Origin of the sequence: Leptothoe kymatousa TAU-MAC 1615 (genome assembly GCF_018739865.1) — a bacterium.
GTDB lineage: Bacteria > Cyanobacteriota > Cyanobacteriia > Phormidesmidales > Phormidesmidaceae > Leptothoe > Leptothoe kymatousa.
The window spans coordinates 173,014-230,558 of record NZ_JADOER010000003.1; the positions used below are offsets into that span (position 1 = coordinate 173,014).

Here is a 57,545-nt window from a genome sequence, read left to right on the forward strand (position 1 = left end):
GTCCGTTAAAACTTTCCACACCTGCTCCAAGGACCTAGGAATTTCGACGGTCGCCACAATCTGACGCTGACGGCGAGAAATCTTATCAGTTTTGATACTGACCTGCTGACTCAAAGAACCGTTCAGTTGAACAACCGAGTCCCTGTCCAAGGCTAAATTGTCACTGCGTGATAAAGCGTCCTGATTCACAACTACCTACACCTATTAAGACAGCTATACAATCACTAGGTATTCATTCCTAGTAGCTTAACCCATCTACAATCAATAATCCTATCGTCTAGAGAAAATATCAGCTTTTCCTAGGTATAGACATCCCATAGCTAGCAAATAGTTATCTAGCCACGCACCATGTCGCGGACCTTCAGACAGATTAGACAGATGGCTCTTTCGTAGAGTGCCCAGCCCACAAAAACTTTATCCCCACAATAGTTAGGCATTGCATAAAGACTCACCATTACATAGCTGCCATATCTATATATATGTATGCCAAATCCTGCATACATATATATAGATATAGAACTGCTCTATTTGGACAGGAATAGCTCCCCCTACCCGCCTAGTAATCCAACGCTGACAATCCTCACCAGGATTACTTCGACCTAAGCCACCAGCCATAAAGCAACGGTTTCAGACTTTGCCTCAACCTTTAAGATGGACAAGTATTAATTGCTGTCCCAGCAACTACCCACTCCGGAGTAATACCGTGCTGCTGTCAAAAGGTTTTGAAGTCGAAATGTACACTGGACAGACCGATGGTGAAATCATTGGTCTATCTGACACGATTGCCAAATCACTCAGTGGTTTTGTTCGGGAGCCCGATAGTCGCAACGTTGAATACACGACGCCTCCACTACAGCAATATGAGCAGCTGCTTTGTGAACTCGTCTCTCCCCGCCGTCGCTTACGCAAATTCCTCCGAAACCTGAACCCCCATTACACAATTTTGCCTGGCAGCACCCTATCCACAGGTAATAGCAAGGTCTTCAATCGTTCCGATCCACAAAATCCCTACCACGGATACATTGAAAACACCTATGGCACCAATGTAGTCACGGCCAGTATTCACATTAACCTCGGCATTACGGATCCAGAAGACTTGATCCGAGCTTGCCGCCTCGTCAGAGCCGAAGCTCCATTAATCCTGGCCCTTAGCGCCTCCTCTCCATTTCTCGACAATCAAGTCACGGGCTACCATTCCACCCGCTGGCATCTCTTTCCCCAAACACCGGCCAGCGTTCCCCTATTTGAAAGTCACCAGCACTTTATTGATTGGACAGAAGAGCAGTTAAAACTAGGCACAATGCAAAACGTACGGCACCTATGGACTTCCGTACGACCCAATGGCGACTGCCGCCCCTATAAACTCAATCGATTAGAAGTCAGAATTTCGGATTTAGTCACTGACCCCATCCACCTTTTAGCCATTACGGCATTACTCGAAGCCAGATTGCTACAGCTCCAGCGCAATCCCAGCTTAGATCCCTTAGTCTCTAGCCGATTGCCCAACCAAAGTCGTCATAGCGATCTGCTTGAAATTATTGACTACAACGAAAAACAGGTTGCTAAAGATAGCCTCAATGCCCAGCTACGCAATTGGCACGATGGCCAACCGATTAATGCCACCGACTGGATAACCCAAATCTATGACGAGGTCCTCCCCATAGCCAAAGAGCATGGTATTGCCTGCTTCCTAACGCCGATTCGCCAAATCCTTAGGGAAGGCAACCAAGCCCAAAACTGGATTAAACAGATCCAAGCTGGCGCCGACATTTCCCAAATCATGACCCAAACAGTGGAAATTATGGAGCGCCAAGAGCAAGCACTACAAAGCGATCTTTGTCAGCCGGCTTAAGGCAATCAGGATCTCGTCGCCTTAACCAATTGACCCAGGAGCTAGACCACAATCAGATCCATACTTCCTAACATCAGGACAGTAAAAAATTGGTCACACTCTACAATCTATTGCGATTGATTAGAAACTCCTATATAAAACCCTCCTAGAATGATCCTGAAGAAGCCCAAATCACGGTTTCGCGTAGACGTATTCGACCATTAGCAACATATCGATGCCCAAAATTGTTCTTGTCAACCCAGAGATTCCACCCAACACCGGCAATATTGCCCGTACCTGCGCAGCTACAGCGACTGAACTACATCTGGTGGAACCTTTGGGCTTCGAACTTAGCGATCGCTACCTCAAACGAGCTGGCTTAGATTATTGGCCCCATGTCAACCTACAAGTCCACCCCTCGTTAGAAAGCTTCTGCGACTACCAGCAAGCTATCGGCGGTCGCCTGATTGGATTCACCACCAAAAGCTCATATAGCTATGTAGAAATTAAGTATCAAGTCGATGACTGGCTATTATTTGGCAGTGAAAGTCAAGGACTACCAGCGTCATTTTTAGAAACCTGCACATATAGGGCCAAAATTCCCATGCCCCATGACAGCGTTCGTAGCCTGAACCTATCAGTCAGTGCAGCAGTTGGCCTATTCGAAGCACTTCGACAGCTGGGCCAGTTAGATTCAAGCGCCCCCAAGGCCACTTAATACATAGCAAGTTTTGCCATAGGAAACCCCTGGCAACGGCTTTCCCAATCAAGGGGTAAGACTATATATCTATGAACCTATAGATATATAGAGAGAGGTTACGACATAACAACTCTCTGGTTTTACAACTACCCAGTCCGCTACAATCGCGCAGGTTCAAAAAATACTCAAGAGTGCTCAGCTGCCAATGTTCCAGAGTTTGGGGATAACGCTTTTTCTCCCCTAATCTCTTCAAGACAGTCACGTAAGCTACAAACAAAGTACTTTTGCGATAAAAATTTCCTATGACGGCTAAGGAATAATTTAGGTGAACCCCACTGTAAATCCCCAAAACACTTGGGAAATATAGGTAACGAGCCGTTTAAGGTATCTACCCAAGCCAACACTCCATCCCGGGAACATGCAGCCCATTGCAGCCAGAAAACCTATTTTTATTGTCTTTTACTCAAAAGCTAGAAGTCTTGGCTACAAAAGGATTTAGTACCTTCCGGAAAAGCACTCTAAACCGTTGTCAAAATAAAAATCCATAGCAAATTTAATTTCATGTTGATTTTCGAGAATCCAGTGGAACTTGATTTCTACGGGATTGATCTTTTGATTAAGTCGTGTAAACTTGCCTAAGTTGGGTATGAAGAGTGCTTGCATACTGAAAGGCTTTTTTTCTCGGTGCTGTATCTCATCTACCTGATTCAACTTGTAGTTAATGGCCCTTGATCGGTCAACTGCATAGGGACACGTCTGTTTCGAACAGTTGAACGCTGGTCACTTAGGAGGTTATTCCTTGAAACGAGCAAATTCTCAGGAGCCCAAGTCTGAAATCAGTCATTCATGTTTTTTGGACATGATTTCTGAGACTGAGCAAGCTCCGTCTGGAAACGCTGGCAGAACAAAATCTGCTGCCATGCTGGGACTTGCACTTTCATTTGGTGCATCTGGAGTTTTATTCGCTGACAGTGAAGCAACCGCAGCGGTTGGATCTTTTGAAGTCAATCAGTCCGAAGCTTCAAGCGAATCACCCCAGCTACCATCTGTCTTAGGAAGTCAGCTGGAACGGTCTTCAGTAAACAGCCAGGGCTTGACTGTGTATCACACGGTTGAGCAAGGTGATAGCCTGTGGCAAATTGCCAAGGATCACCAGGTTGAAATTCAAGATATCAAGGTTGCTAATAGCATTTCTCCTGATGCAACGCTTCAGGTTGGTCAGGTTATTAAGGTTCCGGGCGAGGAAGCAGGTGGTCCTACTTTGGTGTCCTTGCTGCCCGGCATTCAGACAAACGAACAAAGCCAAGGCCAAGCGCCTAGCCTTGAGCGTTTGCTAGCAACTATCCCAGATGCTGAAAGCAGTGCTCCTGCAATTGCAGAGGCATCAGAATTATCTGACGCTGTAGAAGAACCAGTCGTCGTCGCAACTGAAGAGCTTACTGGCGATGTATCGCTGCGCTCTGCGGGGATCGTTTCTCAGTCAGATGGATTTCAGGCGGACCTTCAACAGCTAGCGGTACGCAATACCGATACCGAGCAAATTGAAGTAACAGCAGCTTCTGTCGAAGCAGAGGAAGTCTCCATTGATGCGGTTGAAGTTGATAGCGCTCAACCGGCAGCATCTTTTGATGAAGATGATTCTGCGATCGCAGGCTACGAGATTCGTCCTGGAGACACCGTAGAAAATATTGCTACAACCCTAGGTACCACGGCCGAAGAGCTGGCAGATGTGAATGGCCTAGAAAATCCCGACTTTATTGTCGCCGGCGAAACCCTGGCAGTTCCCGAAGACACAGCCAATGTGCTGGTTGCTTCGGAAGAGCTAGCTGACAATTCCGTAGAGGCTTCTACAGAATTAGCAGCGGCAGGCATCGGTGGATTTGACGGCACTCGTTTGGCGCGTCTCCAATCTACGGTTGAACGCCCCATCAACGTTCCCACCACTATGCAGCGACTGCGTGGTGACGAAGCCACCAGTTTGATTGAATCTGCGTTGGAAGTGGACGCCGAGGAAACAGCCGAAGTTATTCAGGTTGAAGATCCCTACACGGCAGACTTGTTGGCAGACATTGGCTCTGCGCAGCAGCTTAACGCTAGTTCCACTCAAGAAGAGGAGCTAGTTGCCGTCAGGCAAACGGCATCGGTCGGAAGTACCGTCGTCAATCCTGAATTTGTAGGTGGTACCCAAGCCAGTGATATCGCTGAAAAGCGAGCTGAGCTTCTTGCTGCCGCACCACTGGATCCCAGTGCTTACGTCTCTTCCCCCGCTCCATCAACTGGGCAAGTGGTTTCCCCAGAGATGCCCATTCTGCCCTCTGCAGATGAATATCTGCCAGAAGCGCCAGATTACTTTAACGGCTATATTTGGCCCACCAGAGGCACACTAACGTCTGGCTATGGCTGGCGTTGGGGTCGTATGCACCGTGGCATTGATGTGGCCGGTCCTGTTGGCACTCCCATTGTTTCTGCCGCAGCAGGCGTTGTTGAGCGTGCTGGTTGGAACTCCGGTGGTTACGGTAACTTGGTTGAGGTTCGTCACGCCGACGGCAGTATGACTCGTTATGCCCACAACAGCAGAATCGTTGTCAGACCTGGTCAGCGTGTAAATCAAGGCCAGCACATTGCCGATATGGGTAGTACTGGCTACAGTACTGGTCCTCACCTACACTTTGAGGTCCACATGCCCGAGCAAGGCACTGTGAATCCGATGGCGATGCTACCTAATCGCTAGGAAGACCACAAAGACTATTTGCTTAAAGTGCTGACTTACCTAAAAGTAAGTCAGCACTTTTTATTTGCAGCACCATGCAGAAATCAAATGGTTTCCTGTGGAGTTCCTTGACATTTCGTGATAAATTTAATTAGTTGCTGAATGTAAAGCGACGCAACCGGCTCAGTAGCTCAGTGGTAGAGCAGGGGACTCATAAGCCCTTGGTCACGTGTTCAAATCACGTCTGAGCCATTTACCTAGTTTGTCCTTATCATGGTTTCAATGAAACTGTGATAGTTTGATTACGCACTCCATTGTCCCTTGCTAAGGAGATGGTTTGTTTATATGGTCCTGGTTAAGGCTTGCATCAGCCATGGGGTGTTGATGTTGAACAATTGCCTGGAAAAACCGGAAACCATAGAATTGGGTAGTTTGCATAGCCATCAACTAAATTTCTAGGAGACATACGGATGAGTAATCCAGCAGAAGGATGTCTGCGCGTTGGCCAACCAGCTCCTGACTTCACAGCAACTGCTGTCGTTGATCAAGAGTTTAAAACGATTAAATTATCTGACTATCGCGGTCAATACGTTGTTCTGTTTTTCTATCCGCTAGACTTCACGTTTGTTTGCCCAACTGAAATTATTGCCTTTAGCGATCGCTACGAAGAGTTTAAAGGCCTTAATACAGAAGTTTTAGGGGTTTCCGTCGACAGTGAGTTTTCGCACCTAGCCTGGATCCAGACAGAGCGGAAAGCGGGGGGGTTAGGTGACTTAGCCTATCCGTTGGTATCGGATATCAAGAAAGAAATTAGTATTGCCTACAATGTGCTTGAGCCAGAGGCTGGGGTTGCCTTACGGGGTCTATTCTTAATTGATAAGGATGGCACCATCCAGCATGCGACGATTAATAATTTGTCGTTTGGCCGGAGCGTAGAAGAAACGCTACGTGTTTTACAAGCGGTACAACATGTTCAGTCTCATCCAGATGAAGTCTGCCCAGCGGGCTGGACCCCTGGCGAAAAGACCATGAATCCCGATCCCGTCAAGTCGAAGGAATTTTTTGCATCGGCATAACGGGACAAGCACACGGTCGCAACCTGTGTACCCACAAGACAAACAGTGAGCTGATTTATATGGGAAAGTAGGCATTCTGCTTTCCCATTAGGCTTTAATCAGTCTCGCAGCAACACCTGTACCAACCTTTAGTTTTTCTTGCAAGATCAATGACCGCCGCTTTCAAACTGACCTCCTTAGACTTTCGAGGGGTCATTAGTCAGCGATTTATCAAAAATTTTCTGCCGTTACCGGCCTTGCCCAAGTTTAGGCTAGGTGAAACTGTGCCTGACTTCAAACTACCGGTTGTCGGTCAGCGAGCACCCCTGCAGCTATCTAGCTATCGCAACAAGGCCGTGGTGGTGGTTCTGTTTACACGGATTTTCACTGAAAAGCAATACTGCCCCTTCTGCTATCCCCATATTCTTTCCATGGTGGAGACCTATAGCAAGTTTGAGCAGCTAGGGGCGGAGGTGCTGATGATTACCAGTACAGATGCGCGTCAGAGTAAAACGGTGCAGCAAGACTTGGGCTTAAAGATGCCCCTACTGGTCGATCCAAAATGTGGGGCTTTCCGTCGCTACGGCACGGGTCAAGCATTGGGGGCACCGCTGCCAGCACAATTCGTAGTGGATCGCTCCGGCAAGCTGGCATTCCAACATCTATTTTCGTTTGCCCATACCAACGCTAGCCCCGAGCGCTTGCTGTGGGCCGTACACAACGCCAATCGGTAGGGACTTAAGAATTTTAAAACGGAGAAGGAGGGATTCGAACCCTCGATAGAGCTTACACCCTATAACTCCTTAGCAGGGAGCCGCTTTCAACCACTCAGCCACTTCTCCAAGTGCAGAGCTGCATTATAACAAGCTATCCTCAGCAGGGTAAAGCTTTATTGAGTTATTTCTTGCCATAATTCGAGGAAGTCGATGTTTGAAGCTACATAGGATCTCCCACGAAATAGTTCCTAAGCGCTCTGCCCAGTCATCTGCTGTGATTTGATGGGCCGTCGAACGACCGATTAACGTGACGATATCGCCTTCTTTAAGCCCGTCAATATCAGAGACATCCAGCATTAGCTGATCCATAGTGATAGAGCCCAACTGCTGAACATACCGATTTTCCAATAGCACCTGCAGCTGATTGGATAAAAGACGCGGAATGCCGTCGGCATAGCCAATGCCAACGACAGCAATGGTCATCGGCTGCGGCGCAATAAAACGATGGCCGTAGCTCACCCCTGCTCCAGCTGGAATTTTCTTGATATGTGTGATGCGGGCTTTGACCTCCAATGCCGGTTGGAGATCGAGCACCGCTTGTAAATGAGGCGCGGGCGATAACCCGTACAGTCCTAAACCAACGCGCACCATGTCGTACTGGAGGTTGGGCGCATCGGTGAGCGTGGCGGCGGTATTGGCTAAGTGAAGCCGTGCTGGTAGTCGATGGTGGGTTTTGAGTCGTGCGATCGCATGCTCAAAACGTTCATGCTGCCGCCGCATTTCCGTCTGGTCCGCCTCATCTGCCGTCGCAAAATGCGAATACAAATGCGTTACCTGCAATGCTGGCAAACCATCCACAAACTCAACAAATTCCAAGGCCCGTTGCCAATCAAACCCCAACCGAGACATCCCCGTATCTAGCTTGATATGGACCGGCAAGGGCAAACAAGCGTCACTCAAAGCATCCGCAAAAACCAACGCCTGCTTCGGGGTCACCAAGGTGGGTTGCAACTGCCATCGCGCCAAAGCCCGCACCTCTTCACCATGGTGCAGCGCTCCCATCACCAAAATAGGTACTTGCAAACCAGCTTGGCGCAGTTCAATCCCCTCGGGCACAGTTGCCACCCCTAGCCATGTCGCCCCAGCCTGAATAGCCGTACGGGCTACAGCCACCGCACCATGGCCATAGGCATCGGCCTTCACTACGGCCATTAGATCCGTAGTTGATTTTAGCAATTGACGAAATTGGCGCACATTATGACCAACCGCATCCAGATTGATCTCCACCCAAGCCCTTGAGCAACGCATGGCTGAAACACTTGGTGTATCATCCCACCTCAGCATGTCGCGCCTCCTCTAACCAAACTATTCCATGCCATTTACAGCAGAGTATCGCAATTTCCAAGGCATTTTAGCGACCTGTGCTAGTATCTAAGCACAACCCCTAGATCGAACCTCAATGAGTAAGGTTCTCGTCTTAAATGCCTCCTACGAACCCTTAAACATAACCAGTTGGCGACGTGCCATTGTGTTAATTATTAAGGGCAAAGCTGAGACTGTAGAGCATAACGGACGGGCTGTTTATACGAATTTCCCTCTACCCACAGTAATTCGGTTACGCCACTATGTACGTATACCGTATAAGGAAATTCCACTGACCCGCCGTAACCTGCTGTACCGTGATAATCATACCTGTCAGTACTGTGGTTACGCGGGCGATGGGTTGACGCTAGACCACGTAATTCCCCGGTCCCGTGGTGGCAAAGATATCTGGGAAAATATGGTTTCTGCCTGCGTCCGTTGCAACGTCAAGAAAGGCAACCGCACCCCCAAGGAAGCCAGGATGCCTCTGCACATAACACCACGCAAGCCCCACAGCAGTCTTTATTTTGAAATTGCCCGCCACACCCGTGGGGATGCCCACCAAGAATGGCGTAAATATGTCATAGGGTTGACTGGTTAAAGCGCCCGCTCCACTAACATTTTCTGAACAGGGCTCTATCCCAATCTCCATCCCCCTTCCAATCCTAGTTTTTGCATGGCATCCCAAGACGCATTGCTAAAATCTCATGGCTCTACAAATTATCGATCAAACATAGATTTGAGCGATGGTCCTGCCGCCGCGCTCAAACACCTATTGATCACCCACTCCGGCAGTCGGCAACTAGTCCTATTGCAGGACTTCCCCGATCCCGATGCCCTGTCTGCCGCTTGGGCATATCAACTAATTGCGGCCACCTATGATATTGATTGCGATATTTTCTATTCCGGCACCCTCAGCCACCAAGAAAATATTGTTTTAGTAAAACTGACCAGCCTGCCGGCCAAGAAGTGGTCCAACCAAAAACCACCCGATTTGGACCAATATGCGGGCTATGTCCTGATCGACACCCAAGGCACCACCAGTCAGCTGCTCGATAGGGTCAACGCAGCAAAATTGCCCCTGCTGGTCGTCATTGACCACCACAAACTACAAGATAAGTCCGTTGCAGAGTTTACGGACATTCGCCCCGATACCCGGGCAACCGTGACCATTTTGACCGAATACTTGCAAGCAGGGCTTTTGGACCTGGACCGCAGCAATAGTAAACACGTTAAGTGCGCAACAGCCCTCATGCACGGATTACGGTCAGACACCGGACAGCTGATGCAGGCAACAGAAGCAGATTTTCTAGCGGCGGCATATCTGAGCCAATACTACGATGCTCAGCTGCTCAGAGCGATTTTGCAAGCGTCGCGCTCAAAACGGGCGATGGATGTGATTGAACGCTCCCTACGCAATCGTAAAATTCAAAATAGTGTCTCCATAGCGGGTGTAGGCTACCTGCGGTACGAAGATCGCGATGCTATTCCCCAAGCCACCGATTTTCTAATCACCGAAGAAGATGTCCACACAGCAGTGGTTTACGGCATTGTCCATGATGATGAAGATGAGCGGGAAGTCGTCATTGGCTCATTGCGCACTAGCAAACTTACCCTCGATCCCGACGACTTTATTAAAGAAGCCTTTGGCCAAGATGACCAGGGTCGTTTTTTCGGTGGTGGGCGCTCCATGGCAGGCGGCTTTGAAGTACCTGTAGGTTTTTTATCTGGGTTTTACGAAAATAGCGACTATAACCGTCTGAAGTGGGAAGTTTTTGACGTCCAAATCAAACAAAAGTTACTCAAACTGATTAATCCAGAGGATGGTGTGATCAACACCGACTAAGCGAAACTCGATCAATGGGTAGGGCTCCCATTTAGCCTCGCAGTAGTGAATCAGGGACAAGCCGTGGGTACGAGCAATCTATGCCGACTGCCCCGCTTGATAGTTGGAATTTTTTGAGAAATGTTTGCTTAGCTGAACAAAGGTGAGCGAACTTATAACTTTTGTCAGGTGATTGCCCATACTTCCACAGAAGAGATCGCCCCAAAAGCGTTAAGCAACAACCGCCATCTCGGTCTCAACAGAGGAATATCTAGCTTCGGTGAGCATGATGAAAATCTTGTAATCACTTGTTAATAGTGCAGTTATAGATATCCTTAAAGAAATAAACAAGAAAACAGCATTCGGACGATTAACGATGACCCTATGCGACTACCGCCCTGGCTTAGAAGGCATTCCTGCGACAGAATCAAGTATTAGTCATGTCGATGGAAAGGAGGGGATTTTAGAGTACCGAGGCATTCGCATTGAAGAATTAGCCCAAAAGGGCACGTTTTTAGAAACGGCCTACTTATTAATTTGGGGTGGACTACCGACCAAACCCGAATTAGACGCCTTTAAGGATGAAATTCAGCACCATCGTCGGCTAAAGTATCGCATTCGCGACATGATGAAGTGCTTTCCTGAAAGTGGCCATCCCATGGATGCCCTGCAAGCCTGTGCCGCCGCCTTAGGACTGTTTTATTCCCGCCGAGCACTGGAAAATCCGGCCTACATTCAAGCTGCTGTGGTCCGGCTCCTCGCAAAAATTCCCACCATGGTGGCGGCCTTCAAGCTGATGCGCAAGGGAAATGATCCCGTGCAACCGCGCGACGATCTTGATTATGCTGCAAACTTTTTGTACATGCTAAATGAGGAGGAGCCCGATCCCCTCGCTGCTCGCATTTTCGATGTGTGCCTCACGCTCCATGCGGAGCACACCATCAACGCGTCTACTTTTTCTGCCATGGTGACCGCATCCACCCTGACCGATCCATATGCCGTCGTGGCTTCGGCAGTGGGCACTTTAGCCGGACCGCTCCATGGTGGTGCCAACGAAGAAGTGATCGCGATGCTGCAAGAAATTGGCTCGGTGGATAATGTCAGACCCTATGTGGAAGATCGGATTGCCCGTAAAGCAAAAATCATGGGTTTTGGACATCGGGTATATAAGGTCAAAGACCCTAGAGCCGTTATTTTACAAGGCTTGGCAGAACAGCTATTTGATAAGTTTGGCCAGGATGAGTACTATGCCATTGCTTTAGAATTGGAAACGGCAGTCACAGAACGGTTGGGGGGCAAGGGTGTGTATCCCAACGTAGATTTTTATTCTGGTTTGGTCTATCGCAAGCTGGGCATTCCAACGGATTTATTTACACCCATCTTTGCGATCGCACGAGTTGCCGGCTGGTTGGCACACTGGAAAGAACAATTAGCAGAAAACAGAATCTTCCGACCTACACAAATTTATACCGGTCCCCACAAGCAGCCTTACGTGAGTGTGGCAGACCGAATTCACCTGTGGGATAAACAAGCTCAGCCCGCCAGCAGCATACAAAACGGTTCCGTATAAATCCGGATGCCAACCCCATGATGGGCATCACCCCTCTTGTCAATACTGAAAAATCGAACCACACTAATATCAGTGACGATTTTCAGGAACTCCAGCCCCCCTTGATGCACATCATGGGGGGTTTTTATATAGGGTCTAGTTATCTATACACACAAGTAGTAATTCCTATTGGTAGAACTAGAGGATTTCCCCTTTGAAGACATATTAAGCGTTAGAATCATTTATGGAATTTGGCTTGGCAAGTATGGCCTAGCTCTCCACTCTGTCTATACACACTGAGTATGAGTTCTGGAATCGACCTGCAAAGGAGCTTTATTGAAATACTCGTTTCTTTGGGTGTCCCCCCAGGCGTAGCCAAGGTAGTTTGGATGCCATTGCCGATGGCACTCATTCTAATTGCCGCTACCGTTAGTATTTTTATTGCCGTCTGGCTAGAGCGAAAAATTTCTGCCGCCGCCCAGCAACGTATCGGTCCAGAATATGTCGGTCCCTTGGGAGCCTTACAAGCCACTGCCGACGGTGTAAAGCTAATCTTTAAAGAAGACATTAACCCTGCCCAGGCAGACCCAATCCTCTTCACCTTGGGTCCTGCAATAGTCGTAATTCCAGTTTTCGTCTCGTACCTAGTGGTGCCCTTTGGGCAAAACATGGTGATTACCGACCTAGGCGTTGGAATTTTTCTATGGATTGCCCTTTCCAGCGTCACCCCCATTGGTCTGCTGATGTCTGGGTATTCATCCAATAACAAGTACTCACTACTAGGAGGCCTACGCGCCACAGCCCAATCCATTAGCTATGAAATTCCATTGGCGCTGGCTGTTCTAGCCATCGTCATGATGTCCAACAGCCTCAGCACTGTGGAGATCGTCAACAAACAAGCCGAGTATGGCATCCTCAGTTGGAATATTTGGCGACAGCCCGTCGGCTTTTTACTCTTCTGGATTGCGGCTTTAGCTGAATGTGAGCGACTTCCCTTTGACTTACCCGAAGCCGAAGAAGAAATTGTCGCTGGCTATCAAACCGAATATGGCGGCATGAAGTTCGGCCTCTTTTATGTCGGTTCCTACGTCAACCTAGTACTGTCAGCCATGCTGGTTTCAGTGCTATATCTCGGCGGTTGGAGCTTTCCCATTCCAGTAGAAACAATTGTTGGTGGACTGGGCCTTAGCGAAACAACACCTTGGCTACAGGTCATCCTGGCTGCATTAGGCATCATGATGACCCTGCTCAAAGCCTACTTACTCGTCTTTATAGCCGTATTGCTACGCTGGACCGTGCCCCGGGTACGTATCGACCAGCTACTGGACCTCGGTTGGAAATTCTTACTACCAGTAGCACTCGTAAATCTACTTCTCACTGCCGCACTCAAGCTCGCATTTCCCATTGCGTTTGGAGGGTAAAACAATGCTCAACTTTCTCAAGCAAGTTGGCGACTACGCCAAAGAAACCGTCCAAGCCGCTAAGTATATTGGCCAGGGTCTGTCAGTGACCTTTGACCATATGCAGCGCCGCCCCGTCACGGTGCAATATCCTTACGAAAAACTGATTCCATCAGAGCGCTATCGCGGTCGGATTCACTTTGAATTCGATAAGTGTATTGCCTGTGAAGTCTGTGTACGTGTATGTCCTATCAATTTGCCAGTCGTGGACTGGACCTTTGATAAGGCCACCAAGAAAAAGACACTAGACCACTACAGTATTGACTTCGGCGTTTGTATTTTTTGCGGTAACTGCGTTGAATATTGCCCAACCAACTGTCTTTCCATGACAGAAGAGTACGAGCTTGCTGCTTACGATCGTCACGAACTGAACTACGACAACGTAGCGTTAGGTCGTTTGCCCTACAAGGTCACCGACGATCCCATGGTTACCCCAATGCGGGAGCTAGCTTACCTACCTAAAGGCGTCATGGATCCCCATGAACTCCCGGAAGGAGCCCGACGCGCTGGTAAACTACCCCAAGAGATCTTGGAAGAGCTAGAAGCAGCCAAACCAAGTAAATCAGAAGAAGCTAGCGACTAACCCGTTAATAGCTTCAAGTAATACCGGGTTTACTGATGACCCGACCGCTGACGTAGACGCTCAAACGACTGGAGTAGTAGTGAACTTAGCAGAAGGCGTACAACTCGTTTCCACCGGCATCCTTGGTGTCTTTATGCTGGCAGCCGCTTTAGGTGTGGTGCTGCTTTCGAATATTGTTTACTCAGCTTTTTTGCTGGGAATGGTCTTCATTAGCATTTCAGGGCTTTACATCTTGCTCAATGCAGGCTTTGTCGCAGCCGCTCAAGTCTTGGTCTATGTGGGTGCGGTCAATATTTTGATCCTATTCGGCATCATGCTGGTGAACAAGCGAGAAGACTTCAAGCCGGTCGCCAATGCTTGGATTGGAAAAGCAGCAACCGGCGCAGTTTGCTTGGGTTTGTTTAGTTTGCTTAGCTCCATGGTATTGGCCACACCATGGCAGCTCTCCACAGCAGAGCCCGCTGGGGAAGCCGCCGTTGAAATTATTGGCATGCACTTCTTTAGTGACTTTCTACTGCCCTTTGAGTTAGCTTCGGTTCTGCTACTAATGGCACTAGTCGGTGCCATTATTCTGGCACGTCGTGAATACGTGCCCGATGACGAGCCAGAAAATGAGCAGAAGGTTCTAACTTTGCGCGAGCGTCCTCGTGAGTTGGTACCTACTGGTGGTGAGCCATCAGAAAATTAGAAGCCCCGTTATTTTGCCCCGTCTGTATTTAGCCATTTACAGGAAACATTAGGTCAATCATGCAACTAGAGTACTTTTTGATTCTTGCCGCCGCATTATTTTGTGTAGGGATTTACGGCTTGGTAACGAGTCGAAACGTTATTCGCGTACTGATGTCGATTGAGCTGATGCTGAACGCGGTCAACCTCAACTTGATGGCGTTTTCTAACTATTTGGATCCGGCTGAGATTAAGGGCCAGGTATTTGCTGTTTTTGTGATCACCATTGCGGCAGCTGAAGCCGCTGTGGGTCTGGCGATTGTGCTATCGATTTACCGAAACCGCGACACGGTAGATATGGAGCAGTTTAATTTGCTGAAGTGGTAAAACTGCTGATGGCGATTGGGCAACAAAAAGCCCGGTCAGTGATGGCCGGGCTTTTTGTTGCCTATAGGATGGCTAATTTAGAATTTGAGACCGCACACTACTCAGGCCAACCACTCTCAGATTGAGATTTTACATAGGCAGCAACATCGGCGATATCCTTGTCGCGGATTCTGCCTTGGAATGCAGGCATTGCACCTCGGCCATTGGCGACCTGATATTCAATGGCTTCAACGTTGTGCTCAAGACGATAATTGAATAAATATTGCTCTAGTGCCTCTTGCTTAAGGGTTTGGGACGAAACAATGGCATTGTTACCGCCTGCATGGCAGGTGGCACAGTTATTTTCAAAGACTTTTGCACCTGCGGCGACATCGCCCACATAGCCATCACCGGCATAGGCGGGTGTTGCAAGCATTACACTGGCAGCGATCGCCAGGATTGCAGTCAAAATTGCTCTCATTCTGATTATGTCTCTCAACAAATTAGACTGTCTTGGGAAAAGACCAGCGCTTTATTCACTATAAGTAGGGGGTAACCCTCTGTTAAAGGGAATAGGGGCAGATCTTACGGTTTTGTAATGAAGCAGGTTGGGAGAAGCGATCTCACTCTGATGCTTCTTGTCCATACAAACAGGCATTCATACACAGAGTTGCAGTCGGGCTAATAATCTTCACGCGTGGTCAGCGGCAACACCGAATAGGAGGATGCGACCACAGCGATCTCACATGTACGCAATAACCTTACCCTCTACAAGGGTATGCCACAATTTTATGCGCTGAAGTATTTAGCAGTTGGATGATAGGTAATGATGGCTGTGGTGGATTCTTCTGGATAGAGCTGGTCGCTTTCATCCATACTCATACCAATGCGGTCTGTACCGAGGATTTCTAACTGCTTGGCTTGGTCTGGCACATTGGGGCAGGCGGGGTACCCAAAGCTATAACGACTACCCTGGTAGCGCTGGGCTAGCATATCGCGAATATTATCCGGCTCTTGGTCACCGTAGCCCAACTCCTTACGAATCAGCGCATGGCACCATTCCGCCATGGCCTCTGCCACCTGCACCGCCAAACCATGGAAGTACAGGTAGTCCGTATACTTATCGTCAGCAAATAGCTGACGGGCATAGTCTGCTGAAATTTGGCCCACGGTGACCGCCTGCATGGGGAAGACATCGAACTGATTGTGTTCTTTGGGCAAGAAGAAATCGGCAATGCACAAACGCCGCATGGCCTTTTGCCGGGGAAATTCCCAGGTGAAGAGTGGCTCACATTGGTCAGGGGTAAATTCCTGAGCAATCACCCCAGGATCGTACACATGAACAGAATTTCCTTCGGCCACACAGGGAAAATAACCATAGACCAACTGGGGATGCAGCAAGTTCTCAGCTTTTATTTTTTGTTTCCACTCGGCCAATATGGGATGTACTTTCTCTGCCAAAAACGCGTCGTACTCTTCGCGGCTTTGCCCTTTGGGCTTACGGAATTGCCATTGACCCACGAACAATGCCTGGCGGTCTAGATGCCAGTACAGTTCATCCATGTCAAAGTCTTCTGGCTGCAACACTTTTGTACCCCAAAATGGAGGCACTGGACGGGAGATATCAATATCGACCGCTTCGGACCGATTGGTATCAATGACCTCAGGCTCTTTTTTCTTTGATTTTTTGGTACCACCGTTTAGCTCTGCTTCTGCTTGTTCGATGGCTTTACGACCCTTTTGGTTGTACTGGGCATAGTCACCGATAAAACCATCGCTATCATGCCAGCTTGCTTCTTTTTTAGCGGGCATTAGGCGATCCATAAAGGTGAGATCGGCAAAGGCGTCTTTTCCGTAGATCACCTGACCATTGTAGGTATTCTGGCAGTCACCATAGACAAATTTTGGGGTGAGGGCGGCACCACCGAGGATGACGGGAACAGAAATGCCTTTTTCATTAAACACGGCCAGATTCTCTTTCATAAAGGCGGTGGATTTTACCAGCAGACCACTCATGGCAATGCAGTCGGGCTGGTGCTCTTCGTAGGCGGAAACAATGGCATCGACGGTTTGTTTGATGCCCAGATTGATGACTTTATAGCCGTTGTTGGTGAGGATAATATCCACCAGGTTCTTGCCGATGTCGTGCACATCGCCTCTAACCGTTGCGATCAGGAATTTACCTTTACCGGAATCGTCCTGACCGTCTTCCTTATCCATTAGGGGTTCGAGAAAGGCGACCGCTGATTTCATAGTTTGGGCCGATTGCAACACGAAGGGTAGCTGCATTTGACCGGAGCCAAATAGTTCACCCACGACTTTCATGCCGTCGAGGAGGAAGGTGTTGATAATTGTCAAGGGTTCAGTGCCCCCATCTAGGGCCACCTGTAGCGCCTCTTCGAGACCGATGCGTTCGCCGTCGATGATGTGTTGCTTAAGGCGTTCATCAATGGGTAAGTCGGCGAGGGATGCGGAAGACCGGGCATCTTTTGTTGTGACGCCTTCGAATAGTGTGGTGAGCTTGCCAAGGGGGTCATAGGTGCAAATGTCGCCGTCAAATTCACGGTTGTCGTAGATCAGATCCAGACAGACTTTTTGGTGGTCTGGATCAATCTTGATCAACGGCAAAATCTTGGCGGCGGAGACAATGGCTCCATCCATGCCCACCTGCATTGCTTCGTGCAGAAACATGGAGTTGAGGGTGATGCGAGCGGCGGGACTGAGGCCAAAGGAGACATTGGAAACACCCAGCATAAAGTGAACGCCGGGAAGATTCTCCTGGATTTTCTTAATGGCGTCGATGGTGGCCTTAGCATTCTCGCGATCTTCTTCGATGCCGGTGGAGATGGGTAGGGCCAGGGTATCAAAGAACAACTCGTGGGGCGGCAGGCCATACTCTAGGGCATCGCGATAGGCACGCTGGGCGATTTTAAATTTCTGCTCTGCCGTACGGGCCATGCCGTCTTCGTCAATGCAGCCGATAACAACACCGGCACCGTAGGTTTTGGCCAGCTCGAGTACTTTGAAAAATCTCTCGTCGCCGTCTTCGTAGTTGGTGGAGTTGAGGATGCATTTACCCCCAGCCACTTTCAGACCGGCTTCCATTTTGGTCCACTCGGTGGAATCAAGCATTAGGGGCAGGGTGACGTTGGTGACAAGGCGGGACACCATTTCGTGCATGTCGGCTTCGCCGTTACGACCCACATAGTCTACGTTGACGTCAAGGATGTGGGCACCTTCTTTGACCTGTTGTTTTGCGATCGCAATCAACCCATCCCAATCATCCTCATTCAGCAGTTCCCGCACCTTCCGCGAACCGCTCGCATTCAGTCGCTCTCCCACAATCAAGAACGAATTATCCTGCTCATAGGGCTGGGCCCCATAAATCGAAGCCGCCGAGGGCACATAGTTCATCGCCGGTCTCGGCTGTTCACCACTCTCCCTTGAGGGGGAGCCAGAAGGGGGACGGATCGCTCGCTCCTTAGGGCTTAACTCATTCGAAATTTCCGCCAGCGCCGCAATGTGTTCCGGTCGGGTACCACAACAGCCACCGATCACCTGCACCCCAAGATCTTCCACAAACCGGTGGAGCGCTATGCGCAGCTCCATGGGCGTCAACTTATAGTGGGCATGGCCCCCAATATTCTCCGGCAGCCCCGCATTGGGCACACAGGACACCACAAATGGAGATGTTTCTGACAAGTATTTAACATGCTCCGTCATCAGGTCGGGACCAGTGGCACAGTTAAGGCCCAAAATATCAATGGGGTAAGGCTCCAAAATACTCACCACCGCTGTAATATCCGACCCCACCAGCATGGTGCCCGTGGTCTCCATGGTCACCGAAACCATCAACGGCAAGCGACTGCCCTTTTTCTCAAAAATCGCTTCGATCGCATTGAGAGCTGCCTTGATCTGGAGCACATCCTGGCAGGTCTCCACAATAAACAGGTCCACACCGCCGTCGTACAGCCCTTCTACCTGAACGGTAAACGCTTCTAGCAGTTCATCGTAGGAAATGTGACCGAGGGTGGGTAGCTTGGTGCCGGGGCCAATGGAGCCCGCCACAAACCGAGGTTTGTCAGGGGTGGAAAATTCTGCGGTACAGCCCTTGGCTAACTCTGCCGCCACCTTATTCATTTCATAGGCGCGGTCTTGGAGGCCATATTCTGCCAACACGAAGGTACTGCCACCAAAGGTATCGGTCTCAATGACATCGGCCCCCGCAGCCAAAAAGTCTCGGTGAACTTTGGCCACCGCATCGGGTTTGGTGATGACCAAATACTCATTACACCCCTCGTACTCCAAACCGCCAAAATCATCGGCGGTGAGTTCCTGGACCTGCAAGTTGGTTCCCATGGCACCGTCAAATACGATCACGGGTCGTTCGGGACTATGCAGACGTTCGAGGAAGGTGCTGTTCATAGAGTCAAAGCAGTGTAAAGCAGTAAAGATTAGCCATTGCTGAATCGACTGACGCCAATGTAGACCGCACTAGATGGCAGGGCGCCTACAAAGACGTAACTCACATCAGCAGTAACAAACCTATACCAATTATTATCGACCTTCTTGATAAATAGTTTGGCAAGATTTTTCAGTTATATGAAAGCTGTCGATACGCCATGGCTGATTTTGAGGATAAAACGCACTGCAAGGGTAGTGAATTATCGAAATATGCCCCAATACAATCATCTCAGCGAATCATCCGGTCTGGGCTCAGCTTCGCTACAGTAGAGACCAGCAAGCGGTGCCTTGATATGACGATATCTATGGATCAACAGCAGACTCTAGGACTCAGCCCCAATACTCTCAAGGGGGTGCATCATATTGCCCTGAATGTAAAAGACATGGCCACATCGCGGCATTTTTATGGGGCTGTTTTGGGCTTGCATGAGCTGACCGGCGATGAAGTGCCCGAAACATTGGTCACCCTGGTAGCCCAGGGGAAGGTGGCCAATTTTCGTCTGCCCGATGGCACTATTTTGGACCTCTTTGGTGAACCGGATCTTGATGCCCCCCATGCGGATCCCAAGCAGCAATTTACCCGGGCTAACCATATGGCCTTTGACATTGCTCCAGAATTATTTGACCAGGCGGTGGCCATGCTGCACCAGCAACAGGTACCCATTGACCATGGCCCCGTGAGTCGCCCTACGGGTCGGGGCATTTACTTTTACGACCCGGATGGTTTTTTATTGGAAATTCGCTGCGATCCGTAGGGGTCACCACAGCTAAACAAGCCTGGGGAGCCTTATATGTCACTGGGTGGGTCTATCGGCCAAACTAGCCGGCACCGCCCAGGCTAGGGTAATCGCGCGAAGTGCCATAAAGCAGGTCATGGCCAACCACAGTAGGGTGGGGCTTTGGCTGCGGTGGGCCAGCAAGGCCAACGGCAGAAAGCCCAGGGTGGTTGCGATCGCAGTGGAATTGCGCAACACCTGCCCCGCCGTTAGACCTAAAAAATAGCCATCTAGCATAAAGGCTAGGGCACCAAAGGCAAAGACGGGAAACAGCCAGGGCACGTAGAGACTCAGCTGGTCGAGCACCGTTTGGTGGTCGGTCAGCAAACCAAATAAATAGCGGGGCCACATAGTAAATGCAAGGGCAGCGCTCACCCCTAGCGCCACACTAAACCCACTGCCCAGCAGCACCAAAGAACGGAGTTTGGCATCATCTTGCTGACCATGGAACTGCCCCGCATAGGTCTCGACCGCAAACGCAATCCCATCCAGAAAGTAGCTCACCAGCATCAAAGCTTGAAGCAGCAGCGTATTCATCGCTAGCACATCGGTGCCCATGGCTCCACTGAGGCTGGTAAACAAGCCAAAACTAAGCAACAGCGCCCAGGTGCGCACCATAATGTCGCGGTTGAGGCGAAATAAAGCCGATACATCCCGCCGCCGCCATAGGCCCTGCCCCTGCTGCCAGACCTGCCGCCATGGCACCAACCGCCCCAGCAGCATCGCCCCAACCACTAACATGGCATATTGGCTCAGGGCCGTTGCCAATCCGGCGCCGTAGCTTTCCCAGCCCCATTTAAAAATCATTAGATAGTCCAACAGGATGTTGGTGCCATTGCTGACCACCGCCAGGGCCAGCACCCAGCGACCGCGCCCCAACCCCAAAAACCACCCCAGCAGCACATAGTTCACCAACACGGCTGGGGCACCCCAGATCCGGCCTTGGTAAAAGGCAATGCCCGCATCTAATACGTCGCGATCGGCTTGCAAAATCGCAAACCCTAGCCAACGCAAGGGATATTGAAACAGTAAAATAGCTAGACCCAGGGCGCAGGCAACCATCAGCCCACGCAGCCCCACTCGACACTGCTCGGTGATGTCCCCACGGCCTGCGGCTTGGGCCATGAGGCCCGTGGTACCCATGCGCAAAAAGCCAAAACTCCAATAGATGAAGTTAAATAGCACCGTCGCCAAGGCCACACCGGCCAAATGTTGAATGTCGTCTAGATGGCCCAGGAAGGCCGTATCAATGAGACCGGCCAGAGGTACCATCAGGTTGGAAACTATGTTTGCGATCGCAAGTTTCCCAAATCCCCAGAGCCAAGATTTTGTCTTCAACACTGGCCGCTCCATGCTCGGTTTGCCATAATCTCAAAACGTTCCATTGAGTGGGTCATCCACAGCACGCCGCTAGCTAGGCTCAGCCGTCATAGTCCATAGCTAACTCTAGGTTTTTCAAGCGCCCGTTGCCCTACGTAAGCACGTACACCAACAGATCGGGTCCAATTCTCCCAAAAATAGGCGGTTGACACACCACCAAAGCAAACTTAGTGTTTTTTCATAGCAAGAGAATTTGAATTAATAGAAACTCTAGTGATAACTCTGGGTAAGTTTTTAGAAAAGGGATCACAATACCGGGGAATTTGGGTATGACAATAAATCGGTTTGCTTTGATACTACTAAGTGCTATTGCTTTCCTCGGCAGCAACGCAGCGTCGAGTCTAGCAGACGTCATTAGCACGACTGCCGCTGAAGACTTCGAAACAGAGGCTATTTTCCTAGAGGACCCTGATGGTCTAGAAGCCCTGCCCGAAGCTCAACCCGCTTTTATAGAGCCGGTTCTGCCCGAAGATTTACTCGAAGAAGAAGGTATTTTTCTAGACGACGACTCGTCGGACGCGATTGATGCCCCCGAGGACTCGCTAGACGACGACAGCCCCACCGTTAGTGACCCACCCGAAACACCCGCCGACGGCACACCCACCGTTATCGACACGCCCGAAACACCCGCAGAAGGGGAAGTGGTTGAAGTTGAAACCCCCACCTACATCGAGCGCTTTCGCGCCGGCGTAGATCTATACAAAGAGGGCAAAGACGAAGCCGCCATCACCGAATTTAACGCCGCCATCAGCCTGAATTCTGAATACGCACCGGCCTATTTGTTTCGGGGCGCCGCCTTTGCCAGGCTAGAGGATACGACAGCGGCTCTCAATAGCTATAACCAAGCCATTGCCATTGACCTTGAGTACAGTGCGGCCTACCTAAATCGAGGCATTCTTTACTACGATCTACAAAATGCGGAGCGCGCATTTGCAGATTTTGACCGGGCCATCGCGGTGGATCCCCAATTGGCCATGGCCTATATCTATCGCGGCCTATTAGATTCCGAACGGGGCAATCAAGACACCGCGTTGGAAGACCTCAACGAAGCCGTCCGCTTAGCCCCTGAGAATGCATTTGCCTACTTCCACCGGGGCTTGATTTTCAAAACAGTGGACAACCTTGAAGTTGCCGTCAGCGACTTCACCACAGCGATTCAACTCAAAGACGATTACACCGAAGCCTTTATCAATCGGGGTGTATCGTACTATCGCCTAGGTGCCAATGAGGCGGCACTCAAAGATTTTAACCAGGCCATTAATCTGGACGAAAACAATGTGGAAGCCTATTACAACCGCAGCTTCGCCCTGATGGCCGCGGGTCGCCCCAGGGCTGCCCTAGACGATCTTAACCAGGTGCTCACGTTAGACCCTGGCTACCCCAATGCTTACCTAATTCGGGGCCAAATTTACGCTGCTTCAGATAATAATGTCGCCGCCATTAGCGACTTTAGCCGCATGCTGCAACTGTCGCCAGAATCGGCAGAAGCTTACTATCGCCGAGGTAGCGCCCATTTACTGGTGGGCGATCAGCAGGCCGCCATCAGTGACTTTTCGGCCTCCCTGGCCCTAAGGCCCGACGATGCGTTGGCGTATAAGGGACGGGGAGATGCGTTTGCGAGCCTGGGCGACAGCACCAGTGCCATCGGCGACTACACGACCGCCATCGACATCGACTCTGGCTACTGGGAAGCCTATGCGGAGCGGGGCCGCAACTACTACGAAGCGGGCGATTACCAAGCCGCCTATGCTGACTTTTCCCAAGTGATCAGTGCGAATGTATTTGACCCTGATGCTTTTTACTATCGCGGCATTACCAATGCTCGATTGGGGGATGCCATCCGCGCCCAGGCAGACCTGGAAAAGGCCGGTAGCCTATATCTCACCAATAACGAAGCGGCCCGCTACCGGATTGTGTTGGATGCGTTAAATAAGCTCTAGGGCACTTAGACGCTTAATTGTCGCTGCATTACACCTGTCTTTCTCGCAACCGTCTATGCTGATAGACACAGCGTTGGAAGGCAGGTTTTTTATATGGTGCAGCGGCTACTGAGTACTTGTTTATGGGTTGTTATTTTTGTACTCAGCTTTAGTGTTTATGTGCCGGATGCCCAGGCATCGATACACGTTTACCATGAGCGCCCTGGACAAACGACCATCCGATCGAAACAAAGTTTGCGCGATCGCAACGACCGTTCCTGGCAGGCCATTTTGTTCAAACGCTATCGCCCCGATGGCCTAGAAGGCATGTACCTGAGACTGGTGGGTTTCCCTGGAGTGGTGGATATTGCGCCACAACGGCCCTTATCCATTGACACCGGCACAACCTTAAACTGGCAAGCCCAACCCAAGCTAGATCCACCCACCCCCGCCCTGCCTAGCAATACTAACCAGTACGACGTGGCCGATATGATCGCGGGTCTACAGAAGGCAGTCCCCCTGACGCTGAGGGTATCACTGCAGGGGAAAGCACCGAGCGAAATTGTGATGCCGCCCTATGCGGTGCAAGAATGGCGCGACCTAGCCGCAGCGGCTGAAGATGGAGAGTTTAGCTCCAGTCCGATAACCAGCAATTAACAGGTCTGGCTGAGTACCCGACGACCGTCGGGTAGCTGAAAAATGCGATCAGGTTCGGCAATCGTTTGGGAACTGCCATTGACTGGAGGAACAATGGTTTGAACACGGCCTGTGGAGTAAACAGAGGAGCTATCCTCTGGTTGCTGGGAAAGCTGTTCACCGGCTGCGATCACAAAATAGCCCGTTGCTTCGTTCTGCCGGGCAATACAGCTGCTGGCCGTTAGGCTGTCTGGGTCTAGAAAGTTATCGGACAGTTCGCCCAGATTGTTTTCAACCAAGCTTGCCTCGGGCAATGTGACGCTGCCTGAGGCAAGACCACCCGAAACATTCACATCAACTCGACCGTTATTGTCCAGTGCCTGGAATTCTTCAACGGTGGTCAGCCGAGGGGAGAGCTGCAAATTTTCACCAAAGAAGGCAGGGGTGTTTAGGGAGATAGTGCCGCCGCGTCCTTGGGAGGCAAAAGCTAGGATATCGCTGTCATCCAAGGCCACAATTGAATCCGCTGTCAGGGTAATACTCCCCCCGCTGCCTGCAACAGTCCGTGCAGTGGCAAAGATATTGCCATCATCCAATAGTCGAATCGATTGGGCAAAAACGTCCACGTTGCCGCCGGTTGAAGCTTCTCTAGTGGCGGTTGAAATACTGCCCCTATTTGCCAATAAAAACGGTCCCTGTAGCGCGATCGCAATATTCCCAGTCTCACCGCCCCCCACATTCGTCGCACTCAGGAAGGCATCCTCAGTGATTTCTAAACGCTGGGCCACAATCTGAATATCGCCACCGTTGCCATTTCCTTCTGGCTCAACGTTACTAAAAACTCCGCTAGGAAAATCAGAATTTACAGGATTAACCCCTTCAAAGCGTGCTGTTTCAGCAATATTGAACACAATATCCCCCGCATCGCCAACACCAAAAACGCTCGTTTTTAGCTGCGCTCCGGCTAACACCTCCAGATTACTGGCCGTAATCCTCAAGTCTCCCCCTGTCCCCTGGGCATTAATGGCAACCGCCGCCGAAGTCCCCGAAGGTAGGCCATCAGGAGCCACTCCCTCAAAGCGCGCTGTCTCGGTAATATTCAGAACAATATCGCCCGCTGCGCCCCGACCTAAAACTGACGCATCCAAGGTACCGCCGTCAGCCACAATCAAATTCGTCGCTGTGATAATAATGTCCCCACCCATGCCATCGCCCGTTGCTTGAATATTACTGAGCACGGCACTTCTTCTCTCAAGATCTCTATCATTGGGAGGCATCTCAAGATTCGCACCCTGGATACGCAAAGTCTCCGTAATGTTCAGCATGAGATTCCCGGCCCGGCCACTGGTATTGCTCAGGGAAGACGAGAGCCTCGCCCCACCCATCACCTCTAGATTGTTCGCCGTAATCCGAATGTCCCCACCATCCCCCGTTGCATTTACAGTACTGCTGGCCGCAATCAGGCTGGCAACACCGATGGGATCTGTCCCATCAATTTGAACCCTATCTTCGATCTCTAAAATCACATTCCCGGCATTGCCTGCTCCACTGGTTGCAGCCACGATGATTGCGCCGTCAGTAATGGCCAAACGCCCAGCCCTCAAGCGAATATCGCCGCCGTCCCCCCGACCAGATGTGCTGCTCAGAAGACCGCTGCTCACGAAATTTAGGCCAAAAGGACTGGTGCCATTTAGCAGCGCCGCATGCTTGATATCAAGGGTGATATCCCCCGATTGCCCCTGACCACTGGTACTCGAGGAGATGAAAGCCCCGTCCAACAGCGCTAGCTCGGCAGCGGTGATTTGAATCCTGCCAGCATTGCCGGAGCTGTTCTCACCAAAGGCATTACTGGCAATCAAACTCGTCAAAAGGCGACCATCATTAAGCAGTCTGCTCCCTGACATTTCTAGACGTCCACCTAGGTCAATTACAATGTTGCCCGCGTCGCCCGTGGTTGATCCAGGCTCATTTGCAATAGTAGCCGTAGAAATATTAACGCCATTGACCCCGGCGAAATCGGTGGCTGTAATACGAATATTGCCTGCGGAGCCCACCCGCTCTTCCCCGTCAGCAAATGTTCCAATCACACCCCGATCCAATAAGAGCGTGTCTTGCACATCAAGGGTGATATCGCCACCATTACCGCCATTTACACCGATAGACAGTAGCAGCACGCTATTTTCATCGGTTCCATCTTCATCAATGACCCGTAGGTTTGCAGCCTTCACAATCAGATCACCAGCGGTTCCGTCCGTTTCTGCAGAACTGCCTATGCTCGTCCTATTATTTGCCGTTGCCCGAATGTTCACATCACCGTCAGCGATGAGAATAATATCCCCAAGGCTTCCCTGGGCAAATAGGCCAGTGGAAATATTGCTATCTTCAATGGCAATGGTTTGTCCCTGGATTAGCAATGTTCTGTCTGGCACCGGCTGTTCATTGGTCAACAGGAGAACCAAACTGTTATTGATTTCAATATCGTTGGTGGCCAACAGGCTGAGATTATTGCCTGCGGCGAGAGTACCGTTTATCTGGATTTTATTGGCGGCCAGGGTCAAGTTATTACCCGTTTGCAGATTGCCCTGGCTGGTGATGCGGCCTGACGTATCGTTCAGATAGTTATCAAAGAAGATCCTGGGTGAAACCGCCAACAGCTGGCTCTGGTCGGGCTGACTGGCGCTAAAGATGACGTCGCCCAGCTCAATGGCAGCGGCGGTGGTGGCATAAAAGGAGCCAGTAATGTCCAGCGTGGCGGTGTCCGTAAAAGTAATGCCGTTGGGATTGAGCAAATACAAATCGGCAGGGCCATCCACCCCCAGGGTGCCAGCAAGGCTCGAGACATTGCCCCCCGTAACCCGGCTAAGAATAGAGGCAATCCCATCTGGGCTAGCAAAGTAAACCCGCTGCCCCGAATCGATATTGAATTCCCGAAAGCTGTGGAACAGATTACTGCCGCGAGTGGCCCCTCCTTCAATCACATCCGCTGAACCACCGCGCACCGCTACACCAGGGGTCAGGGTGGAGGACTCATTACCCAGGGTGGTGTCGGGGATGATCTGGGCTTGGGCAGGATTGTAGGCAAGGACTGTGGAGGAGAAAACAATCAGAAAACGTTTCAGGAGATGCATGAGCGGGCGGGCGGTTATTCTTCGCCCGCGTGGTAGGAACTGCGCACCAGGGGGCCGGAGCGCACTTGGGAAAAGCCTAGGTCACGGGCGATGTCGCCCAGGTGGTCAAATTCTTCTGGGGTCCAGTAGCGCTGTACGGGCAGATGATCTAGGGAGGGTCGCATATATTGGCCGAGGGTGATGCGATCGCAGCCCACCGAACGTAGATCCTTCATCGTCGTGACTAGCTCCTCCTCAGTTTCGCCATGGCCCAGCATCAGCCCCGACTTAGTAGGAATTGAAGCATCCAACTGCTTGACGCAGCGCAGCACCTCTAAAGAACGCCAATATTTCGCACCACGACGCACCGGCCCCTGCAAGCGCTCCACCGTCTCCACATTGTGATTTAAACAAGCAGGCCGCGCCGCCGCAATGGTCGCCAACCGGTCTCGTTGCGCTGCATCTGGCTCGGGGCCACCCCAAAAATCCGGCGTCAGCAACTCAATTTGGGTCCCCGGATTCAGGGTGCGAATGGCGGCCATCGTGGCCACAAACCAGCCGGCCCCATGGTCTGGCAAATCATCCCGCGCCACTGACGTCAGCACCACATAGTCCAAACCCAACAGCTGAATCGATTCCGCCACCTTCTGGGGCTCCTGGGGATCGAGGGGCATCGGTGCGTGGCCCTTATCCACCTGACAAAACGCACAGGCACGGGTACACACAGGCCCCATCAGCAAAAAAGACGCCGTCTTATTCGCATAGCATTCGCTACGATTTGGGCAGCGGCCCTCCTCACAAATCGTATGAATCTGCCGTTGTTTAATAATTTTTTGTACAGTCGAAAGTTCGCTAGCCCGACCGATAGGCCGCCTTAACCAGTCTGGTAACTGAACAATCTCAGGCCGGGTAGCATCGCCGGAACGTATTTGAGATAAACTTTCCATGACACAAGCAGCTTTTCTAGGGTGTTATTTGGCGCGCATAGGGCAATCGTTGGAAAGCGTTAAGCAGCAATGGCTATGTGCGTCGCAATTTGCCGAATGGCTTCAGCAAATTGCTATAGACTGGGTATTCTAAGAATTACGTAGATATAGACACCTCCGCAACCATATACGAACGTTTTAACGCTTTTTTGATCCTATATGATTCTTAGAAACTAATCAGGGCTAAACATACCAACAATATTCACTGGGCAACATGGCTTTATGGGTTGCTAAACCAATCATCTATCCATCATGGGTACTCTGCTTAAGGGATGCATTGGCAGGCAATCGGGAAAAGTCTCAGCCGTCCTTAACTTATATACACTGTAGCTATCTATTAGGAGTCAGTCGTGGCAGCAAGTCATAAGATTTTAGTTATCGATGATAGCCGAGTCATCCGCATGCGCGTCCGAGATATGTTGCCCCAGGGTAACTTTGAGGTGATTGAAGCCACCGACGGCGTTGAAGGGTTAGACGCTATTCGCAGCCAGAAGCCTAACCTGATCATGCTAGATTTCTTGCTGCCCCGCATGAGTGGTTGGGAAGTATTCCAAGCAATTCAGGCCTCGCCAGAATTGCAAAAAATTCCCCTGGTGCTCATGTCCGGTCGGCGGGAAGAAGTGACTGAAAAAATCCCGGGTCCCTTTGATTATTTTGAATTTATTCAGAAGCCGTTCGAGCAAAAGGAACTGATTGAGGCCATCAAAGCCTCCATGGTAAAGGCCCGCAAAGTTCGCCCACAGACCAGTGCGGCAAAAACCGCTGCTGCCAGCGCGACCACTGGCGAAAGTGCCGCAGAAATTGCAGCCCTGAAGAAGCAAGTGGCGTCTCTACAAAAAGAAGTGGCCATGCTCAAAAATCAAACGGCGAAGATTTTGGCCTTCATCAAACAAAAGCTCAAGTAGAGCACATGTTGAATGCGGAAGTCGGCATCCAGAAGAATGCAGAACCGTCGGAAGTAATCAGACGCAATGCCCTTGCTCAATTCCTCATTCCGACTTCCTAATTCTCCCTAACTCAGCGCCTGACGGCCCTCCAGCGCCCTCGCCAGGGTCACTTCATCGGCATATTCTAGATCTCCCCCCATGGGTAAACCAAAGGCAATGCGGGTCACTTTAGTAAAGGGTTTGAGCAACTGTCCCACATATAGGGTGGTAGTATCGCCCTCAATGCTGGGGCTAATGGCCAGGATCACTTCGTCGATATCGTCCTTATTGACTCGATGCACGAGCTGACCGATGTTGAGCTGTTCGGGGCCAATGCCATCCATGGGTGAAATCAGACCACCCAGCACATGGTATTTGCCTTTAAATTCTCGCGTACGTTCGATGGCAATCACATCCCGTGAGTCTGCAACCACACAAAGGGTTTGATTTTCTCGACGCTTCGAGCGACAAATATCACACACAGGATCAGCCGATAGGTGAAAACAAATGGAGCAGTAGCCCACCTGCTGCTTGGCATCCACCAAGGCTTGGGCCAGGGCTCTCACTTCGGCTTCTGGACGCTTGAGCACATGCAGGGCTAGACGTTGGGCTGTTTTTGGTCCAACGCCCGGTAGACGTTGAAATTCTTCAATTAATTTGGCTAACGGACGGGTATAGATAGATTTGACTCCTTCCTATGGGTTGACCCGACTCATCCTTTCCCTGGGGGACAATGATTATTCGGCGTGGCTGATGGGAACTATGATGCCATTTGTTGAATGTGGTGGAATGCGGACGTCAGTCCCCCAGATCGTTGCCCCCTCTCCATTAGCAACGGCTATTCTTCTTCGGTTGCATTAGCAATATCTTCGCTTTTGCCACGCACCGGGGGTAATTTTTCCACGAGGCCCATGGTAAACGCCACATCGGGTAAATCCCCGGTGATGTATTTGCCGGGCTCAAACACACGGCCTGGGGTAAAGCACATCTGACGTAGCTCTACTACTTCAGTGGCTCCAAACATTGCACGCGATAGTCGCCGTTCTAGGGCCATAGGTCCTCCTAGTTGATGGGTGATTTATTCGTCAATCTGCCACAGTTCTTGGGTGTAGCTTTCATCTAATACTTTCTTGGGTCGCACAATCACGATCACCCGACCCAGCAACGGTACGCTAGGCTGCGTGTCGAACCATTGCACAGATAGCTGGTCATCGTCGCCCACCACCACAAAGTAGCTGTTGTCATCCCAGGTTTGTTGCTGGCGATCGAGCACGACTAGTACGGTTTCGGTCAGGGTACTGCCCGCCTGGGTGGGTAAAGCGTTAACGGGGGCCAGAAATGCGATCGCATCTTTAGCCGTCAGCACCACCTGCCAACCCGGTAACGGCACCCAGGCCTGTTCCCCCACAGACTGCACCACCCCAAACGCTCCATCGGGGTTCATCTGGGGCACCGCCTGCAACCTCTCCACAGAAATGGGCCATTCCCCCACCATGGGCACAACGCAGGGCACATCCGTATCCGTTTCCAACCGATACAAGGGCAAACGAGGGGTGGGCTTGGATTTCACCACCGTAAAATCCGTCAGGAGCTTTTCAATAGCTTCCCGCGCCCCGGCACTATGGGCAAAGCGTAAACCTTGAGCAATCAGTCGTGACCTCGCCTGCAGTTCCGACGTCTGACGCGCCAAATTCCAATAGGAAAATGCCACCCCATCGCCGGGATGCATCGAAAAGCCCGTCGGTGGCTCGCTGCGGTAAGAATATTCCTTGAGGGTCTTAGCAATATCCCGCACCTGCTCCGAATCCAGCCCCTGGTCGTAGATCAACTGCACCGCCTTGGCGCGATCATCCTTCGATAGGATTCTCAATTCATACAACGAATCACTCCCACGAGCCGTAAAGTGCTGCAGCGCCGCATCCGAAACCGCACCGCCAGTAAGAGACTGATACACCTGACCAGCCACAATAATCTGATTTTGCTGGATCGGCTCAAATCCAGTACCTTCAAAAATTGCCTGGGGCGACATGCCCGACTCTTTTAGAGTCTGACAGGCGCTGGCCCAGTCGACCCAGTGGCCTTCTTTACGGCGCAATTGCAACAGTAGGGCATCTGTGTCCGCTGAGGGTGAATTATGAGCAGGGGTGGTCATAGATGACATCAGGCGAAAAGTGTCTTTTGACTTTATCGCGGATAGTTAACTCCAACACAAGAAGCAATTATTTTTTTACGCCCGGGCACCAAACCAAAGGCCGCACCCTCACCAAGGCAATAGCCACCAAGCAACTTTTCCTAAAATATGCACTCCCTCCATCGCCATTAACGGCCTACACGGCCCCGAAGCCATGGGGCGCAAACCACCACCAATAGCGCCAAAAGCCTGTCAAAAGGAGCAGGACTTTTGGCGCTATCGAATGAGCTAGGATTGCTGAGCGTCTAAACATGGGTTGCCATAGGACTCAATGGCAGCACCTACTGACCCACGAGCTATCAGAGATCGAAGCATCCTATTTATGGAAGTATCTGCGTTTTCCCAAGTAGGCATACTGGCCTCCCCCTCCAATCCTGGGGGAGACCAGACTCAACGCCCCAAAAATTCAGAGTGGGGGGACAAATACTAAGCCGTTTAACAGGTTGTTTGTAACTTACAAACGATTGAGCTCACCCACTTACCCAGTAGACTGCCCCAAGTACTCCATAGAGAAAACCTACGTTGGCTAGCCAACAGATAACAACAGAAATAAAAGCAACAAAAACAATAGGACAAACGGCCAGTCGTTGACCCGCCGTCGCTGCGCTGGCAACGGCGGGGGCGAGCTACACAAAATACACTTATATACACTAGAACTCACCTTTAGCAGAGATAGCCTCGAACACTGAGGGCAGTTAAAAAGCTGACCATCATAGGCAGCATCACAAAACTCTTTAGCATTCTCTTTCATTGACCTACACCCAACGGAAGACTGAAATTTATTCACAAGAATATGTATTACTAGCCCCGACATTGCTCCACCAGCAACGTATGACCCCTAAGACCTGTCACACGAATGTTCTGACCAGGGGCAATGGGTACCTTACTGTTAGACAAGGCAACCCAGAGACGCTCATTGACACAGACTATGCCTTTCTTAAAGGCTGTAATCTCGGTATACGCCACACCAAGGCACGCCTCATCAATATCCACGGGCATAACCTCAGATTTTTGAAATTCGCTAAAGTAACCCTTAGTTGAAAGTTTACTAAGAATAAATACTACATCTGGATGGGGAAAGCCCCCATCAGGCAAACATTGTTCTGCCAAATAAGACATTTACAAGCTCCTGATTAGAATTAAACAGGTATATGAAGTGAATCATTGCTCTAGCCAATTAATATCAATACAGGGATTCAGGCGTCTAGAGGTCACACTACCCCTTGCTACACCTGGCATATATCGCAATGATTTTCAGGAACTTTACTCTCTTCAAAGATTACATAATTTACTACTTACCTACCTGTTGACTTTCCCTTACATCCGCTTACATACCTAAGGCAGATCGAGAAAATACCCACCAGCAAGGCATTTACAGCCCCAAAACCTAGTCAAGACCTGAATCAGGAATCCCGAAGCCCCATGTGTAGCATCCACGGCCTAAAGCCGTAGATTGTCTCAAAAAAGACCAACATTTACCCAGGTCCATGGCACTTTAAAACAAATATTGATGTTATAACGGACTTGAGTCGTCCAGGTTCCTGAACATGCCCTCTATCCCCCGAGACTATCTTGAAAAAGTAGCCCATCAAAAACGCTTAACCTCATTTCAAAAAGAAGCATTTGTAGAACGGCTAGCTAATATAGATCTCTCAGACTTAGTTATAGCGAAGATACTGAATATCTCAAGAGACCGATATAGTTCACGGATGACCCAGGTCTACAAAAAGTTTAATGTCCCCTCTGGCAACATTCCAGGAAAATCCAAACTTCTCTTTTTTGAGGTACTGGACATGTACCGAAAAGAAAACCCAGATGCCGAGAATGCTTCGCCACAAATCATTAAAACCATTGACGAGTTTGTGCATGACGCCCAAAACAAGACCCAAAACCTCATAAAGGGTCGATGTGGCAAGATGCAAATCCTCGACATGAATGAGCCCATCGAGGTAAAAGAGATTTTCACAGAAGTTAAAATCACCGATCAAATTGCCTCTAAAAGACGCATCGAATTAAAAGAGCTCGTCGCAAAATATGAACACCGTGAACAGACAAGCAAATCAAAATTCACCATATCGAGACTCTTTGATGGAGATAAGATCTCAGGGGTACAACTCATAGAAAAGTATCCAAAACTGATGCTTTTGGGTAGGCCCGGAGCTGGCAAAACTACATTTTTAAAGTATGTAGCCACGCTCACCAACCGATCAGAGGTTGTGCCAGATCATCTACCCGTTTTTATCGCCCTAAAAGACTTCCAAGAGAAAGATGCCCACATTGATCTGAGAACCCATATCGAAAATGAGCTCAGCCTCTTTGAAGTTAACAAGGAACTTTTCAACAAATTACTAAAAGAGTCGAGGGTCTTATTTTTATTTGATGGCTTAGACGAAGTGCGCAAAAAACACTTTAGCCGAGTCGTCAGACAAATTCGAGAGCTGTCCCAACTCTTTAGCAACAACCGATTTATCATCACATGTCGCCTCGCTGCCAGTGAGTATAAATTTGAAGATTTCTTAGAAGTGGAAGTCTGTGAGTTTACGAAAAGTCAGATTAGTCTTTTTGCCAAAAATTGGTTTGCGGCAAAAGGGTCAACCCTGAAAACAGAAAAATTTTTAACCTGTTTGGATAACGATCCAGAAATTAGCGAGCTAGCCACCAATCCACTACTTTTAACGTTGCTATGCCTGGTATTTGAAGAGTCAGGGGAGTTTCCCCACAACCAAGTGGAGCTATATCAAGAAGGCTTAGATATTTTCTTGAGGAAATGGGATGTGACTCGAGAAATTGAAAGACCTGAAACCTATAGAAAACTGTCTAAAAATAAGAAAGAAGACTTATTGAGTAAAATCGCCTACGCCACCTTTGAGAAAGACAAAGGACTATTTAAAAAAGCAACCATCGAAGCAGAGATACGAGAGTATACAGAAAATCTTCTCAGATCGATTCGCGCCCCCGAAGAGGTAGACCCTGATTGCAGCTCCATCTTAAAGTCGATGGTCGCTCAGCATGGTTTGATTGTTGAAGTAGCAAAAGGCATCTACTCTTTCTCACACCGCACATTTCACGAATATTTTGTCGCACTAAAAATCGTCAAAACCTTAGACCCGCAAGAACAAATCAAAATACTAAAATCCTTAACCACTCACATTAATGACTATAGATGGCAGGAAGTCTTCATCCTGGTTTCATGCATGTTGCCCAACGCAGATTTTTTAATCAGGCTCATCAAGCGTGAAATCGACAAAATTGTTGAAGAAAACCAAAGGATTGGCACATTTATCCATTGGCTAACCGCCAAGTCTGCTTCTATAAAAAATCCTCAAAATCTCTCTAACTTCCATTCTATTTGCCAGGTTTTCTATTTTAATTTGGTTATCAATCAGAAGATTACCAAGCGTCAGAAGTTAAGTAAGGATTTTGTTATTGACTCCGAATTAATCCATACGCTTAACTATAGTGTTGTTGTTCAAAATAAAATTGCCCAGGCAGCTAGTTTATCAGCCCAAGACAAAATTGATGATGCTGAAAAGACACTACAACAAGAATATGAGCGACTACTGCGATACTTAAAAGAAAATCGTGACATTATATCGGAACCAGATATATTAGCAAAGTTCGATACCTTAGCCACATTACTGCCGACAACAATTCATATCCCAGATCCGTGGTGGCCTAATCATGGAGACCAGTGGATTCAGAGTTTAAGGGATTTGATTATTCGCCATAGAAATATTGGCCATGATTGGGGTTTTACCAGTACTGAATTAAATGCGCTCAAAGAGTACTACACGGTCAACAAGCTATTGTCCCGTTGTCTCCAGGGTGATTGCTATGTCAGCAGGGAAGTGCGTGAAGAAATTAATGTCAGCACCCTATTACCCATCGAAAAAAGCGCATAAACTGCCGTGTCTTTGATGGCAGCGTCTGTCATGAATAATGCATAAACTGCTGTGTCTTTGGTGGCAGTGGCTGTCATGAAAAGTGCATAAACTGCCGTGTCTTTGGTAACAGCGTCTGTCATGAATAATGCATAAACTGCCATATCTTTGATAGCAGCGTCTGTCATTTTCCAGCGGTTACCCGCCGCATCAGCCACCGCCGATATGGCAGCCATGGCTGCCATATCGGGTTTGCGATCGCACCGCCCAAAACCTAACCCTTGACGATAGTTCCTTAGCAAGAGATTATTATTGAAGACAAGGGGCTATAGCTCAGCTGGTAGAGCACCTGCATGGCATGCAGGGGGTCAGCGGTTCGAGCCCGCTTAGCTCCATAGTTTGAATAAAGGCAGCTAGTTTATGGAATTAGCTGCCTTTATTTATGGAAAAGGCCTGACAGCTAAAGGCCTAAAATCGAACGCTTTTAAGCAGCTCCCTGGGCCGCCCGTGCTTAACTCGATGACCCAAAGGAACTCAGTTCCAACTCTTCCAAATCATCACCCGCATCATCATTTTCTAGATCCTGCCAAATCGATTGCAGCAAGGGGTCCTCATAAGAGCGTTCATTATAGATATTAGGATCCAAAGACATGGCACGACGTAAATGCTCTAAGGCCCATGTATCTTGACCTAAGCGCGCATGGCACCGGGCTTGATGATAAAACGCCAGGGGCTGATCTGGCTCGATGGACAGCGACTTATCATAGGCTTCAATTGCCCGCTTATAGTCTTCCATTTTTTGCAGCGTCCAGCCCATAGCCAACCACGCCTGGTGGTTATAGGCCTGAAGCTTGAGAGACATGGTAAAGCTTTCTTCTGCGACGGTCAGCCGTTCTAAATCCAGCAGCACCAACCCACGCAGATGCCAAAATCGAAAGTTATCTGGCTCTAGATCAACAGCTTTATCCAGACTGGCCAATGCATCGTCTAATTTCCCTAGGGATTTGAGCGAGGCGGCCTGATAGCTCCAGGCACTGCCATTGTCGGGGGCCAGCCGCAGGGCGCAGTTTAGGGCTGCTCGGGCATCTTGGGGCTGATGGGTCTGCAACAAGGTGCGGCCCAAGATCATCCATAGCTGACTGTCGCCATCAAATAGCTCCACAGCCCTCCGAAAACTAAGGATGGCTTGGTCAACGCGATTTAACTGTAAAAGCGCTTTGCCGCGGTAGTACCAAATCTTATAGAAGTTAGGACGTAGCTGAATTGCCTGTTCATAACTCAAAATCGCTTCGTCATAGAGCGCCCTACGGTGCAGATTTTTGCTCTGGCGATATTGCGCTTTGAAATAATAGGGAGACTGCTTAAGTGCACGGTTGTAGCATCGGGACGCCTCGTCTAAGATGCCTAGCTTTTCCAGCACAGCGCCGTAGTTACACCAAACACGGTGCTCAGTCGACTTGAGAGACAGAGTATGGCGATAGCTTTCGGCCGCTTCTTCGTACCGACCGATATTAGCTAGGAGGTAGCTGCGATAGTTCCAGGCCTGGTAATGGTATGGATAGCGTTTAATGACGCGATCGCAGATCCTAAGCTCATCTCGATAACAATCGCTAGTTTCAGCAGACAAGCGACCATCATTACCAATATTAATAACTTGACCACTCACCATAGGACTCTGTGTCTTTACACGGCAAAAGCACGCAGAACAACGACTAACCTAGTTATACAAATCGTCAGCAGATAGGCAGGAAATCCACGGAATATTACTTCCCTACAGACAACGGCCAACCCTAAGCGCATATTGACTTATGTTCAGCCATAAGTCTGAGTATTGCCATCAGCCACTGTGTATCTTGACGCACAACTATAGGATCCCCGGTTGGCTGCGATATCCCTACACATGGCAGAGGCAAGTTCACTGAAATTATGAAATTCGCCCCCATATATCAAGGAAATACAGAATATTCCACAACGTCAAATTAATCACTGTGCTCACCTTCAAGATCGTCCCCACAGATCCAGCATTGATTGAGTCTGTTAAATATATCTTTCCCTTAAAGAATTACGGATGCAAACCGCAAATTATTAAACCTGTGGAAAACATGTGCAGGCTGTGGAAAAACCTGTGGAAAACGTGTGGAAAAATCTGGAGGAAGTTAAATCGGTGTAATGTACGTCAGCAATTTGTGGTAGAAAGATTAAGGCCTAAAAAGAGCTGGAAGTGCTCAGGACATTGAACTTCAAAAATTTCAGCTATTTTTAGATTTCCATCAATTCCTCGCTAGAAGAGGGGTCTGAGCCCTATGGAGTTATCCACAGGGTCTGTACTATGGCTAATTATTCTGAGGGCTTAACCTCCGTATATCTGACGAAATAAGCCCCGTCGGTTATCGCCCCCGACTACCAGCTGCCGCAGTAATTGGTAATGCCAGACATAGAGGAAACTATCGCTATTGGTAGCAATCTGGTGCAAGCAATGAATTTGGTCTAGGCTAGCCGCCGCTTGCTTCGCTTTTTCCCGAAAACAGGCAGCCATGGGATGCTCCCACTGCTCAAAAAATTCCACCAGCAAAGTACGGTCGCGATCGCTAGGTTCTACCGCCGCAGTAAAGGTGTAATACAGCTGCTTATCGGGCACTACCTGGGGCTCGCCCAGGGCGCTTTGCTTAAAGGTGCGCCACTTTTCTGCCAGCAATAGGGCCGGGATCAGGCCCAGGTGGTAGCCCCGTTGTGGTCCTAACTCCACCCCTGCCATCGTAGACACCCCTTCTAATCGGACAAAATCGTAGAGGTCCGCGAAAAAGGGAGCCATAACTTCCCGCTCCACCGCCAAACATAGCCGCATACCGGCTTCTGAATAATCGGCAATATCGGGATCTGTACCATTGGATTGCAGCATGTGCCCATAGCGATAGGCGGCACAAACATCTTTTTGGGAGTCGGCTTGAATACAGAACCACACGCTATCCCCCAACACCTGTCGCACTTCTTCCTTAATCGCCCCAGGGTCAGGCGGTGGGGTCTGACGGCGAGGGGGATGGGTCTGTAGCTGAACAATATGCGCTTCTTGATCTGCGATCGCAGCTTGCTGTTGTTGCAACTCTGTTTGCAGTGTCTGAAAAGCCGTTTGCTTCTCCTCAGATAGCTGGGTAATCTTATCTTCCAGCATCTGAATTTGCTGATTCAATTTAGCAATTTGGCTATCTTTTTCTACCAACAACTCATCTTTTTCCGCCAGCAGGTCGTCCTTATACATCAAAGCACTGGTCTTTTGCTTCAGTTCCAACGCATTCAAACCAGCCCGCAGCAAATTGAAATAGTGGCTATCGGACAAATCCACCACCTCCGGAGACGCGCCGGGCAGGTACAAAACACCGCGTCGCTGCACCAGTTGCACCACCAACAGCTGACCTTCCCCATTGCGAATCTTCAGTTCCTGGGAAGCATTCTCTTGATCTAGGGTGCTCACATAGCGGCGCTTGTCATAGAAAAATTCTGCATGGATACCAGGCCCCATCGCATCTGGCGGCAGGGGCGACGCTACTTCAGAGAGCTCAGATACGCCAGCCATTTGAGGCAAATCCGGCAAATCCGGCGATGCCTCCCGACCAGGGTCAGATACATCTGGCACAGCGGCCTCCGAGGTCTCCGGCAAGGGAGCGGGCTCAGCCACCGGGTGCATGGGCTGGGCCTCAGATACCACTGACCACGGCGGAATAGCCCCAGCGGTCAGGTCTGGCTGAGTGGGTTTCACCCCCAACAGTTCTAGCTCTATGGAACGCTGCCCCTGCCATTCATTGAGCCGAATTTTATAGGCAATATCCACCTGGTGCGGCAACGGATGATATTCGGCCCAGCGCCAGGCCAATGCCTTCATAGACGTTACCTGGTGCGTATCAGGATGGGTGTGGGAGAGGGTGAGCTTTAAGTGTTTGCGATCCTTCCCAATAATCTGTTGATCAACAACATTTACCATGGACGTCCAGAAAACTGGCTCATTATTTTGAATGCCACAGGGATGGAGATGATCAATTTGTTCATAAAGATCAAAATTAATATCTGCCAACTTCGCTTCCACATCAATTTTCACCAAAGGCTTAAGATACTCTGGCTGTAATTGTTGACACGCAAAATAACTCAGCCGAGAGATCACCTGGCGTAGATTTCTCGCGGCGAAGGTAAACCCCCCAGCAGCTCGGTGACCACCGTATTTCCCCAACAGATCGTCACAGGCCTGCAATGCCTCAAACACATTAAATTCAGGAATCCCCCTGGCAGAACCACGAATCTCTTTTTTCTCTTTATCTTCGTAGGTGCCAATAAACACAGGCACGCCATAGCGCTCTACCAGACGCGATGCCACAATGCCAATCACCCCATGGTGCCAATCGGGCTGCACCACCACCAGCACCCGCGCTTGTTGCAAATTTAGCTTGCCCTGGGTCTGTTGTTCTTCGCACCAGGCCACCGCCTGGGTCTCAATCAACTCACACATCCGCTGGCGCAATGTATTGGTCTCTTCACACTGCATTGCACGCTGTAGCGCCACCCCCACATCTTCCGTGGTGAGCATGTCAATAACAACTTGCGGATCGCCAATCCGACCAATGGCATTAATTCTTGGCCCCAACCGAAAACCAATCGCCTCTGGCTTAAGGGCTTTTTTGCCCTGATCTAGCCCTGCCACCTCAATCAGGGCCTGAATACCGGGGATGCGAGACCTCGGCAACAACTGCAAACCCCGACGTACCCACCGACGATTCACACCGACCAGGGGGGCCAAATCGGCAATGGTGCCGAGGGTAAACAACTCTAACGAAGACGCCGTGAGATCTTGAGCACGGCTCAGGGCCTGGGCTAAGCACACCGCTAAAATATACGCCACCCCCACCCCCGCCACCCCGTAATAGGGAGATGTAGTGGGCAACAGTTTAGGATTTAAAATCGCCTGGGCCGGGGGAAGTTTCGGCGGCAGATCGTGGTGGTCGGTAATAATCACCGTTAACCCCAGCTCCACGGCCCGAGCCACCGGTTCATAGGCAGCAATGCCGTTATCTACCGTTAGGATCAGCCCCACCCCATCAGCATGAAAATCTTCCACAATGCGACAGTTGATGCCATAGCCTTCCTGCATACGGCTCGGAATCGCATAGTGGGCATCGGCTCCTAAGTGCCACAGAGCACGCAGCAGCAGGGCCGTACTGGTCATACCGTCGGCGTCGTAGTCACCACAAACGGCGATCTTTTGGCCTTGCTCAATGGCCCGTCGCAACAGCTCCACACTGCGGGGTAAATCGGGAAACTCATCCAAAGGAGACGGCAGCTGCTGGGTTTCTGGGTCCAGATACAGCCATGCCTGTTCGGGCGTTTGGATTCCACGATTGATCAACACCTGAGCAATCAGAGGCGATAGCTGGGTCACCGTAGCCATTCGCTGGGACTGCTGCACCTGGGGCGGAAAAATGTGCCACCGCTGTCGGGGAATCTGCGCAGCGACAGACCCATAGGGAGTAGTGGATGTGGCAGCAGTCTCAGTCAAAGCAGGAAGCAGAACGTAAGAAATTAAGTCTTAGATTAAGTCAATTTTCCAAAATGACAAGGGGCAACAGCGAATTGAAACCGGTTCGGTAAATTCCTGAGTCCCTGCATTGCCACCATTAGGGGAGAAGTCAACCCAAAGCGGAACGATGTCCCCAGGGAAGGTCGGGAGCCGGAAGTGGGGAGCCGGACGCAGGGAGCCGGAAATCGGGAGTCGGAAGTCAGAACCCCTCACATTTCAGAAGTCCGACTTCAAAATTCCGACTTTCGCCCTAGTTAAGAATTCTCGGCTTTCCTTGATCCTCCTTCCTTGATCCCCTTAGACGCCCTCTCAATATAGTGCATTTGATCTAATGATAATCAGTAATTATCGACCGACTAATTTTGCTGGAGTAGGTCGCGATTTTTGAGTGGCACTGTACAGACGATAGGTATTATCACGGCGAGTTTCGACATCATCCACGGCAATGCGTTCCACATAGTTGACCTTGACTTCTTCGAGAAAGTCATTGATCAACCCTTGCAACTCATTAAGCGTATTACCCTGCTGTAGTTCTTCTCGAAAGTGATGGCCAAAGCTCTCCACTAGTTTCCCCATCAGAGCTGCGCCCTTTTCGTCGGAGAGCGCTTGCCGCAGGCTCCCGTACAGATTTTTTGATACTTCTGCGGAAATTTGATGGGTAATTTGCTCAGAGATATTGGTGAACCCTGGCAGGATTTTTAACCCTTGATAGGCGGGCGCCTGGGATAGGGCACCGGTGAAGGTATGGCTGAGTACATCATCCACTTCCGGTTTAATTTCGGGCAAAATTTTATCCACTAGAATCTCACTCAGCCGCTGGGCAATGGTTTGAACCTCATCCACATCATTGAGGTCAATGTAATTTTCGTTACCTGAGGTGAGTTCAAAGACCCAGCGACTGATTTGACCTTCTTTAATTAGATTCTGCGACTGATCGATTAAACGCAAAAAGACGACTTCTGTGAGTTCTACTGCAAACTGACTAATCAAGATGCGGTTAATGCGACCTTGAATGGGATCTAAATGGGATAGTTGAGCTTGATTGGAACGCACCACCACTGGCACGACTCGCAACCAGCGCCAGAATGGCAGGAATAATGGCACATCATAAATACGCCACAGCATGGCATCAAACCAGGTGGTATTTTCGTGGCGGCGGCTGAGGAAATAGGTACGGGCTAAAAATTCAAAGCCAAAGAGGGCGATAAACGGTAGGTCAATCAGCCAAAATCGATCCTTTGGTAAACCATTAAAGCCAATGCCTCGCCAGTAGTTGGTTTCGATTTTGGGTCGAATTTGCTGTTCAAAAAAGTCGATTTCATCGGCCCAGCCCTTTTGTAGATAGGCGGGACTCCAAAAGGTACGAAAGGCATCTTTTGATGAGTTATCTTGCTCGGTGCGATCGCGCATTTCCTTTTTAATGCGCTCCAAAGTCCCCGACTTATTGGCTACCGCAAAGGGATTTTCATCAATGAGGTCAATGCTGCTGGACCGTAAATTGGCCAGCTGCCGTTGCGCGCTGCGGGAGTCTAACCCTTCACTTTCCAGCGTGTCCTTCAGGGCATCCACATCAGCCAAATAGGTGGCCGTCACTCGGTGCTCTTCGATGCCTTTGAAGGTTTGACCGTACCAGGTGGTCGGTGTCGGCAGCACCGTAAAGTAAACATCACGAAAGCGAATATAGCTGAGGTCAAAGGCAACCAGGATGAGGTTAGCGGTTGCGATCGCAACCATCAAACGCTCAAACCATAGCTGAAACGTACGACGACGGGTAGATCGAGAAAAAGCCATAGCGGGGCAACACAGCACACAAACACCATCACAGCCAAGTTAAGCCCAGAAGCATTTTCGACGGAAAAGCATCAGCACCCAACAAGCGTATACCCAGCCTAGCGGCCCATCGCAGCAAGGATGCGTAAGCCACGATAGACTTAAACATGTCACGAAACATTACTTAACAAACACCTGGGTGGGCCATCCACTCTTAAAACCACGTCCTTTGAATTTACCCATGACCATCGCAGCTACTCCCGCCATCGGCAACACCTGGACTTGGCGAGACTTCACCGTCTACTACGTCCGTGCAGGGGAATCCCACAGCGATCGCCCACCGTTGCTCATGGTGCATGGGTTCGGAGCATCCACCGACCATTGGTCTAAAAATATTGCCGAACTCCAGCAAGATTTTGAAGTGTGGGCCATCGACCTAATCGGGTTTGGTCGCTCCTCCAAACCCTCTGGCGGCTACAGTTCTGACCTATGGCGCGACCAGCTCAGCGACTTTATTGAGCACGTCATTGGCCGCCCCGCAGTGATTGCAGGCAATTCGATTGGTGGCTATAGCTGCCTATTTACAGCAGCGACTCGCCCCCAGTGGGTCCAAGGGGCAGTGTTGCTCAACGGCGTCGGCTCATTTAAGGATCAAATGCCGACGCAGGCACCCAGTCCCTGGAAAAAGGCCATGGGTGACCTAATTAAAAACATTATCCTCAGTCCAATTCCCAGCTGGTTTGTTTTCCAGTTTGTAAAAAAGAAGTCTTATATTCGCAAGACGCTAAAACAGGTATATGTCAATCAGGATGCCGTTACCGAAGAACTGATTGAGAACATTTATCGTCCAGCCACTGACCCCGAAGCGCCCGCTGCGTTCGCGGCCTTATTCAAAGCTCCCAGGGGCGAGCGCGTAGATGTCCTGTTGTCGCAGTTAGAAAGACCGTTGTTGTTGCTGTGGGGCACCAAGGACCCTTGGATGAACTGTGAACAGCGCAGCGAGTTATTTAGAAAGTATTACAGCGATATTGAAGAGCATTTTTTAGAAGCGGGCCATTGTCCCCATGACGATCGCCCCGAACTCGTCAATCCCCGCATCAAAAATTGGGTGCTTGAAACCGTTTTGCCATAGATAAGCAAATAGATAAGCAAAATGGTTGCCTAAATTCAGGTGCGCAGCCAAGCCCCCCTTAGGCTGCCAAAGCTTTACCAAGCTCCCCAGGCACAGCGCAAAAAGGCAAAAAACGAGTTTGCCCAGCAGCTGCCCCAGTCATACCGACATCCCCCCAGCCAGCCGCATCGCCTCTACAAAGACGGGATGCCAGCATTTACAATGGATTCAGGGAACCTAATCAATTTCACAAAATCAATCAATATCCACCAGCGCGTTCATCCACCGTAATCGTCGAAGGCCCAAGGAAAATAGAGTCAATGGCACAGAACTGGAAGCAACCATTATCGACATTACGGGACATCATCCTCACTAGCTGCATCAAGCTAGGGCTGATGCCATGGATTACATGGTTAATCCGCAGACACATCCAGCGCAACACAGCTAGCCTACCCCCACAGCCAGCCCCCAGTACCACCTCCGAGGGCGGCACCATTCAAGACCATGGCACTGGCTCCACCTGGTATGCCTGGTTCAATGATAATATCGACGATTTCTATACCGCCGACCCGGCAGAAGCAGCCCAGCCGCTAGACCCGACCGACCTAGTTAACTCACTGCTCAACAATCAAGTTACCCTTTGGCACCATCCCGAATTTGCCCCCTGGCTCGTCGCCTTAACCGAACCCGCTTTTTACCAATGGCCAGCTGAAATCCCATTGGGGGATGAACTCACCCAACCGCAACAGGTCAGTTCACCGGCCACACAACAACAGCTCGCCAAAGCTTTGCGCAGTTTGCCACCGGAACTCATCCATAATATTCACATCCAAGAATTGGTGTTGATGTACCTCGGCGCAGGTTATGACCTATTAGAACAACTTTCAACCACACCCTTGGCGACGGCAACAAAACAAGAGCGGGCAAAACGCCATCAAGAACGGTACGAAAAAGACACAACCCCTGGGAATGCAGAAATAGAATGGCCACAATCGGAGTAAAGAGATACTGGCCCAGCCGATAGATACATGGCAGTCATGACAAAGCCTCCAACCAAGGGCTAGAGGTCTTGGCAATGCGTATTAGGGAAAAGGAAAGATTGGTTTTCCCATAAAGAGAAAAGGGTGCCCTGGGAATGAAGCTTCACCGATAAACGGAGATGGCAAAAGACACCCAAACCTAACTGAACAACAAGTTTGCTTTAGCGCACCACAGCCTTGCTGCGAACATCCAAGCCATTGAGTCGCTCGGACTGAATATCTTCAACAGCTTTGTTACGAATATCCAACCCTGACAGACGAGTAGATTGAATATCTTCAACAGCTTTCGACTGATTGTTCAGGTGCTCAATGCGTAGCTTGTGAACAGTATTTTTATTGCGACGGTCAAAGGATTCTAAGCGAGTTTCTTGAAAAGATAGTGTAGTGGGTTCGATGGCGGCAGCCACAGGTGCGATCGCAGCAGCAGCAACAAGAACCGTTAAAGCGGAAAGCAGTGTGCGTTTCATGGTTAAAGCTCCTTCAAGACTCAGTGCATAACCTTCATTGATTACAAGCATGCCGCCCTGACCTGAACGGCATCTGACCCGCACCTGAAACTTGATTAAGGGCTTTCTGAGAATAACTGAGTCTAGCCAGTGATCTAGATCACCCTAGAAGAATGGACACAAGATATAGCGCAAGACGGCGCCCGCATCATGGAAGCAACAGACAGCAGCGACTATGCCCCTCGACTAATGGAATGGTAATCAAAGCCGCCGCTCTAATAGTCGTAATCATAATCATCCGCACCAGACTGCAACGCCTCTAATTTATCCCGCAGCAACTCAAACGGAATTGATTGTATCTCCATCCCCCTAGCACCATAAGCATCACAGGCAATGGTTAGGGCATCCATTAATCGCTGCAGTTCCGCATCAGTCACTTCAATTGTGATCATCGAAATTTTCACCCCTATGTAATACCAACAGCAAAAAGCGCTGAAGTTGATAACAACTTCAGCGCTTTTCAATACCCCCAGGGGAATTCGAAGATTCGACAGCTTCCCCCAGAACACTGATTATCAGTTGCTTTGGGCCATGAGCTTAAAGCCATGCCTAAAATTTAGCCTAATTCCCGCCCAGGCAATTCCTATGTATAGAAACATAAAGGGCTCAAAACTCACCGGTTTCCTGGGCGGAATTGAGCAGGTTTGAACTTTGCACGGACGGTAGCCTATCTATTACTGTAATGCCCGAGGCCACATAGATTCGGTCAATGGCCTTGGCCCTTTGTGGAAGGGGCAATTTATCTGCAGGTAAATTTGCCATACTAAATCTACTGATACATCAGCCGTTTTCCCGTGGGGGGCCTGCTATGACCGTCACCACTTACAAATGGACTATCGACCGTTATCACCAGGCCATTCAAGCTGGTGTATTTGACGATCAGCCGGTTGAGCTATTACGCGGAGAGCTGATCATTATGCCGCCAGAGGGTGAACCTCATGCTTATTACAACCGAGAAGCGGGGGACTACCTGCGGGCCTTACTGGGCACTTGGGCAAAAGTGAGTGAAGCTCATCCCATCACCCTCAGCGACGATTCTGAGCCAATCCCCGACCTGGCGATCATCAAACCGTTGGGGCCTGTTTATTTAGACCATCACCCCTATCCCGGCGATATCCACTGGCTTATAGAATTTTCTAACGCTACCCTGACCAAGGACCTGACCACCAAGAAAAGTGCCTACGCCACATCGGGCATCCAGGAATATTGGGTGGTCAATTTGAAAGATAAGCAGCTCCATATTTTCAAAAATTTGCAGGATGGGGAATATACCTCGGAAAACGTGCAGAAGGCTGGCACCATCTCGCCAATCGCGTTTCAGGATGTCGAAATTCAGGTCAATCGTCTGATGACTCCATAAAGTGCTTATCTGGCCCATGGATAAGCATCATTTATTTATCAGGGGGTGCCGATCTCGCAGCAGCCCACGAAGCCCACTATCTAGCTCTATCCACCAGCGCTCTAACTTGAAAGCCGACAATCTTTCGCTTGCTAGCCCCGTTGCTTACGGTTGACTCATCCACAACAGCATTAAAAGAAAAAACGGGCCTAGCGATGCTGAGACCCGTTTTTAATTTGAGATTATCTTGGCGTAAGAATACCCTATTCGAATTGAAAATCTTTCTCTCAGTTAGAAATAGGCTAACTCAGATCTTGCACCATTCTTGATAAGCCCAGTCAGGCAATGAGTGAATACCAATCTCAAACCCAAACTGGGCTGCGATATCAGCGCTATTTTGGAGATAGTTGAGTAGCGCAAACCAATAGACAGAGGGGACTAGCTTCTTGCGAGCAATCTGACAGGAGACTTTCCAATCAAGATCAGGAAACCAGGCCCATCGGTCCATCCAATGCGCTAACAGATAAGCAATCAGTGACAGGATTAGCCATCGATAGACGCCTAATTTGGTCCCTTGACCAAAACAGTGCAATCCAAATTGATGCTTAGCGGTTTTGAAAAATCCCTCAATGGCCCAGCGTTTGCGGCCTAAGCGAATAAGGTAGGTCCCTGAATACGGATAGGTGGAGACAACAAAGCGTAACTCCCGTTTACCCTCCGCACGTTTGAGCCAAAACCAGGATAGGGTCACCGGGTAATCGATATCGGTTAATCGGACCTGCAGTCCCCGCTTGGCTTGGCGATAGAGGTCTTTAATCGAGCGACCATCTTTCAGGGTCCGATTCGCACGCATGCCGACCACCCCTCGCCAAGACCGTTTTCGAACCGCGTTGAGAAACTCAACCGTGCCAAACTCCGTATCCCCTTGGACAATGACACATCGCCCCTGAACCAATCGCTTGGGCACGGTTGCGAGTAATTTACACGCTAACTGAACTGGACTGGGGTAGCCTTTGCCTCGCCATACCCGAAAGCTCCAGGGCACTCGCCACTCCCCCACGACTAGATACAGGATAACGACATGTAATCCCCGTTTAGCATTGAGTATGCGCACCCAAGGGTCAGGCTCATGAGCACTATCAGTTGGGGTACTCAGATGCTTAAACTTACCGCTCTTTTCTAAGGTCGTTAAGTCCACTAATAGTCGAATGGGAACACTCGGATGCGGCGGGTGCTTGGCAATCTGCCCCACAATAGCCTGACGGACGGCCCGAATCACCTGACGCGTTGACCACCCATAACGATTGAGAAATCGGCTTAATGAACTCGCTGATTTCACCGGGGTATGTTGGGGCAACGCATGGCCTTGTGTCTCTAAAAACAGACCTAGCAGAGCATTGAGACTCGCTTTTTGATACACACTGGGCATCAGTTCGCGCAGCGTATACACTAGCTCTTGGGCGTGTTGAAGAATCGTTTGCATAACCGGTTTTTCTGTTTGGTTACGCCCGTTTTTTCAAACTTTTGCCAATTTGGCAAGCCTTATTGAGAGTGGTGCAAGATCTCAGTAATCTCAGTATTATGGGAAATCAGAAGAGAAGATTCTGATGCAGAGAAATCGTACCTTTTTAGATAATTAGTTGCAGAGGTTACAGTAACTTGATTCATGGTGAGTAACATGACCACACGCTACAATCCTTCTATTAGTGAAGAGCCTCGATACCAGGTTACACAGCCTATTGATCGGAAAGCACAAGAATCAATTTTAGATTGGTTAGACCGTATGGGTCGGTTGTTACCACATGCAATAGATAACTCTCAAGTCGAGGCCATATCTAGAAAAGACAAAGGCCAATAAAGTGAGTTCGTAAACTGATTTTAAACAACTTGGAACGTCTTTAACGTCCACCGTCGTCGCTTGTCGGTTAAACGACGCAGCATCAAGCGAATCATCACCACATGCACAATCCCCTCATGGTTCTCTGGTAACATATTATAGTCTCGGCACAGATGTCTCGCTTTGTCTGACCAACAAAACGTTCGCTCAACCACCCACCGATGAGGGGCAGGGCCGAAACTCTCTCCTGACTTTATTGTTATTGTCCTCCTAAAATACAGCGATGAGCTTGGTCTAAGTTCTCTCTTAAGTCTTCCGTAAGGCTTGGTCAAAAACACTTTCCCGATTCTCACATCGGCCTCTAACACAGGCTCTAGAGTCACTACGACTGACTTCACATCGGCCATGTTAGCCGTACGAACCCAACAGTTCAACACCATGCCTAAGGTGTCAACTCCTGGCAGGCGAAAAACTACCCCCTAACTACGTCCCTCGTCTGGAGCCGTTTAATGCCGTCAAGAACATTCTATTAACCGGGACTCAATCTGAAACCAGTAGTCTGGTGGTCAGCGCCATCTATGGCCTTGGCGGCATTGGTAAGTCCGTCTTAGCGGTAGCCTTAGGCGCTGCCCCTGATATTCAGGCGCAATTCCCTGACGGTAGGCTATGGATTCCCCTCTGCCAACAGACCTGCTGCTCATGTGGGGCGTATCGACATCACACGCTCCAGTCAATCTGACTCTGACCACGCGATCGCACCACACCTGCCTGCATACCTCTGGGGAAAAACACAGAAAATAATAACGCCACTACCTGAAGCGTTAAATTGCGTACGGCACAAAACCATTTTTCAACAGGCGTGGGGCGAGATCCTTTAGCTGTGCGTACAGTCAAAGGCTGTGGGGGCGTGATTCGCGCCTCAGTAGCCTACAAAACAAGGATTTTATGCCACACTGGTATAGAAGTTTATGTGGCTAAGTTAGGCGCTTTTCCCTAAGAACAAAAGCTGTTGGGAAAGTTGGACACATTTAATACGGCATTCTACCAAGTACTGATTTCGCCATGGCTGCTTCTGATAATACGTTTGTTCGAATAGCTCAAAAGTCGTTTTCCCACGGGGCGCCGTTGTTAAAGGTGAGCGCGTTTGCTGCGGCTGGTTTGTTAGGAACCCAAGCCGTTTTAGCGCAGACCGACGGTGCCCCCATTGAATTAGCTATTCCAAGTGTTGAAGCGCCAGAGCCAACCCCAGTCGTAGAAGCGCCTGCCCCAATTGTGGCACCGCCGCCCGTGGTAATTGAGCCGACCACACCGGTAACGCCCACCGATGTTGTGCCCAGTTCCATTCAATCGGAAGCTCCCGAGCCTGCCGCTGTGGACTACGGAGCCGTATTTGTAGAACCCTCCGCCCAGCAGCTACCCCCTACGTTAGACTCCCTAAAAGGTGAGCTGCCTGGGGGTGACGCATCTCAGGTGCCTGCGCAGGTGCCTGCGGTGGAGTTTATATCTCCAGTGGATTATGGCAGTGCTCAGGTCGATCCGACGGACTATAACGTCGGTGCAACCATGCCAGATGTGGTGATTTCGGAGCGCAGCAGCGGCTGTCAGTTTTCGGTGAGTTCTGGTAGTTCGGTGGCCCAGGCGGGCTGTGGACAATTGGCTGCCCCCATTGGCAATGGGGCAAGCGTGGCGCCGGCGCCAGCGCAGCAGAATGTGGCTGAGGCGGTGATGAATATTCCCGGTGTGCAGAAGATAGCCGGGCTTACAACTGCTGCTAGCCGTGACTATTATAATGAAGCGGCTAAAACGGTGGTGAACCTACAGCTGGGTGAAAAATTTATTTTTCCCCTAACCATGCCCGCCCCTTTGACATCCCTATTTGGCTGGCGCATGCATCCAATTTTTGGTGCCCAACGGTTCCATACGGGCACAGATATTGGGGCGCCGTTGGGGACGCCTGTGGTGGCGACCCAGGCCGGTCGTGTGGAGCTAGCCGATGCGACTGGGGGCTATGGCCTGATGGTGGTGCTGCGCCACCATGACGATACGTTGGAAAGTCGCTATGCCCACCTGGCGCGATTGTTGGTGCGGGCAGGGGAGTGGGTAGAACAGGGGGAAGTTATTGGTTTGGTTGGCAGCACAGGGAACTCCACGGGGCCCCACCTGCATTTTGAGCTACGTCAGCGGACTGACAGCGGCTGGGCGGTGCTGAATCCTGACGCGTTGGTTGAGCAAACCTTGGGAACGTTGACTGCGGCCTTAGGCAATTCGGCGGCTGTCCTTGCCAGCAAACCCATTGTGCCATCGCCTAAGGTTTCTAAAGATGGGGCCTCTCAGGATAGTGGGGCGCCGTTCCGTCCGGCTCAACCCCTGGCAAACTAGGCGGGGCCTGCCTGGCCTAGGGGATGGGGATTAATTATCTCCTAGACCAGTTTAGACATTGCTAAAAGCTACTTTTGGTGGCTTAGAAAACAAAGACATTGCCATTGGATTCAATAATAATATTGCTGACATCGGCGGCCAGGTTAAGGGTTGGACTAATGACGATGTCGAGGGTATTGGTGTCTTCGTCGAGTTCTAGTGTGGCCCGCAGAAGCCCTTGGCCCAGCTGTCGATCTTTTTGGCTGTCTTGATAGAAAAATGTCAGGGTGGTGGGAATACGCAGACTTTGTAAGGTGGCATCTTGGCCCGAAGTTAAAACGCGGGGCTGGGTATCCCCTAGGGCTTCGTAGGTGATGGCTGCAGGGGTTTGATTTTCTACACGGAGGGTAATATTTGCTTCGCTGACGGGGATCGTCATGATGGGGAGCGGTGTGGTGACCTGTTGGGCTTGCAATGGCCGGTGGTTATTAACGGCAACGGCAATAGCAATCAACCACAGGGGCAACAAGATCCAGGATTTAGTTTGCATGGGGCTTTCCTTCAGGACATATCATCAATGTTTTGATTTTATCGCTGTAGTTGGGACTATTTCCATAGACGTTGCTGAAAATATGGAGGTTTCACGACCGCCGATGAGTTGATAAAGCCGCCAGCTAAAGAGGATGGTGACGGTTGCGATCGCAACCGACTGACCAATCCAAAGGCCTCGACTGCCCATGCCTAGGGTAAAACCAAGACCATAGGCCACCGACAAACCCACCCCCCAAAAACCCACCACATTGAGCACCATCGGTATCCGGGTATCCTGGGCCCCCTGGAGGGCGCCAGATACCGACTTCTGCACACCATCCAGCACCATCGTGATCGCCGCAATGGTTAATAGGGGCATGGCCAGGGCAACAATGGCTTCATTTTCTGGACTATTAACATCTAAATAGAGGCCAATGATCTGTTTTGGAAAAAACAAAAAAGCCAGGGACCCGGCAAACATGGCCACGGAAGTAAGCCCGATGCTCACCCCAGTCGCCTGTTGCATCCCCATCAGGTCTCGTTTGCCCAGCCATTGTCCCACCCGCACCGTAGTGGCAAAAGAAATCCCCAAAGGCACCATAAAAAAGACAACAATAGTTTGTAGTACGACCTGATGTGCGGCCAGGGCATCCGTGCCCAAACGCCCCATCAACAGCATAATTGTCATAAAAAATCCCGATTCTAGGCCCGAGAAAATGCCGATGGGTGCCCCAACCCAGAGCAACTGCCTTAAAATCTTCCACCGGGGCCCATAGAACGATTGAAAAATGCCATAAGCCCTGATCACCGGGTTACCCAAGACATATAGCCCCAATGCCCCAAACATGCCCCACCAGGTTAGCGTTGTGGCCAGGGCTAGCCCCGATAGCCCCAGGGTGGGCAGGCCCAGCTTGCCAAACCCCAAAAGATAGTTGCCAACAATATTAAACCCAGTGCCCACAACAATGGTGACCATAATCGGCCGAGCCTGGGAAAGGGCGGACACCGTAGACCGCAGGGCGGTGAATCCGGCCATGGGCAAAAAGCTCCATAGAATAATATCCAGGTATGTGTCCGCTAGCTCCACCACAATGGGAGCCTGGCCACTGCGCAACATCCACCCACCTAATCGGCTGGTGAACAGCATGGCCGGAATTGCCACCAAAACGGCTAGCCATAGGCCCTGGCGAGCAACTTGCCGAATGCGGTGGGGTTGGTTGGCGCCAAAAGCTTCCGCCACCAACGGGCTCACCCCCATGACCACCCCGGTGAAGAGGGTCATAATGACAATATAAATAATGGCCGCCAGCCCCCCCGCCGCCAGCACTTCTGGCCCCATGCGGCCCATCATAATGGTATCCACAAATCCGGTGGCAGACTGAGCCACCTGGGCGCTGGTAAGGGGAATGGCTAACTTCAAAAACTCGTGGATCTCTTGGCGCAGAGAACACCTGAGTTGGGGAATGGTCATAGGTAGATGCGGTTGTGTGTCATCCCCCACTGTAAGCAATTGAGGCAGGCGGCAGTATCGATGGCGGTGGGCGGTAGTATCGATGGCGGTGATGGGGGATGGTTGACCCTGGGGAGTGGGGGTTAGCACAAACACCAAAACGATTGCACTTTATGGGCTTGACAGGCTTGGTTTCTATCAGCACATGGCACTTTATGGGCTTGACAGGCTTGGTTTCTATCAGCACACTGGGGTGAAATAACCTGCCGAGACCGTCGATAGCGGCCCTGGGGGCCATATTTTCGATAAGATTGGCAAATTTTCGAGTCTGAACGTTGAGCCCAAGGGTTTAAAGGATGGAGCAGCAAAAGACAATTCTATTTGTGGCGTCCAGTCCTAGCAATTCGACCCGCGATCGCTTAGATGCAGAAGTCCGCAACATACAGGAAGGATTAACCCTATCTAAATATCGCGATCGCTTCATATTCAAAACAATTTGGGCCACCACCCCCAAAGACCTACAGCGCGCCATCCTCAACCTAGAGCCCGCCATTGTACACTTCTCGGGCCATGGCGATGATGGCACGGGCCTGAGCCTGGAGGATGGCCAGGGGCAGGCAAAACCCGTCACCGCAGAAGCCCTGTCCAAGTTATTTCAGCTATTTCAAGACTGTGTGGAATGCGTGGTGCTCAACGCCTGCTATTCCCAGGTACAGGCCGAGGCCATCGCCCAGCATATTCCCTACACCATCGGCATGGATCAGGCAATCGGGGAGAAGGCGGCCATTGAGTTTGCGGTGGGTTTTTATGATGGATTGGGGGCAGGGCGGGATATTGAGTTTGCCTTTAAGTTGGCCCGTAATCGGATCGATCTGGAGAGTCTGCCGGGTAGTTTGGTGCCGGTGCTGTTAGGGGCGGGGCAGGTGGCTGGGGCTGAACTTTCGAGCCGACCGCAGACGGCCATAACCCAGCAAGCTGCACCAGAAATTGCCATTGCCCATTTGCCATCTGCCGTTACCCACTTCATGGGTCGAGACAAAGAGCTGGCACAACTCGACCAAGCCTGGGACGATCCCAATACGCCGCTGATCAGCTTGGTGGCCTTTGGCGGTGTCGGCAAAAGTGCGCTGGTGGCCGCCTGGCTGGAGCGGCTACGGAAGGATAAATGGCGGGGTGCCCAGTATGTATTGGGCCATTCGTTCTATAGCCAGGGTTCACGGGAGGATGCCCAGGTATCGGCGGCGGATTTTATTGATCGAGCCCTGCGGTTTTTGGGTGACCCAACCCCGGAGGCAGGGTCGGCCTGGGATAAGGGGGAACGGCTGGCACGGCTGATGCGCAAAACCAAGACGCTGCTGGTTTTGGATGGTATGGAGCCGATGCAGTGGGGTGCGGATTCGGTGGAGGTGGGTCGCATTAAGGATCAGGGACTGGCGGCACTGGTGCGGGAGCTGGCGGTGGATAATAATGCCGGGCTGTGTGTGATTACAACGCGGCAGGCGGTGGCGGATATGCCAACGGCGGCGAAGATTGACCTGGAGGCATTGTCGGATCGGGCGGGGGCATCGCTGCTGCGGGCGTTGGGGGTGAATGGGCTGCAGCCAGAGCTGGAGGCAGCGTCGCGGCAGGTGCAGGGCCATGGGTTGGCGCTGCGGTTGTTGGGCACTTACCTGAAGAAGGTTTGTAATGGGGATGTGCGCCGCATGGGTGAGGTGGACCTGTCGCGGGTGGACCAGCGGTTGGGGGGCCATGCCCATCGGCTGGTGGAAAAATATGAGCGCTGGTTGGGCGATGGGGTAGAGCTATCGATTTTGCGGCTGTTGGGGCTGTTTGATCGACCGGCTGAGAGGGACTGTTTGGCGGCGGTGTGTGCGGCTCCGGCGATTCCGGGGTTGACGGATGCCCTGGTGGAGTTGACGGTGGAGGATTGCCAATGGGCGGTTTCGAATCTGATTGACTATGGGTTGCTAAGTCCTGAAACATTAGCTGATCAGGGGATGCAGCCTGTTGCTAAGTCTCAGTTTTCGATTCTTAATTGCCTGGATGCCCATCCGTTGATTCGGGAGTATTTTGCCACTCAGCTGGCTGGCCAATATTCGGAGGCTACAAAAGAAGCCCATCGTCGTCTCTATGAGCATTTAAAGCAGGTGGCTCCGGAATTGCCGGACACCTTGCAAGGGATGATGCCGCTTTATCATGCGATGGGCCATGGGGGGAAAGCGGGGCTGTGGCAAGAAGCTTTAGACGATGTTTTTTATGCTCGAATTGAGCGACAAGGTGGGGGCTTCAGCAGAAAGAAACTGGGCGCAATGGGTACTGATTTAGCGGCTTTAACAGTTTTGTTTGAAGTGCCGTTTAGCCATCCAAATCCAAATTTAACAGAACAGACACAAGCTTATGTGTTGAGTAGTGCCAGCTTTCGCTTGCGAGCGTTGGGACGATTAGCTGAGGCTACCCAGCCAATGCAAGTAGGATTAGAGCGAGAAGTTGCTAGAAATGATTGGAAAAATGCTGCTGTAACAGCTTCCAACCTTAGCGAGCTGTACCTGACGCTGGGGGATGTGGCGGCGGCGGTGCAGGTGGGGGAGCAGGCGGTGGAGCTAAGCGATCGCAGCGGCGATTCCTTTCATCGAATGGCTAATCGGACAACACTGGCGGATGCCCTGCACCAGGCGGCTCGTCTGCAGTCTGCCCATGGGGCCTTCCGCGAGGCCGAGACCCTCCAGGCTGAGGGGCAGCCTGAGTATCCGCTGCTCTACTCGACGCAGGGATTCTGTTACTGTGATTTGTTGCTGGAGCGGGGGCTGCTGGAGCCAGGGGAAGCGGTTGCCAGCCATCGGCTGGAGCAGCCGTCAGCAGAGACTGGGGCAAGCAGCGGTGAGGTGTCATCCTGGTTGGCGCGCTGTGGTGAAGTTCGTGAGCGGGCTGAGTATGCCTTAGAAGAAGCTAATGACAAGGATTTCCTCTTAGATGCGGGATTAGACAACATCTCTCTAGGACGGACCTATTTTCTAGAAGCAACTCTTAGACACAAGAATCCAGTTGAATCTATCTCATCAGACGATCTCACGATACTTCTACAGCAGGCTACCCATCACCTTAACCAAAGTGTCTCACTGCTGCGTCAGGCTGGAGCACAAGAATTTATTACCAGGGGGCTCTTGGCTCGGGCCGCACTGTGGCGAGTGAGTTCACAAGTGACAATTGATCATCCGCCTTTGCCCCCAGCCGACTACCTGGAAAACGCCCATCGCGATCTCACCGAAGCCGAACAAATCGCCGGGCGTAGCCATATGCTGATCTTCCAAATCGAAGCGGCTCTGGAACGCTGTCGCCTAGCGCTGGCTGTGGATGACAAAACTCAAGCCCGCAGTAAGCTGGATGAGGCCAAGGCATTGGTAAAACAAACGGAGCGGCCCTATGTGCCCCATGTGCCCACCTGGGATGGATGGGAGCCGCCGGAGTATGTGGGGTTGTTGAAGGAAGGGGAAATGGTTGGGTATTATCGGCGGAATGGGGAGATTGCGGAGTTGGCAGGGGAGATTGGTTAGGGGTGATCGATCCCGTGTAGGGGCGGTGCATGCACCGCCCCTACACGGATGGGATATCTCGTTTTGCCTACAACAACCAATCAAAATCCTGCAGAAAAAGTCTTTTTTAGCATAAAGCAGTCAAACAACAATCCTTGGATCACCCAGATCTTGCACCAAGTCGGTTTTGAGCCTTAACCCCACATTGGATTCAAAATCCAACGCTAATTGAGGGCTGTCCACTAAAGGGGCAAGATTGGATTAAAAGCTCTATATTTAGAGCTTTCAGGGATCCCCTAACCCCTTGTCGAAATAATCACCATAGTCCTCGCCGTAACCCCCTAATATATGCAATGCTCGATAACCTAGTACGTTGGGTCTTAGAGCGGCGTTCCGGCCCTAACCAGGGGTAACCCAATTGGCCTAGCGGGGATAATTGGACTACTTCCGGAAGGGAATACGGAGGGACCCCAAGCAGCCGGTTTTGCCATCAACCAACACCTTAAAATTAACCAACACCTTAAAACAGCCCCGAAATTATCGGTCAATAAAGCCAAGGAACGCTCAGGGCTTGCCCCCCTGAAACCCCCTGATTCGTGGGGGCCTAAACTCCCCCACACCCCCCGAAAGAAGGTCTCCACAATAGCCAAGAAAGAGGGTACGGCGGGGTCCATTGACCAGGCATCCCACAAGCATTTATGACTACTTTGTTGCCTGTAACATCAAGGTCAGAATAATCACCATAGTCCTCACCGTAACCTCCTCATTTATGCAATGCTCGATAACCTAGTACGGTGGGTTGTAGGGCAGCGTTCTGGCCCTGCCCAGGGGGTTTGGGGAACACGGAGGGACCCCAAGCAGCCGGTTTTGCCATCAACCAACACCTTAAAATTAACCAACACCTTAAAATTAACCAACACCTTAAAACGACCTCAAAATTATCGGTCAATAAAGCCAAGGAACGCTCAGGGCTTGCCCCCCTGAAACTCCCTGATTCGTGGGGGCCTAAACTCCCCCACACCCCCCGAACAAAAGTTTCCCTAATAGCCAAGAAGGGGGGTACGGCGGGGTCCATGGACTAGGTGATCCATAAGCATTGGAAAATACTTGGTTGCTTGTAACATCAAGGTCGAAATAATCACCATAGTCCTCGCCGTAACTCCCTAATATATGCAACTAGCGATACCCTGGTACGTTGGGTTGTAGGGCGGCGTTTCCGGCCCTGCCCAGGGGAAACCCAGTTGGCCTAGTGGGGATAATTGGACTACTTCCGGAAGGGAACACGGAGGGACCCCAAGCAGCCGGTTTTGCCATCAACCAACACGCTTGAATACGCTCAAAATTATCGGTCAATAAAGCCAAGGAACGCTCAGGGCTTGCCCCCCTGAAACCCCCTGATTCGTGGGGGCCTAAACTCCCCCCCA

42 protein-coding genes, 3 tRNA genes and 1 pseudogene (1 of these 46 running past the window's edge) are annotated in these 57,545 nt (G+C 50.5%); 25 read left to right on the forward strand and 21 right to left on the reverse strand.

Annotation, left to right across the window (positions count from 1 at the left end; genetic code table 11):
• On the reverse strand, window positions 1-189 hold the beginning of the coding sequence (locus IXB28_RS02340; protein ID WP_215616944.1) for an SRPBCC family protein. 390 nt of this gene lie to the left of the window's left edge; 189 of the gene's 579 nt are visible here — the first part of the coding sequence; the start codon lies at window positions 187-189; its stop codon lies off the left edge, out of view.
• A 514-nt stretch (window positions 190-703) separates the two neighbouring features.
• Here IXB28_RS02340 and gshA point away from each other — a divergent pair.
• The 6 genes from gshA (at window position 704) to IXB28_RS02370 (ending at window position 7,030) form a co-directional block, all read left to right on the forward strand.
• The gene (gene gshA / locus IXB28_RS02345; protein ID WP_215616945.1) at window positions 704-1,852 is read left to right on the forward strand and encodes a glutamate--cysteine ligase; all 1,149 of its coding nucleotides are present in this window, start codon (window positions 704-706) and stop codon (window positions 1,850-1,852) included.
• A gap of 214 nt (window positions 1,853-2,066) precedes the next feature.
• Window positions 2,067-2,549: a tRNA (cytidine(34)-2'-O)-methyltransferase gene (locus IXB28_RS02350; RefSeq protein ID WP_215616946.1), complete on the forward strand. Its 483-nt coding sequence runs from the start codon at window positions 2,067-2,069 to the stop codon at window positions 2,547-2,549.
• 841 nt (window positions 2,550-3,390) lie between these two features.
• Window positions 3,391-5,262 (forward strand): peptidoglycan DD-metalloendopeptidase family protein, encoded by a 1,872-nt coding sequence (locus IXB28_RS02355; protein WP_215616947.1) that lies wholly within the window; start codon window positions 3,391-3,393, stop codon window positions 5,260-5,262.
• Between the two features lie 159 nt (window positions 5,263-5,421).
• A tRNA-Met gene (locus IXB28_RS02360) sits at window positions 5,422-5,493 on the forward strand.
• 218 nt (window positions 5,494-5,711) lie between these two features.
• A complete protein-coding gene (locus IXB28_RS02365) occupies window positions 5,712-6,317 on the forward strand; it encodes a peroxiredoxin (RefSeq protein WP_215616948.1) in 606 nt (201 codons plus the stop codon).
• A 149-nt stretch (window positions 6,318-6,466) separates the two neighbouring features.
• Window positions 6,467-7,030 (forward strand): peroxiredoxin family protein, encoded by a 564-nt coding sequence (locus tag IXB28_RS02370; protein WP_215616949.1) that lies wholly within the window; start codon window positions 6,467-6,469, stop codon window positions 7,028-7,030.
• A gap of 19 nt (window positions 7,031-7,049) precedes the next feature.
• Here the strand turns inward: IXB28_RS02370 and IXB28_RS02375 are convergent.
• Together IXB28_RS02375 and alr are read right to left on the reverse strand one after the other, a co-directional pair.
• Window positions 7,050-7,138: transfer RNA gene (locus tag IXB28_RS02375), tRNA-Ser, on the reverse strand.
• 15 nt (window positions 7,139-7,153) lie between these two features.
• Complete coding sequence (gene alr / locus IXB28_RS02380) at window positions 7,154-8,356, reverse strand: alanine racemase (RefSeq protein ID WP_215616950.1); 1,203 nt, start codon at window positions 8,354-8,356, stop codon at window positions 7,154-7,156.
• Window positions 8,357-8,471: 115 nt separating this feature from the next.
• On the opposite strand from alr, the gene IXB28_RS02385 reads away from it, so the two are divergent.
• From IXB28_RS02385 to nuoK, 7 genes are all read left to right on the forward strand, one after another.
• The gene (locus IXB28_RS02385) at window positions 8,472-8,975 is read left to right on the forward strand and encodes an HNH endonuclease (protein ID WP_215616951.1); all 504 of its coding nucleotides are present in this window, start codon (window positions 8,472-8,474) and stop codon (window positions 8,973-8,975) included.
• A 75-nt stretch (window positions 8,976-9,050) separates the two neighbouring features.
• Window positions 9,051-10,220 (forward strand): DHH family phosphoesterase, encoded by a 1,170-nt coding sequence (locus IXB28_RS02390; protein WP_215616952.1) that lies wholly within the window; start codon window positions 9,051-9,053, stop codon window positions 10,218-10,220.
• 355 nt (window positions 10,221-10,575) lie between these two features.
• Window positions 10,576-11,769 carry a citrate synthase gene (locus tag IXB28_RS02395; RefSeq protein ID WP_215616953.1) on the forward strand — a complete coding sequence of 398 codons (1,194 nt, stop codon included), beginning with the start codon at window positions 10,576-10,578 and terminating at the stop codon, window positions 11,767-11,769.
• Window positions 11,770-12,050: 281 nt separating this feature from the next.
• A complete protein-coding gene (gene nuoH / locus IXB28_RS02400; protein WP_215616954.1) occupies window positions 12,051-13,169 on the forward strand; it encodes an NADH-quinone oxidoreductase subunit NuoH in 1,119 nt (372 codons plus the stop codon).
• 4 nt (window positions 13,170-13,173) lie between these two features.
• Entirely contained in the window at window positions 13,174-13,791 is a 618-nt protein-coding gene (ndhI, locus tag IXB28_RS02405) for an NAD(P)H-quinone oxidoreductase subunit I (protein WP_215616955.1), read from the forward strand.
• Window positions 13,792-13,870: 79 nt separating this feature from the next.
• Window positions 13,871-14,479, forward strand: a complete 609-nt coding sequence (locus IXB28_RS02410; protein ID WP_215616956.1) for an NADH-quinone oxidoreductase subunit J — start codon at window positions 13,871-13,873, stop codon at window positions 14,477-14,479.
• Window positions 14,480-14,538: 59 nt separating this feature from the next.
• Complete coding sequence (gene nuoK / locus IXB28_RS02415) at window positions 14,539-14,844, forward strand: NADH-quinone oxidoreductase subunit NuoK (protein WP_006517218.1); 306 nt, start codon at window positions 14,539-14,541, stop codon at window positions 14,842-14,844.
• A gap of 97 nt (window positions 14,845-14,941) precedes the next feature.
• On the opposite strand, the gene IXB28_RS02420 is transcribed toward nuoK, so the two are convergent.
• Window positions 14,942-15,292: a c-type cytochrome gene (locus IXB28_RS02420; protein WP_246559584.1), complete on the reverse strand. Its 351-nt coding sequence runs from the start codon at window positions 15,290-15,292 to the stop codon at window positions 14,942-14,944.
• 320 nt (window positions 15,293-15,612) lie between these two features.
• Window positions 15,613-19,248: a methionine synthase gene (gene metH, locus IXB28_RS02425; RefSeq protein ID WP_215616958.1), complete on the reverse strand. Its 3,636-nt coding sequence runs from the start codon at window positions 19,246-19,248 to the stop codon at window positions 15,613-15,615.
• A 332-nt stretch (window positions 19,249-19,580) separates the two neighbouring features.
• On the opposite strand from metH, the gene IXB28_RS02430 reads away from it, so the two are divergent.
• Window positions 19,581-20,042: a VOC family protein gene (locus IXB28_RS02430; RefSeq protein WP_215616959.1), complete on the forward strand. Its 462-nt coding sequence runs from the start codon at window positions 19,581-19,583 to the stop codon at window positions 20,040-20,042.
• A 39-nt stretch (window positions 20,043-20,081) separates the two neighbouring features.
• Here the strand turns inward: IXB28_RS02430 and IXB28_RS02435 are convergent, their stop codons facing one another.
• The gene (locus IXB28_RS02435) at window positions 20,082-21,416 is read right to left on the reverse strand and encodes an MATE family efflux transporter (protein WP_215616960.1); all 1,335 of its coding nucleotides are present in this window, start codon (window positions 21,414-21,416) and stop codon (window positions 20,082-20,084) included.
• A 296-nt stretch (window positions 21,417-21,712) separates the two neighbouring features.
• Between IXB28_RS02435 and IXB28_RS02440 the strand changes: the two genes are divergently transcribed.
• Together IXB28_RS02440 and IXB28_RS02445 are read left to right on the forward strand one after the other, a co-directional pair.
• Complete coding sequence (locus tag IXB28_RS02440) at window positions 21,713-23,383, forward strand: tetratricopeptide repeat protein (RefSeq protein ID WP_215616961.1); 1,671 nt, start codon at window positions 21,713-21,715, stop codon at window positions 23,381-23,383.
• Between the two features lie 93 nt (window positions 23,384-23,476).
• A complete protein-coding gene (locus IXB28_RS02445) occupies window positions 23,477-24,019 on the forward strand; it encodes a DUF3122 domain-containing protein (RefSeq protein WP_215616962.1) in 543 nt (180 codons plus the stop codon).
• On the opposite strand, the gene IXB28_RS02450 is transcribed toward IXB28_RS02445, so the two are convergent.
• Entirely contained in the window at window positions 24,016-27,126 is a 3,111-nt protein-coding gene (locus IXB28_RS02450; protein WP_215616963.1) for a two-partner secretion domain-containing protein, read from the reverse strand. The two genes, IXB28_RS02445 and IXB28_RS02450, sit on opposite strands and share 4 nt — an antisense overlap.
• 14 nt (window positions 27,127-27,140) lie before the next feature.
• Window positions 27,141-28,052, reverse strand: coding sequence for a lipoyl synthase (gene lipA / locus IXB28_RS02455; RefSeq protein WP_215616964.1), 912 nt, complete (start codon window positions 28,050-28,052; stop codon window positions 27,141-27,143).
• Between the two features lie 389 nt (window positions 28,053-28,441).
• On the opposite strand from lipA, the gene IXB28_RS02460 reads away from it, so the two are divergent.
• Window positions 28,442-28,996, forward strand: a complete 555-nt coding sequence (locus IXB28_RS02460) for a response regulator (RefSeq protein ID WP_215616965.1) — start codon at window positions 28,442-28,444, stop codon at window positions 28,994-28,996.
• Between the two features lie 107 nt (window positions 28,997-29,103).
• On the opposite strand, the gene recR is transcribed toward IXB28_RS02460, so the two are convergent.
• The 4 genes from recR to IXB28_RS02480 all read right to left on the reverse strand — a co-directional run bounded on the left by recR (window position 29,104) and on the right by IXB28_RS02480 (window position 32,327).
• The gene (gene recR, locus IXB28_RS02465; protein WP_215616986.1) at window positions 29,104-29,697 is read right to left on the reverse strand and encodes a recombination mediator RecR; all 594 of its coding nucleotides are present in this window, start codon (window positions 29,695-29,697) and stop codon (window positions 29,104-29,106) included.
• A gap of 158 nt (window positions 29,698-29,855) precedes the next feature.
• Complete coding sequence (locus IXB28_RS02470) at window positions 29,856-30,071, reverse strand: hypothetical protein (protein WP_215616966.1); 216 nt, start codon at window positions 30,069-30,071, stop codon at window positions 29,856-29,858.
• Window positions 30,072-30,095: 24 nt separating this feature from the next.
• Window positions 30,096-31,169 (reverse strand): RuBisCO accumulation factor 1, encoded by a 1,074-nt coding sequence (locus IXB28_RS02475; protein WP_215616967.1) that lies wholly within the window; start codon window positions 31,167-31,169, stop codon window positions 30,096-30,098.
• A gap of 840 nt (window positions 31,170-32,009) precedes the next feature.
• Window positions 32,010-32,327 carry a hypothetical protein gene (locus IXB28_RS02480; RefSeq protein WP_215616968.1) on the reverse strand — a complete coding sequence of 106 codons (318 nt, stop codon included), beginning with the start codon at window positions 32,325-32,327 and terminating at the stop codon, window positions 32,010-32,012.
• Between the two features lie 428 nt (window positions 32,328-32,755).
• On the opposite strand from IXB28_RS02480, the gene IXB28_RS02485 reads away from it, so the two are divergent.
• Complete coding sequence (locus tag IXB28_RS02485; RefSeq protein ID WP_215616969.1) at window positions 32,756-35,110, forward strand: NACHT domain-containing protein; 2,355 nt, start codon at window positions 32,756-32,758, stop codon at window positions 35,108-35,110.
• Here the strand turns inward: IXB28_RS02485 and IXB28_RS02490 are convergent.
• Window positions 35,041-35,334 (reverse strand): hypothetical protein, encoded by a 294-nt coding sequence (locus IXB28_RS02490; RefSeq protein ID WP_215616970.1) that lies wholly within the window; start codon window positions 35,332-35,334, stop codon window positions 35,041-35,043. The genes IXB28_RS02485 and IXB28_RS02490 overlap by 70 nt on opposite strands.
• 77 nt (window positions 35,335-35,411) lie before the next feature.
• Here IXB28_RS02490 and IXB28_RS02495 point away from each other — a divergent pair.
• Window positions 35,412-35,484 (forward strand) — tRNA-Ala (locus tag IXB28_RS02495).
• Window positions 35,485-35,600: 116 nt separating this feature from the next.
• Here the strand turns inward: IXB28_RS02495 and IXB28_RS02500 are convergent.
• From IXB28_RS02500 to IXB28_RS02510, 3 genes and pseudogenes are all read right to left on the reverse strand, one after another.
• Window positions 35,601-36,758: a tetratricopeptide repeat protein gene (locus IXB28_RS02500; RefSeq protein WP_215616971.1), complete on the reverse strand. Its 1,158-nt coding sequence runs from the start codon at window positions 36,756-36,758 to the stop codon at window positions 35,601-35,603.
• A 2,079-nt stretch (window positions 36,759-38,837) separates the two neighbouring features.
• Window positions 38,838-40,628: pseudogene (recJ, locus tag IXB28_RS16965) on the reverse strand (single-stranded-DNA-specific exonuclease RecJ); the annotation flags it as partial.
• A gap of 366 nt (window positions 40,629-40,994) precedes the next feature.
• A complete protein-coding gene (locus IXB28_RS02510) occupies window positions 40,995-42,440 on the reverse strand; it encodes a hypothetical protein (protein WP_215616972.1) in 1,446 nt (481 codons plus the stop codon).
• Between the two features lie 220 nt (window positions 42,441-42,660).
• On the opposite strand from IXB28_RS02510, the gene IXB28_RS02515 reads away from it, so the two are divergent.
• On the forward strand, window positions 42,661-43,551 hold the full coding sequence (locus IXB28_RS02515; protein ID WP_215616973.1) for an alpha/beta fold hydrolase: 891 nt from the start codon (window positions 42,661-42,663) through the stop codon (window positions 43,549-43,551).
• A 299-nt stretch (window positions 43,552-43,850) separates the two neighbouring features.
• Entirely contained in the window at window positions 43,851-44,531 is a 681-nt protein-coding gene (locus IXB28_RS02520; protein ID WP_215616974.1) for a hypothetical protein, read from the forward strand.
• 200 nt (window positions 44,532-44,731) lie between these two features.
• Here IXB28_RS02520 and IXB28_RS02525 read toward each other — a convergent pair whose 3' ends face one another.
• Window positions 44,732-45,037: a hypothetical protein gene (locus IXB28_RS02525; RefSeq protein ID WP_215616975.1), complete on the reverse strand. Its 306-nt coding sequence runs from the start codon at window positions 45,035-45,037 to the stop codon at window positions 44,732-44,734.
• 254 nt (window positions 45,038-45,291) lie between these two features.
• Window positions 45,292-45,468 (reverse strand): hypothetical protein, encoded by a 177-nt coding sequence (locus IXB28_RS02530; protein ID WP_215616976.1) that lies wholly within the window; start codon window positions 45,466-45,468, stop codon window positions 45,292-45,294.
• A 416-nt stretch (window positions 45,469-45,884) separates the two neighbouring features.
• Here IXB28_RS02530 and IXB28_RS02535 point away from each other — a divergent pair, with 416 nt between their 5' ends.
• Complete coding sequence (locus IXB28_RS02535) at window positions 45,885-46,436, forward strand: Uma2 family endonuclease (RefSeq protein ID WP_215616977.1); 552 nt, start codon at window positions 45,885-45,887, stop codon at window positions 46,434-46,436.
• 286 nt (window positions 46,437-46,722) lie between these two features.
• Here IXB28_RS02535 and IXB28_RS02540 read toward each other — a convergent pair whose 3' ends face one another.
• Window positions 46,723-47,898 carry a transposase gene (locus IXB28_RS02540; RefSeq protein ID WP_246559585.1) on the reverse strand — a complete coding sequence of 392 codons (1,176 nt, stop codon included), beginning with the start codon at window positions 47,896-47,898 and terminating at the stop codon, window positions 46,723-46,725.
• Between the two features lie 195 nt (window positions 47,899-48,093).
• Between IXB28_RS02540 and IXB28_RS16970 the strand changes: the two genes are divergently transcribed.
• A complete protein-coding gene (locus IXB28_RS16970) occupies window positions 48,094-48,273 on the forward strand; it encodes a DUF3134 family protein (protein ID WP_215616978.1) in 180 nt (59 codons plus the stop codon).
• 1,041 nt (window positions 48,274-49,314) lie between these two features.
• Window positions 49,315-50,631 (forward strand): M23 family metallopeptidase, encoded by a 1,317-nt coding sequence (locus IXB28_RS16460; protein ID WP_246559586.1) that lies wholly within the window; start codon window positions 49,315-49,317, stop codon window positions 50,629-50,631.
• Window positions 50,632-50,713: 82 nt separating this feature from the next.
• On the opposite strand, the gene IXB28_RS02560 is transcribed toward IXB28_RS16460, so the two are convergent.
• Together IXB28_RS02560 and IXB28_RS02565 are read right to left on the reverse strand one after the other, a co-directional pair.
• Entirely contained in the window at window positions 50,714-51,160 is a 447-nt protein-coding gene (locus IXB28_RS02560; protein ID WP_215616980.1) for a hypothetical protein, read from the reverse strand.
• A 24-nt stretch (window positions 51,161-51,184) separates the two neighbouring features.
• Entirely contained in the window at window positions 51,185-52,612 is a 1,428-nt protein-coding gene (locus tag IXB28_RS02565; RefSeq protein ID WP_215616990.1) for an MATE family efflux transporter, read from the reverse strand.
• Between the two features lie 335 nt (window positions 52,613-52,947).
• Here IXB28_RS02565 and IXB28_RS02570 point away from each other — a divergent pair, with 335 nt between their 5' ends.
• The gene (locus IXB28_RS02570; RefSeq protein WP_215616981.1) at window positions 52,948-56,142 is read left to right on the forward strand and encodes an AAA family ATPase; all 3,195 of its coding nucleotides are present in this window, start codon (window positions 52,948-52,950) and stop codon (window positions 56,140-56,142) included.
• Window positions 56,143-57,545 lie beyond the last annotated feature (1,403 nt).

Excerpts from the sequence above, each read along its gene's own strand:
- IXB28_RS02355 (WP_215616947.1), top strand. The coding sequence starts at position 3,391 with ATGATTTCTGAGACTGAGCAAGCTCCGTCTGGAAACGCTGGCAGAACA.
- IXB28_RS02470 (WP_215616966.1), bottom strand. The coding sequence starts at position 30,071 with ATGGCCCTAGAACGGCGACTATCGCGTGCAATGTTTGGAGCCACTGAA.
- IXB28_RS02565 (WP_215616990.1), bottom strand. The coding sequence starts at position 52,612 with ATGACCATTCCCCAACTCAGGTGTTCTCTGCGCCAAGAGATCCACGAG.
- IXB28_RS02475 (WP_215616967.1), bottom strand. The coding sequence starts at position 31,169 with ATGACCACCCCTGCTCATAATTCACCCTCAGCGGACACAGATGCCCTA.
- IXB28_RS02570 (WP_215616981.1), top strand. The coding sequence starts at position 52,948 with ATGGAGCAGCAAAAGACAATTCTATTTGTGGCGTCCAGTCCTAGCAAT.
- IXB28_RS02440 (WP_215616961.1), top strand. The coding sequence starts at position 21,713 with ATGACAATAAATCGGTTTGCTTTGATACTACTAAGTGCTATTGCTTTC.
- IXB28_RS02450 (WP_215616963.1), bottom strand. The coding sequence starts at position 27,126 with ATGCATCTCCTGAAACGTTTTCTGATTGTTTTCTCCTCCACAGTCCTT.
- IXB28_RS02430 (WP_215616959.1), top strand. The coding sequence starts at position 19,581 with ATGACGATATCTATGGATCAACAGCAGACTCTAGGACTCAGCCCCAAT.
- IXB28_RS02435 (WP_215616960.1), bottom strand. The coding sequence starts at position 21,416 with ATGGAGCGGCCAGTGTTGAAGACAAAATCTTGGCTCTGGGGATTTGGG.
- IXB28_RS02500 (WP_215616971.1), bottom strand. The coding sequence starts at position 36,758 with ATGGTGAGTGGTCAAGTTATTAATATTGGTAATGATGGTCGCTTGTCT.
- IXB28_RS16460 (WP_246559586.1), top strand. The coding sequence starts at position 49,315 with ATGGCTGCTTCTGATAATACGTTTGTTCGAATAGCTCAAAAGTCGTTT.
- IXB28_RS02485 (WP_215616969.1), top strand. The coding sequence starts at position 32,756 with ATGCCCTCTATCCCCCGAGACTATCTTGAAAAAGTAGCCCATCAAAAA.
- IXB28_RS02480 (WP_215616968.1), bottom strand. The coding sequence starts at position 32,327 with ATGTCTTATTTGGCAGAACAATGTTTGCCTGATGGGGGCTTTCCCCAT.
- IXB28_RS02525 (WP_215616975.1), bottom strand. The coding sequence starts at position 45,037 with ATGAAACGCACACTGCTTTCCGCTTTAACGGTTCTTGTTGCTGCTGCT.
- IXB28_RS02515 (WP_215616973.1), top strand. The coding sequence starts at position 42,661 with ATGACCATCGCAGCTACTCCCGCCATCGGCAACACCTGGACTTGGCGA.
- IXB28_RS02560 (WP_215616980.1), bottom strand. The coding sequence starts at position 51,160 with ATGCAAACTAAATCCTGGATCTTGTTGCCCCTGTGGTTGATTGCTATT.
- IXB28_RS02390 (WP_215616952.1), top strand. The coding sequence starts at position 9,051 with ATGGCATCCCAAGACGCATTGCTAAAATCTCATGGCTCTACAAATTAT.
- nuoH (WP_215616954.1), top strand. The coding sequence starts at position 12,051 with ATGAGTTCTGGAATCGACCTGCAAAGGAGCTTTATTGAAATACTCGTT.
- IXB28_RS02490 (WP_215616970.1), bottom strand. The coding sequence starts at position 35,334 with ATGGCAGCCATGGCTGCCATATCGGCGGTGGCTGATGCGGCGGGTAAC.
- IXB28_RS02535 (WP_215616977.1), top strand. The coding sequence starts at position 45,885 with ATGACCGTCACCACTTACAAATGGACTATCGACCGTTATCACCAGGCC.
- IXB28_RS02370 (WP_215616949.1), top strand. The coding sequence starts at position 6,467 with ATGACCGCCGCTTTCAAACTGACCTCCTTAGACTTTCGAGGGGTCATT.
- IXB28_RS02385 (WP_215616951.1), top strand. The coding sequence starts at position 8,472 with ATGAGTAAGGTTCTCGTCTTAAATGCCTCCTACGAACCCTTAAACATA.
- lipA (WP_215616964.1), bottom strand. The coding sequence starts at position 28,052 with ATGGAAAGTTTATCTCAAATACGTTCCGGCGATGCTACCCGGCCTGAG.
- IXB28_RS16970 (WP_215616978.1), top strand. The coding sequence starts at position 48,094 with ATGACCACACGCTACAATCCTTCTATTAGTGAAGAGCCTCGATACCAG.
- ndhI (WP_215616955.1), top strand. The coding sequence starts at position 13,174 with ATGCTCAACTTTCTCAAGCAAGTTGGCGACTACGCCAAAGAAACCGTC.
- alr (WP_215616950.1), bottom strand. The coding sequence starts at position 8,356 with ATGCTGAGGTGGGATGATACACCAAGTGTTTCAGCCATGCGTTGCTCA.
- IXB28_RS02540 (WP_246559585.1), bottom strand. The coding sequence starts at position 47,898 with ATGCAAACGATTCTTCAACACGCCCAAGAGCTAGTGTATACGCTGCGC.
- IXB28_RS02520 (WP_215616974.1), top strand. The coding sequence starts at position 43,851 with ATGGCACAGAACTGGAAGCAACCATTATCGACATTACGGGACATCATC.
- IXB28_RS02365 (WP_215616948.1), top strand. The coding sequence starts at position 5,712 with ATGAGTAATCCAGCAGAAGGATGTCTGCGCGTTGGCCAACCAGCTCCT.
- metH (WP_215616958.1), bottom strand. The coding sequence starts at position 19,248 with ATGAACAGCACCTTCCTCGAACGTCTGCATAGTCCCGAACGACCCGTG.
- IXB28_RS02510 (WP_215616972.1), bottom strand. The coding sequence starts at position 42,440 with ATGGCTTTTTCTCGATCTACCCGTCGTCGTACGTTTCAGCTATGGTTT.
- IXB28_RS02395 (WP_215616953.1), top strand. The coding sequence starts at position 10,576 with ATGACCCTATGCGACTACCGCCCTGGCTTAGAAGGCATTCCTGCGACA.
- nuoK (WP_006517218.1), top strand. The coding sequence starts at position 14,539 with ATGCAACTAGAGTACTTTTTGATTCTTGCCGCCGCATTATTTTGTGTA.
- IXB28_RS02350 (WP_215616946.1), top strand. The coding sequence starts at position 2,067 with ATGCCCAAAATTGTTCTTGTCAACCCAGAGATTCCACCCAACACCGGC.
- IXB28_RS02445 (WP_215616962.1), top strand. The coding sequence starts at position 23,477 with ATGGTGCAGCGGCTACTGAGTACTTGTTTATGGGTTGTTATTTTTGTA.
- IXB28_RS02530 (WP_215616976.1), bottom strand. The coding sequence starts at position 45,468 with ATGATCACAATTGAAGTGACTGATGCGGAACTGCAGCGATTAATGGAT.